Origin of the sequence: Streptomyces sp. NPDC008125, from assembly GCF_042957125.1 — a bacterium.
GTDB lineage: Bacteria > Actinomycetota > Actinomycetes > Streptomycetales > Streptomycetaceae > Streptomyces.
Genome location: NZ_JBIBHR010000003.1, coordinates 56,683 through 111,511, shown reverse-complemented (window position 1 = coordinate 111,511; position 54,829 = coordinate 56,683). Strand labels below are relative to the sequence as shown.

The 54,829-nt window shown below is 72.5% G+C and carries 55 protein-coding genes and 3 pseudogenes (2 of these 58 running past the window's edge); 23 read left to right on the top strand and 35 right to left on the bottom strand.

The window, feature by feature from the left end:
* The 5 genes in view from cysD to ACFZAX_RS05745 are tightly spaced (at most 56 nt apart) and all read left to right on the top strand, a layout consistent with a single transcriptional unit that may run on beyond the window.
* Positions 1-668: the 3' portion of a sulfate adenylyltransferase subunit CysD gene (cysD, locus tag ACFZAX_RS05765; protein WP_390959453.1), read on the top strand. 283 nt of this gene lie to the left of the window's left edge; the window shows 668 of its 951 coding nt (coding positions 284-951); the start codon falls outside the window, past its left edge; the stop codon is at positions 666-668.
* Complete coding sequence (locus tag ACFZAX_RS05760) at positions 669-1,913, top strand: GTP-binding protein (protein ID WP_390959451.1); 1,245 nt, start codon at positions 669-671, stop codon at positions 1,911-1,913.
* Positions 1,914-1,917: 4 nt separating this feature from the next.
* Positions 1,918-2,649 carry an ATP-binding cassette domain-containing protein gene (locus ACFZAX_RS05755; protein ID WP_390959449.1) on the top strand — a complete coding sequence of 244 codons (732 nt, stop codon included), beginning with the start codon at positions 1,918-1,920 and terminating at the stop codon, positions 2,647-2,649.
* Positions 2,633-3,571, top strand: a complete 939-nt coding sequence (locus ACFZAX_RS05750) for an ABC transporter permease subunit (protein ID WP_390959447.1) — start codon at positions 2,633-2,635, stop codon at positions 3,569-3,571. The genes ACFZAX_RS05755 and ACFZAX_RS05750 overlap by 17 nt, the downstream gene beginning before the upstream one ends.
* A gap of 56 nt (positions 3,572-3,627) precedes the next feature.
* The gene (locus ACFZAX_RS05745) at positions 3,628-5,172 is read left to right on the top strand and encodes a glycosyltransferase (protein ID WP_390959445.1); all 1,545 of its coding nucleotides are present in this window, start codon (positions 3,628-3,630) and stop codon (positions 5,170-5,172) included.
* A 143-nt stretch (positions 5,173-5,315) separates the two neighbouring features.
* Here the strand turns inward: ACFZAX_RS05745 and rlmB are convergent, their stop codons facing one another.
* The 6 genes from rlmB to ACFZAX_RS05715 all read right to left on the bottom strand — a co-directional run bounded on the left by rlmB (position 5,316) and on the right by ACFZAX_RS05715 (position 10,971).
* Positions 5,316-6,272 carry a 23S rRNA (guanosine(2251)-2'-O)-methyltransferase RlmB gene (gene rlmB, locus ACFZAX_RS05740; RefSeq protein WP_390959443.1) on the bottom strand — a complete coding sequence of 319 codons (957 nt, stop codon included), beginning with the start codon at positions 6,270-6,272 and terminating at the stop codon, positions 5,316-5,318.
* A 107-nt stretch (positions 6,273-6,379) separates the two neighbouring features.
* Complete coding sequence (gene cysS, locus ACFZAX_RS05735; RefSeq protein WP_390959441.1) at positions 6,380-7,780, bottom strand: cysteine--tRNA ligase; 1,401 nt, start codon at positions 7,778-7,780, stop codon at positions 6,380-6,382.
* A 250-nt stretch (positions 7,781-8,030) separates the two neighbouring features.
* The gene (locus ACFZAX_RS05730) at positions 8,031-8,435 is read right to left on the bottom strand and encodes a TIGR03618 family F420-dependent PPOX class oxidoreductase (protein WP_390959439.1); all 405 of its coding nucleotides are present in this window, start codon (positions 8,433-8,435) and stop codon (positions 8,031-8,033) included.
* Between the two features lie 196 nt (positions 8,436-8,631).
* Positions 8,632-9,147 (bottom strand): 2-C-methyl-D-erythritol 2,4-cyclodiphosphate synthase, encoded by a 516-nt coding sequence (gene ispF, locus ACFZAX_RS05725; protein ID WP_390959437.1) that lies wholly within the window; start codon positions 9,145-9,147, stop codon positions 8,632-8,634.
* The gene (gene ispD, locus ACFZAX_RS05720) at positions 9,137-9,964 is read right to left on the bottom strand and encodes a 2-C-methyl-D-erythritol 4-phosphate cytidylyltransferase (protein WP_390959435.1); all 828 of its coding nucleotides are present in this window, start codon (positions 9,962-9,964) and stop codon (positions 9,137-9,139) included. The genes ispF and ispD overlap by 11 nt, the downstream gene beginning before the upstream one ends.
* A 524-nt stretch (positions 9,965-10,488) precedes the next feature.
* Positions 10,489-10,971, bottom strand: a complete 483-nt coding sequence (locus ACFZAX_RS05715) for a CarD family transcriptional regulator (RefSeq protein ID WP_003953493.1) — start codon at positions 10,969-10,971, stop codon at positions 10,489-10,491.
* Between the two features lie 696 nt (positions 10,972-11,667).
* On the opposite strand from ACFZAX_RS05715, the gene ACFZAX_RS05710 reads away from it, so the two are divergent.
* On the top strand, positions 11,668-12,306 hold the full coding sequence (locus ACFZAX_RS05710; protein ID WP_390959434.1) for a DUF461 domain-containing protein: 639 nt from the start codon (positions 11,668-11,670) through the stop codon (positions 12,304-12,306).
* Between the two features lie 111 nt (positions 12,307-12,417).
* Here the strand turns inward: ACFZAX_RS05710 and ACFZAX_RS05705 are convergent, their stop codons facing one another.
* Together ACFZAX_RS05705 and ACFZAX_RS05700 are read right to left on the bottom strand one after the other, a co-directional pair.
* Positions 12,418-13,098: a response regulator transcription factor gene (locus tag ACFZAX_RS05705; protein WP_275493488.1), complete on the bottom strand. Its 681-nt coding sequence runs from the start codon at positions 13,096-13,098 to the stop codon at positions 12,418-12,420.
* The gene (locus tag ACFZAX_RS05700; protein ID WP_390959431.1) at positions 13,095-14,357 is read right to left on the bottom strand and encodes an ATP-binding protein; all 1,263 of its coding nucleotides are present in this window, start codon (positions 14,355-14,357) and stop codon (positions 13,095-13,097) included. The genes ACFZAX_RS05705 and ACFZAX_RS05700 overlap by 4 nt, the downstream gene beginning before the upstream one ends.
* Positions 14,358-14,553: 196 nt before the next feature.
* Between ACFZAX_RS05700 and phoU the strand changes: the two genes are divergently transcribed.
* Positions 14,554-15,231, top strand: coding sequence for a phosphate signaling complex protein PhoU (gene phoU / locus ACFZAX_RS05695; protein WP_327176532.1), 678 nt, complete (start codon positions 14,554-14,556; stop codon positions 15,229-15,231).
* Between the two features lie 287 nt (positions 15,232-15,518).
* Entirely contained in the window at positions 15,519-15,668 is a 150-nt protein-coding gene (locus tag ACFZAX_RS05690) for a hypothetical protein (RefSeq protein ID WP_266705998.1), read from the top strand.
* A 195-nt stretch (positions 15,669-15,863) separates the two neighbouring features.
* Here the strand turns inward: ACFZAX_RS05690 and ACFZAX_RS05685 are convergent, their stop codons facing one another.
* Entirely contained in the window at positions 15,864-17,294 is a 1,431-nt protein-coding gene (locus ACFZAX_RS05685; RefSeq protein ID WP_390959430.1) for an MFS transporter, read from the bottom strand.
* A 323-nt stretch (positions 17,295-17,617) separates the two neighbouring features.
* Between ACFZAX_RS05685 and ACFZAX_RS05680 the strand changes: the two genes are divergently transcribed.
* The 6 genes from ACFZAX_RS05680 (at position 17,618) to ACFZAX_RS05655 (ending at position 22,474) form a co-directional block, all read left to right on the top strand.
* Positions 17,618-18,379, top strand: a complete 762-nt coding sequence (locus ACFZAX_RS05680) for a phosphoglyceromutase (RefSeq protein WP_390959428.1) — start codon at positions 17,618-17,620, stop codon at positions 18,377-18,379.
* Positions 18,380-18,957: 578 nt separating this feature from the next.
* Positions 18,958-19,506 (top strand): hypothetical protein, encoded by a 549-nt coding sequence (locus ACFZAX_RS05675; RefSeq protein WP_390959426.1) that lies wholly within the window; start codon positions 18,958-18,960, stop codon positions 19,504-19,506.
* A 151-nt stretch (positions 19,507-19,657) separates the two neighbouring features.
* Positions 19,658-20,926, top strand: a complete 1,269-nt coding sequence (locus ACFZAX_RS05670; RefSeq protein WP_390959424.1) for a glycosyltransferase — start codon at positions 19,658-19,660, stop codon at positions 20,924-20,926.
* A complete protein-coding gene (locus tag ACFZAX_RS05665) occupies positions 20,923-21,822 on the top strand; it encodes a hypothetical protein (RefSeq protein ID WP_390959422.1) in 900 nt (299 codons plus the stop codon). The genes ACFZAX_RS05670 and ACFZAX_RS05665 overlap by 4 nt, the downstream gene beginning before the upstream one ends.
* Positions 21,823-21,986: 164 nt before the next feature.
* Positions 21,987-22,235 carry a hypothetical protein gene (locus ACFZAX_RS05660; RefSeq protein WP_266706012.1) on the top strand — a complete coding sequence of 83 codons (249 nt, stop codon included), beginning with the start codon at positions 21,987-21,989 and terminating at the stop codon, positions 22,233-22,235.
* Positions 22,232-22,474 (top strand): hypothetical protein, encoded by a 243-nt coding sequence (locus ACFZAX_RS05655; RefSeq protein WP_390959420.1) that lies wholly within the window; start codon positions 22,232-22,234, stop codon positions 22,472-22,474. Before ACFZAX_RS05660 ends, ACFZAX_RS05655 begins: the two co-directional genes overlap by 4 nt.
* Positions 22,475-22,929: 455 nt before the next feature.
* Here ACFZAX_RS05655 and ACFZAX_RS05650 read toward each other — a convergent pair whose 3' ends face one another.
* The 5 genes and pseudogenes from ACFZAX_RS05650 to mshA all read right to left on the bottom strand — a co-directional run bounded on the left by ACFZAX_RS05650 (position 22,930) and on the right by mshA (position 28,075).
* A complete protein-coding gene (locus ACFZAX_RS05650) occupies positions 22,930-23,706 on the bottom strand; it encodes a hypothetical protein (protein WP_390959418.1) in 777 nt (258 codons plus the stop codon).
* 424 nt (positions 23,707-24,130) lie between these two features.
* A pseudogene (locus ACFZAX_RS05645) lies at positions 24,131-24,364 on the bottom strand (hypothetical protein); the annotation flags it as partial.
* A 62-nt stretch (positions 24,365-24,426) separates the two neighbouring features.
* Positions 24,427-25,944 carry a hypothetical protein gene (locus ACFZAX_RS05640; protein WP_390959416.1) on the bottom strand — a complete coding sequence of 506 codons (1,518 nt, stop codon included), beginning with the start codon at positions 25,942-25,944 and terminating at the stop codon, positions 24,427-24,429.
* Between the two features lie 189 nt (positions 25,945-26,133).
* Positions 26,134-26,634 (bottom strand): annotated as a pseudogene (locus tag ACFZAX_RS05635) (YbjN domain-containing protein); the annotation flags it as partial.
* Between the two features lie 64 nt (positions 26,635-26,698).
* Positions 26,699-28,075, bottom strand: coding sequence for a D-inositol-3-phosphate glycosyltransferase (mshA, locus tag ACFZAX_RS05630; RefSeq protein ID WP_390959414.1), 1,377 nt, complete (start codon positions 28,073-28,075; stop codon positions 26,699-26,701).
* Positions 28,076-28,474: 399 nt separating this feature from the next.
* Between mshA and ACFZAX_RS05625 the strand changes: the two genes are divergently transcribed.
* The 3 genes from ACFZAX_RS05625 to ACFZAX_RS05615 all read left to right on the top strand — a co-directional run bounded on the left by ACFZAX_RS05625 (position 28,475) and on the right by ACFZAX_RS05615 (position 32,516).
* Positions 28,475-29,284, top strand: a complete 810-nt coding sequence (locus tag ACFZAX_RS05625) for a class I SAM-dependent methyltransferase (protein WP_390959413.1) — start codon at positions 28,475-28,477, stop codon at positions 29,282-29,284.
* Positions 29,285-29,611: 327 nt separating this feature from the next.
* A complete protein-coding gene (locus ACFZAX_RS05620) occupies positions 29,612-30,670 on the top strand; it encodes an NlpC/P60 family protein (protein ID WP_390959412.1) in 1,059 nt (352 codons plus the stop codon).
* 451 nt (positions 30,671-31,121) lie between these two features.
* Complete coding sequence (locus ACFZAX_RS05615) at positions 31,122-32,516, top strand: SpoIIE family protein phosphatase (RefSeq protein ID WP_390959410.1); 1,395 nt, start codon at positions 31,122-31,124, stop codon at positions 32,514-32,516.
* On the opposite strand, the gene ACFZAX_RS05610 is transcribed toward ACFZAX_RS05615, so the two are convergent.
* The 3 genes from ACFZAX_RS05610 to ACFZAX_RS05600 form a co-directional block, all read right to left on the bottom strand.
* Positions 32,498-32,833: a DUF2516 family protein gene (locus ACFZAX_RS05610; RefSeq protein ID WP_390959408.1), complete on the bottom strand. Its 336-nt coding sequence runs from the start codon at positions 32,831-32,833 to the stop codon at positions 32,498-32,500. The genes ACFZAX_RS05615 and ACFZAX_RS05610 overlap by 19 nt on opposite strands.
* Positions 32,834-33,088: 255 nt before the next feature.
* Entirely contained in the window at positions 33,089-33,745 is a 657-nt protein-coding gene (locus tag ACFZAX_RS05605; RefSeq protein ID WP_390959406.1) for a hypothetical protein, read from the bottom strand.
* 18 nt (positions 33,746-33,763) lie between these two features.
* Positions 33,764-34,267 (bottom strand): helix-turn-helix domain-containing protein, encoded by a 504-nt coding sequence (locus tag ACFZAX_RS05600; protein WP_390959404.1) that lies wholly within the window; start codon positions 34,265-34,267, stop codon positions 33,764-33,766.
* A 258-nt stretch (positions 34,268-34,525) separates the two neighbouring features.
* Between ACFZAX_RS05600 and ACFZAX_RS05595 the strand changes: the two are divergent.
* Together ACFZAX_RS05595 and ACFZAX_RS05590 are read left to right on the top strand one after the other, a co-directional pair.
* Positions 34,526-34,996, top strand: a pseudogene (locus ACFZAX_RS05595) (PP2C family protein-serine/threonine phosphatase); the annotation flags it as partial.
* Positions 34,997-35,156: 160 nt separating this feature from the next.
* Positions 35,157-36,197: a hypothetical protein gene (locus ACFZAX_RS05590; RefSeq protein ID WP_390959402.1), complete on the top strand. Its 1,041-nt coding sequence runs from the start codon at positions 35,157-35,159 to the stop codon at positions 36,195-36,197.
* 657 nt (positions 36,198-36,854) lie between these two features.
* Here ACFZAX_RS05590 and rox read toward each other — a convergent pair.
* The 3 genes from rox to ACFZAX_RS05575 all read right to left on the bottom strand — a co-directional run bounded on the left by rox (position 36,855) and on the right by ACFZAX_RS05575 (position 40,576).
* Positions 36,855-38,288, bottom strand: a complete 1,434-nt coding sequence (gene rox, locus ACFZAX_RS05585; protein ID WP_390959400.1) for a rifampin monooxygenase — start codon at positions 38,286-38,288, stop codon at positions 36,855-36,857.
* Positions 38,289-38,524: 236 nt separating this feature from the next.
* Positions 38,525-39,067, bottom strand: a complete 543-nt coding sequence (locus ACFZAX_RS05580) for a hypothetical protein (RefSeq protein WP_390959399.1) — start codon at positions 39,065-39,067, stop codon at positions 38,525-38,527.
* Positions 39,068-39,322: 255 nt separating this feature from the next.
* The gene (locus ACFZAX_RS05575; RefSeq protein ID WP_390959398.1) at positions 39,323-40,576 is read right to left on the bottom strand and encodes a GNAT family N-acetyltransferase; all 1,254 of its coding nucleotides are present in this window, start codon (positions 40,574-40,576) and stop codon (positions 39,323-39,325) included.
* Positions 40,577-40,717: 141 nt separating this feature from the next.
* On the opposite strand from ACFZAX_RS05575, the gene ACFZAX_RS05570 reads away from it, so the two are divergent.
* The gene (locus ACFZAX_RS05570; RefSeq protein ID WP_390959396.1) at positions 40,718-41,224 is read left to right on the top strand and encodes a TetR family transcriptional regulator; all 507 of its coding nucleotides are present in this window, start codon (positions 40,718-40,720) and stop codon (positions 41,222-41,224) included.
* A gap of 1 nt (position 41,225) precedes the next feature.
* Positions 41,226-41,591, top strand: a complete 366-nt coding sequence (locus tag ACFZAX_RS05565) for a hypothetical protein (RefSeq protein ID WP_390959394.1) — start codon at positions 41,226-41,228, stop codon at positions 41,589-41,591.
* Between the two features lie 97 nt (positions 41,592-41,688).
* Here the strand turns inward: ACFZAX_RS05565 and ACFZAX_RS05560 are convergent, their stop codons facing one another.
* Together ACFZAX_RS05560 and ACFZAX_RS05555 are read right to left on the bottom strand one after the other, a co-directional pair.
* The gene (locus ACFZAX_RS05560) at positions 41,689-42,678 is read right to left on the bottom strand and encodes an asparaginase (protein WP_390959392.1); all 990 of its coding nucleotides are present in this window, start codon (positions 42,676-42,678) and stop codon (positions 41,689-41,691) included.
* A 42-nt stretch (positions 42,679-42,720) separates the two neighbouring features.
* Entirely contained in the window at positions 42,721-43,416 is a 696-nt protein-coding gene (locus ACFZAX_RS05555) for an ABC transporter substrate-binding protein (protein ID WP_390959391.1), read from the bottom strand.
* A gap of 115 nt (positions 43,417-43,531) precedes the next feature.
* Here ACFZAX_RS05555 and dtd point away from each other — a divergent pair, with 115 nt between their 5' ends.
* Complete coding sequence (dtd, locus tag ACFZAX_RS05550) at positions 43,532-43,981, top strand: D-aminoacyl-tRNA deacylase (RefSeq protein WP_390959389.1); 450 nt, start codon at positions 43,532-43,534, stop codon at positions 43,979-43,981.
* A gap of 22 nt (positions 43,982-44,003) precedes the next feature.
* Here the strand turns inward: dtd and ACFZAX_RS05545 are convergent, their stop codons facing one another.
* From ACFZAX_RS05545 to ACFZAX_RS05520, 6 genes are all read right to left on the bottom strand, one after another.
* Positions 44,004-44,969, bottom strand: a complete 966-nt coding sequence (locus ACFZAX_RS05545; protein WP_390959387.1) for a YgfZ/GcvT domain-containing protein — start codon at positions 44,967-44,969, stop codon at positions 44,004-44,006.
* A 55-nt stretch (positions 44,970-45,024) separates the two neighbouring features.
* The gene (locus ACFZAX_RS05540; protein ID WP_390959385.1) at positions 45,025-45,471 is read right to left on the bottom strand and encodes a transcriptional repressor; all 447 of its coding nucleotides are present in this window, start codon (positions 45,469-45,471) and stop codon (positions 45,025-45,027) included.
* A gap of 91 nt (positions 45,472-45,562) precedes the next feature.
* Positions 45,563-46,135, bottom strand: coding sequence for an FABP family protein (locus ACFZAX_RS05535; RefSeq protein ID WP_266706086.1), 573 nt, complete (start codon positions 46,133-46,135; stop codon positions 45,563-45,565).
* A 374-nt stretch (positions 46,136-46,509) separates the two neighbouring features.
* On the bottom strand, positions 46,510-47,595 hold the full coding sequence (locus tag ACFZAX_RS05530; RefSeq protein ID WP_390959382.1) for a hypothetical protein: 1,086 nt from the start codon (positions 47,593-47,595) through the stop codon (positions 46,510-46,512).
* A complete protein-coding gene (locus ACFZAX_RS05525; protein ID WP_390959381.1) occupies positions 47,592-48,317 on the bottom strand; it encodes a hypothetical protein in 726 nt (241 codons plus the stop codon). Before ACFZAX_RS05525 ends, ACFZAX_RS05530 begins: the two co-directional genes overlap by 4 nt.
* A gap of 161 nt (positions 48,318-48,478) precedes the next feature.
* A complete protein-coding gene (locus ACFZAX_RS05520) occupies positions 48,479-49,432 on the bottom strand; it encodes a hypothetical protein (protein WP_390959379.1) in 954 nt (317 codons plus the stop codon).
* 126 nt (positions 49,433-49,558) lie between these two features.
* Between ACFZAX_RS05520 and ACFZAX_RS05515 the strand changes: the two genes are divergently transcribed.
* A complete protein-coding gene (locus ACFZAX_RS05515; protein ID WP_390959376.1) occupies positions 49,559-49,921 on the top strand; it encodes a DsrE family protein in 363 nt (120 codons plus the stop codon).
* Positions 49,922-49,945: 24 nt separating this feature from the next.
* Here the strand turns inward: ACFZAX_RS05515 and ACFZAX_RS05510 are convergent, their stop codons facing one another.
* From ACFZAX_RS05510 to ACFZAX_RS05480, 7 genes are all read right to left on the bottom strand, one after another.
* Positions 49,946-50,218, bottom strand: a complete 273-nt coding sequence (locus ACFZAX_RS05510; protein WP_390959374.1) for a DUF3099 domain-containing protein — start codon at positions 50,216-50,218, stop codon at positions 49,946-49,948.
* Positions 50,219-50,395: 177 nt separating this feature from the next.
* Positions 50,396-50,683, bottom strand: coding sequence for a DUF1416 domain-containing protein (locus ACFZAX_RS05505; RefSeq protein WP_030925040.1), 288 nt, complete (start codon positions 50,681-50,683; stop codon positions 50,396-50,398).
* A 35-nt stretch (positions 50,684-50,718) separates the two neighbouring features.
* A complete protein-coding gene (locus tag ACFZAX_RS05500) occupies positions 50,719-51,558 on the bottom strand; it encodes a sulfurtransferase (protein ID WP_327176568.1) in 840 nt (279 codons plus the stop codon).
* Between the two features lie 163 nt (positions 51,559-51,721).
* Complete coding sequence (locus ACFZAX_RS05495) at positions 51,722-51,802, bottom strand: putative leader peptide (RefSeq protein WP_350310325.1); 81 nt, start codon at positions 51,800-51,802, stop codon at positions 51,722-51,724.
* Positions 51,803-52,062: 260 nt separating this feature from the next.
* A complete protein-coding gene (locus ACFZAX_RS05490; RefSeq protein ID WP_390959372.1) occupies positions 52,063-52,752 on the bottom strand; it encodes an LmeA family phospholipid-binding protein in 690 nt (229 codons plus the stop codon).
* A 116-nt stretch (positions 52,753-52,868) separates the two neighbouring features.
* Positions 52,869-54,602, bottom strand: a complete 1,734-nt coding sequence (locus ACFZAX_RS05485; RefSeq protein WP_390959370.1) for a hypothetical protein — start codon at positions 54,600-54,602, stop codon at positions 52,869-52,871.
* A gap of 10 nt (positions 54,603-54,612) precedes the next feature.
* Positions 54,613-54,829, bottom strand: the 3' portion of a protein-coding gene (locus ACFZAX_RS05480) for a MoaD/ThiS family protein (protein WP_390959368.1). Its footprint extends 38 nt past the window's final position; the window shows 217 of its 255 coding nt (coding positions 39-255); the start codon falls outside the window, past its right edge — the gene reads right to left on this strand; its stop codon occupies positions 54,613-54,615.

Here is a 54,829-nt window from a genome sequence, read left to right as displayed (position 1 = left end):
CGGTGGCCGCCCACGGGCTGCGCCTGCACGTCGCCTCCGTCCAGGAGTACATCGACGCCGGGACCCTGCGCGAACGCCCCGACGGCACCCGCAACCCCCTGCAGACCCTCCCCCTCACCGAAGCGATCCAGCAGCACCGCTACGACGCCGTCTTCGGCGGCGGACGCCGCGACGAGGAGAAGGCCCGCGCCAAGGAACGCGTCTTCTCCCTGCGCGACGAGTTCTCCCAGTGGGACCCCCGCCGCCAGCGCCCCGAACTCTGGCAGCTCTACAACGGCCGCCACGCCCCCGGCGAACACGTCCGCGTCTTCCCGATCTCCAACTGGACCGAACTCGACGTCTGGCAGTACATCCAGCGCGAGGGCATCGAGCTCCCCGCCATCTACTTCGCCCACCACCGCGAGGTCTTCGACCGCAACGGCATGTGGCTCACCGCCGGCGACTGGGGCGGCCCCAAGGACACCGAGCCCACCGAGACCCGCCTCGTGCGCTACCGCACCGTCGGCGACATGTCCTGCACCGGAGCCGTCGACTCCGACGCCACCACCCTCGACGCCGTCATCACCGAGATCGCCGCCTCCCGCCTCACCGAACGCGGCGCCACCCGCGCCGACGACAGGATGAGCGAAGCCGCGATGGAAGACCGCAAGCGCGAGGGGTACTTCTGAATGACCACCACCACACACCCGACGAACGCCATACCGGCCGAGACCACGCTGCTGCGCTTCGCCACCGCCGGCTCCGTCGACGACGGCAAGTCCACCCTCGTCGGCCGCCTCCTGCACGACTCCAAGTCGGTCCTCACCGACCAGCTCGAAGCCGTCGAGCACGCCTCCCGCAACCGCGGCCAGGACACCCCCGACCTCGCCCTCCTCACCGACGGCCTGCGCGCCGAGCGCGAGCAGGGCATCACCATCGACGTCGCCTACCGCTACTTCGCCACCCCCCGGCGCCGGTTCATCCTCGCCGACACCCCCGGGCACGTGCAGTACACCCGCAACATGGTCACCGGCGCCTCCACCGCCGAACTCGCCGTCGTCCTCGTCGACGCCCGCAACGGCGTCGTCGAACAGACCCGCCGCCACGCCGCCGTCGCCGCCCTCCTGCGCGTCCCCCACGTCGTCCTCGCCGTCAACAAGATGGACCTCGTCGACTGGTCGGAGAAGGAATTCCTGCGGATCACCGAGGACTTCGCCCGGTGCACGGCCGAACTCCGGCACGCGACGGGCGGGTTCACCGCCATCCCGGTCTCCGCGCTGGCCGGGGACAACGTCGTGGACCGCTCCGCGCACATGGACTGGTACACGGGCCCCACGCTCCTCGGCCACCTGGAGACCGTCCGTACCGACGACGGGGAGGCGGACCGTCCGGCCCGGCTCCCCGTGCAGTACGTCATACGGCACGGCGACGTCCGGCACTACGCGGGTCAGCTGGCCACCGGCGAGCTGCGCACCGGCGACGCGGTGGTGGTGCTCCCCTCCGGCGTCACCTCCACCGTCACCGCCGTCGACCGGCTCGGCGAACCCGTCGACGCCGCGTACGCCCTGGACTCGGTCTCCGTACGCCTCGCCGACGACCTCGACATCGGACGGGGCGACCTCATCGCCCCGGTGGCCGAGGCGCCCGCGCTCGCCCGGAGCATCGACGCCGACGTCTGCCATCTGCACGACCGCGCCCTGCGCGTCGGCGACCGGGTGCTGCTCCGGCACACCACCCGTACGGTCAAGGCGATCGTCCAGGACCTGCCCGGCCGGCCCGACGGCAGCCTGACCGCCAACGAGCTGGGCCGGATACGGCTCCGCACGGCCGAACCGCTCGCCGCCGACGCCTACGCCGCCTCCCGTCGCACGGGCTCCTTCCTCCTCATCGACCCCGCTGACGGCTCCACGCTGACCGCGGGCATGGTCCGGTGATCGCGTGCCGACCCAGGGCCGCGCCCCGGCCCTCGCCCTGAGACAGGTCACACACACCTACCGGCCCGACGGACCGCCGGTGCTCGACCGTGTCGATCTCACCGTGGAACAGGGCGAGTTCCTCTGTGTGCTGGGCGCGTCCGGCTCCGGAAAGTCCACCCTGCTGAGCCTCTTCGGCGGGCTGGAGCACCCCTCTTCGGGCACGGTGGCGGTGCCCTCGCCGCGGCCCGCGCTGATGTTCCAGGAACACGCGCTCTTCCCCTGGCTCACCGCCGGCGGCAACGTCGAACTCGCGCTGCGCTTCGGCGGGTCGCCGAAACGCGACCGCGAGGCGGAGGCCCGGCGACTGCTCGCCCTGGTGCGGCTCCCGGACGCGTACGACCGGCCCGTGCACGAGCTCTCCGGCGGCATGCGGCAACGCGTCGCCCTCGCCCGCGCGCTCGCGCAGGGCAGCCGGGTCCTCCTGATGGACGAGCCCTTCGCCGCGCTCGACGCGATCACCCGTGAGGTGCTGCACGAGGTCCTGCTCGACGTCCGGGAAGCGCGCGGGCTCACCGTCGTGTTCGTCACCCACCAGGTGTCCGAGGCCGTCCGGCTCGCCACCCGCATCGTGCTGCTCTCCTCCCGCCCCGGCCGGATCGCCCACACGTGGCGGACCGGCGAACCCGGGGCCGACAGCGCGGCCATCACCGCCCGGCTTCGGCAGGAGGTCCGGCGCCATGCCCCCGCCCACTGACCGGAAGGAGCGGACGGACCAGAAGGAGCGCACGGGCCGGGCGGAGCGCACGGCCGGGGCCGGGGCGCTCACCGAGGGCCTGGACCACCTGGACACCGCCGCCCCGGCGGGCCCCCCGACGCCCGCCGGCCCCGCCCGGCGGTACGCCGCCCGCCTCCGCACCACGGTGACCACCCCGGCCCTCTCCGTCCTCGCCCTGCTGCTGCTCTGGCAGGGCGCGTACGCACTCGGCCTCTCCGCCACCCTCCCCTCCCCCGCCGCCGTCGCCTCGTCCCTGGGCGACGCGCGGCGGGACGGCACCCTGTGGCCGGCGCTCGGCCACAGCCTGCTCCGTACGGCGGTGGGATTCGCGGTCTCCGTGGTGCTCGGCACTCTTCTCGGGCTGCTGATCCACCGGGTGCGCGCCGCACGCGGGGCACTCGCCCCGGTCCTCTCCGCGCTCCAGTCGCTACCGGCCGCCGGTCTCGTCCCGCTCGGGGTCATCGTCTTCGGCGAGTCCGAGGCCGCGGTGTACGCGGTGGTGCTGCTCGGAGCCGTACCGTCGGTGGCCCTCGGCGTGGCCGGGGCGCTCGGGCAGATCCCGCCCCTGCTGATACGGGCCGGGCGGTCGCTGGGCGCGACCGGGCCCGCCCTCGTGCGGCACATCCTGCTGCCGGCCGCACTGCCGGGTCTGGTGGCCGCGCTGCGGCAGGGCTGGACCTTCGGCTGGCGGGCCCTGATGACGGCGGAGCTGATCACCGCGACCCCGCTGCCCGGCGTCGGCCAACTCCTCAGCACCGGCAAGGAGAACGACGACACCGCGCTCGTACTCGCCGCGGTGCTCCTCGTCCTCACCGTCGGCATCGTCATGGAGTCCGCCCTCTTCACCCCGGTGGAACGGCGGGTGCTGCGCGCCCGCGGCCTGCTCCCCGCCCGGCTCTGAACCCCCCAGCCACCAGCCCCCTTTGCGTACGTCCGCACGCCCGAAAGGCATCTCCCATGAGCTCGGCCTCCTCCTCCCCGCCGAAGGTCAGTGTCGTCGTCCCCGTGTACAACCCGGGCCCGCACATGGACGAGTTGATCGACTCGCTGCTGCACCAGACGATGGCTCCGGGCGAGTTCGAAGTGATCTTCGTGGACGACGGCTCGACCGACGGCACCGGAGCGCGGCTCGACCGGCTCGCCGCCGAGCACCCGCACTTCGAGGTGGTGCACATACCCAACTCCGGCTGGCCCTCGCGCCCCCGCAATCTGGGGATCGAGCGCGCCCGGGGCCGGTACGTCCAATTCGCCGACAACGACGACTGGTTCGGCGCCGAGGCGCTGCAACGGCTGTACGCCTACGCCGAGGAGAACGGCTCCGACGTCGTGGTCGGCCGGATGGCCGGCCGGGGGCGGGGCGTCCCGCGCGAGCTGTTCCGGAAGAACCTCCCCGACGCCCGGCCGGAGAAGAGCGCGCTCGTCGACAGCCTCACCCCGCACAAGATGTTCCGCCGGTCCTTCCTGCTGGACCACGGGCTGCGCTTCCCCGAGGGCAGACGCCGGCTGGAGGACCACGTCTTCGTGATGGCCGCCTACTTCGCGGCCCGGCGGATCTCGGTCCTCGCCGACTACGTCTGCTACTACCACGTGGCCCGCCCCGACCACTCCAACGCGGGGTTCCGCGCCTTCGACCCCGCCGGGTACTTCGGCAACCTCCGCGAGGCGCTCGACATCGTCGACGCGAACACCGAACCCGGCGCCGTACGCGACCGGCTGCACCGGAGGTGGCTCCGGGTCGAGACGGTGGAGCGGCTCAGCGGGAAGCGGTTCCTGGACGCCCCCGAGGAGTGGCGCGCGGACTTCTTCCGCGAGGCCCGCGCCCTGGTCGCCGAGCGGTTCGGCCCCGGGGTCGCCGCCGGGCTGCCCGCCCGCCAGCGCGCGGCGGCCGAACTCCTGGTCCAGGACCGGATCGACGCCGTACGCGAACTCGCCGCCTGGGAGAGGGCGGTCCGCGCCCGGGCCACCGTCTCCGCCCCGTCCGCCGAGGAGATCACCGCCACCGGCGAGCTGCTCTCCGGCGGCTCCCCGCTCACCTTCACCCACCGCGCGGACGGAGCCGACGCGCTGGCCGTGCCCGTCCCCGGCATCCCGGCCGAGGCGCTGGACGTCACCAAGGCGCTCAGGAACGCGAAGATGGACGTGCTGGCCCGGCGCAGGGGCGGCGCGGAGGAGTTCTTCGTCCCCTCGAGGACCAGCCTCACCCGGGTCCCCGACCCGGGTGACCCGGGCGGCTTCCGGACCGTCCACACCACCGTCGCCCGCCTCGCACCCGACACCCTCAACTCGGGCCGCAACGCCGGGACATGGGATCTCAAGGTGCGCATCAACAGCTGCGGCTGGCAGCGCGACGCCCCGCTGCCGCTCAGTCTCCTCATCGCCACGGACGGTGCCCCGCCCGTGCTCACCACCCCGCCCGCCCGCCCTGTCACCGTGCTCCGCCTGAAGCGGGCGGCCCGGCGCCGGACCGCCGCCCTGCTGGCCCGGCTGCGCGCGCTGGTCTGAGAGAAGCCCGGGAGAACGCGAGAACGGCCCCGGGAGATGTTCTCCTGGGGCCGTTCGTCGTACGTACCGACCCGGGCGCGTGGTACCGGGCCGGTGGTCAGGGGCGCTCAACCGCTCGGAGGCGCTCAAGCGGTCGGCGGTGCTTACGCGCGGCGGCGGGCCACCTCGTAGAGCACGATGCCTGCCGCGACACCGGCGTTCAGCGACTCGGCGCCACCCGGCATCGAGATGCGGACGCGGTAGTCGCAGGTCTCGCCCACGAGGCGGCCGAGGCCCTTGCCCTCGCTGCCGATCACGATGACGACCGGGCCGGACAGCTGCTCCAGGTCCTCCACCGTGTGCTCGCCGTCGGCGGCCAGACCGACGACCGTGAGGCCCGCCTTCTGGTATCCCTCCAGCGCGCGGGTCAGGTTGGTGACCCGGGAGACCGGGGTGCGCGCGGCCGTACCGGCCGAGGACTTCCAGGCACCCGCCGTCATACCGGCCGCGCGCCGCTCGGGGACGACCACGCCGTGCCCGCCGAACGCCGACACGGACCGGACGATCGCGCCCAGGTTGCGCGGATCGGTGACCCCGTCGAGCGCCACGATCAGCGGGTCCTCGCCGTTGTCGTACGCGGCGGCCGTGAGGTCCTCCGGGTGCGCGTACTCGTACGGCGGGACCTGGAGGACGAGGCCCTGGTGGTTCAGGCCGTTCGTCATCCGGTCCAGCTCGGGGCGCGGCGCCTCCATGAGGTTGATGTTGCCGCGGTCGGCGGCGAGCTTGAGCGCGTCGCGGACCCGCTCGTCGTTGTCGATGAACTGCTGGACGTAGAGCGTCACCGCGGGGACGCCGTCGCGCAGGGCCTCGAAGACCGGGTTGCGGCCGACGACCATCTCCGAGGTGCCCTTGACGCCGCCGCGCCGCGGGGCGGGGCGACGGGCCGCGGCCTGCTTGGCGGCTGCGTTCGCGATGCGGTTCTTCTTGTGTCCCTTGCGGGCGGAGGCGGGCGGCGTCGGGCCCTTGCCTTCGAGGCCACGGCGTCGCTGCCCACCGCTGCCGACCTGCGCGCCCTTCTTGTTGGACGTGCGGCGGTTCCTGCGCTGGCTGTTCCCGGCCATGACCTACCTGTTTCGTTGCTTCAGAAATGCTTCTACAAGTGAAAGTGTGCCGCCCGGACGGCCGGGCGGCACATTCGCGCCCCTGGACGCGGTGCGAGGAGCGGTGCTCAGCGCGGTCCCAGCGACCACCGGGGACCGCTCGCGCCGTCCTCGATGACCAGCCCGGACTGGTTCAACTGGTCGCGGATCGCGTCCGCGGCGGCCCAGTCCTTGCGCTCGCGGGCGCCCTGCCGCTGGTCCAGCACGAGCCGTACGAGCGTGTCGACGACGCCGTGCAGGTCCTCGCCCCGGTCGCCCTCGCCCGCCCAGTGCGGGTCGAGCGGGTCCAGGCCGAGGACGCCGAGCATGGCCCGGACCTCGGCGAGGCGGGCGATCGCCGCTTCCTTGTCGTCGGCGGCGAGCGCGGAGTTGCCCTGGCGCACGGTGGTGTGGACGATCGCGAGTGCCTGCGGGACGCCCAGGTCGTCGTCCATCGCCTCGGCGAAGGCCGGCGGCACCTCGGTCGCGGGCTCGACCGTCTCGCCCGTCTTCTCGGTGACCCGCTGCGCGAAGCCCTCGATCCGCGCGAACGCGGACTCGGCATCGCGCAGGGACGCCTCGCTGTACTCGATCATCGAGCGGTAGTGCGCGCTGCCGAGGTAGTAGCGGAGCACGATCGGCCGCCACGCCTTGACCATCTCGCTGACCAGCACGGAGTTGCCCAGCGACTTCGACATCTTCTCGCCGGCCATGGTGACCCAGCCGTTGTGCACCCAGTACTTCGCGAAGGTGTCGCCGAACGCCTTCGACTGGGCGATCTCGTTCTCGTGGTGCGGGAAGATGAGGTCGATGCCGCCGCCGTGGATGTCGAACTCCGTACCGAGGTACTTGTGCGCCATCGCGGAGCACTCCAGGTGCCAGCCCGGCCGGCCGCGGCCCCAGGGGGTCTCCCAGCTCGGCTCGCCCGGCTTCGCCGACTTCCACATGGCGAAGTCGCGCTGGTCACGCTTGCCGGTCTCGCCCTCGCCGGACGGCTGGCGCAGGTCGTCGAGGTTCTGGTTGGAGAGTTCCAGGTACCCGGGGAACGAGCGCACGTCGAAGTAGACGTTGCCGTCCGCCGCGTAGGCGTGGCCGCGCTCGATGAGGCCGCGCATCATCTCGATCATCTCGGTGATGTGGCCGGTGGCGCGGGGCTCGTAGGTGGGCGGCAGGCAGCCGAGCGCGTCGTAACCGTCGTTGAACGCGCGCTCGTTGTCGTACCCGATCGACCACCAGGGGCGGCCCTGCTCCTCGGACTTCCGGATGATCTTGTCGTCGATGTCCGTGACGTTCCGGATGAACGTCACGTCATAGCCGCGGTACGCGAACCAGCGGCGCATGATGTCGAAGTTCAGGCCGGAACGGATGTGCCCGATGTGCGGTGCGGCCTGGACGGTAGCGCCGCAGAGGTAGATCGAGACACAGCCCGCGGTGAGCGGGACGAAGTCACGGATCTGCCGGGCGCTGGTGTCGTACAGGCGAATAGTCACGCCTCAAGGGTAGTAGGCCGACACCAGTGCCCCGCGACCTCTGCGCGGTCACGGGGTAACTTTTCTGCTATACGGCCCCCTGGAGGGCTCTTCGAGGATGCCGCTACGGGGCACGGGGTGCAGGTGGGACGCGTGGGACGGGTGTGGCACAGTCGCCCGTCCGCGCGGAAAAGAGATTCCGGCGCGGGCGGAAGCACCACCGGCGGACCGCCCCCGCGGATCGTCCCTCCGGCCGCCCGCGGGCCGTCCGTCAGATGCGGCCGACCACCTTGCGCGGGGTGATCCGCACGACCACCCGCTCGGCGTCGTTCACCGAGTCCGGGTTGAAGTCCACGTATCCCTTTCCGGTGTACTTCCGCGACAGCTGGTCGATCAGCTCCTGGCCGCCCTCGGTGGAGAGGGTCGCCTCGCCGCGGATCTCGGCGTAGGAGTACGGCGCGTCGAACGGCTGGAGCAGGACGGTGACCCGGGGGTCGCGGCGGAGGTTCTTCTCCTTGCGGCGGCCGACCGTCGTGGAGATCAGCACGTCGTCCCCGTCCCGAGCCACCCACACGGGCGACACCTGCGGGCTGCCGTCCGGCTGGATGGTCGCGACGTTGACGAAGACGGGCTTGTCCAGCAGGTTCTTGATCTCATCGGAAAGTGCGGCGGTCATGACCTACATCCTCCTGCGCGTGGCGATGACGGACTGTGACGGTACGTGATCTGCGTCTCCTACCCCGTAACCACGCGGCTGCTCCGTTCGTTCCCGGACCGGTCCCACCGGACGAGTGAAAAACCGGCCGGGGAGTGTACGGCCCTCCGCGTGCCCGGGCTCGCGGCCGTACGGCGGCGGGCCCGGGCACACGACCTCAGGAGGTGCGGTAGACCAGCGCGGTGGCGATCCCCGCGATGCCCTCGCCCCGGCCGGTGAAGCCGAGGCCGTCCGAGGTGGCGGCGGAGAGCGACACGGGGGCGCCGACCACGTCCGAGAGGACCTGCTGGGCCTCCTCGCGCCGCTTGCCGATCTTCGGCCGGACCCCGACGACCTGGACGGCGACGTTGCCGATCCCGAACCCGGCCGCCCGCACGATCCGGGCCGCCTCGGCCAGCAGCGTCACGCCGGAGGCGCCGGACCACTCGGGGCGGCCGGTGCCGAAGTGCTGCCCCAGGTCACCGAGGCCGGCGGCGGAGAAGAGGGCGTTGCAGGCGGCGTGCGCGACGACGTCCGCGTCGGAGTGCCCGGCCAGGCCGGGTCCCTCACCCTCCCACTTCAGACCCGCGCACCAGAGCTCGCGGCCCTCCTCGAAGGCGTGGATGTCGGTCCCGATCCCGACGAGCGGGATCACCGGGCGGACATCGGGAACGGGACGGGGATCAGAAGCCATCGTTCGCCCTCCGGCGTGCGAGTACCGCCTCGGCCAGCAGCAGATCGAGTGGCCGGGTCACCTTGAACGCCTCTTCGTGGCCGGGCACCACGACGACGGGCTCGCCGAGACGCTCCACCATGCCCGCGTCGTCGGTGGCGCCCTCGCCGCCGAACACCACGGTCGCGTGCGCCCGCACCAGGGTGTCCCGGTCGAAGCCCTGCGGGGTCTGCACCGCGCGCAGCCTGGCCCGTGCGGGGGTCGAGAGCACCGGCTCCGGCCCGCCCGGGTCCGCCGACGGCTCGACCTCCTTGACGGTGTCGGCGAGCGGCACGGCGGGCACCACGGCCGGGGCGCCGCCGCGTACCGCCTCGATCACCGCGTCCACGGTGTCGACCGGCACCAGGGGGCGGGCCGCGTCGTGCACCAGCACCGTGGACACGTCCTCGGGCAGCACCTCCAGGCCGAGGCGGACGGACTCCTGACGGGTATCGCCACCGGGCACCACCACGTAGTCGGTGCGCTCCGGCAGGGCGTGCGCGTCGAGGAGGTTCTTCACCTCGGACGCACCGTCCGGCGGGGCGACCACCACGACGAGCGAGACGGCGCGCGAGGCGGCCATCGCCCGCACGGCGTGGACCAGCATGGGCGTACCGCTCAGGGTCCGCAGCGCCTTGGGCGCGCCGGGACCGAGCCGGACCCCCCGCCCGGCGGCCGGGATGACTGCGGCGGTACGGGGCGTCCGGGCGAAACCGCCGGTCGCGGGGGGTACGGCGGGCGCCGGCGCGCCCGACGGACCCGGCAGCCCGTCGGGTGGCGACGTGTCGGGCGGTGACATGGGTGACATCGGTTGGACTCCGAAGCTTCGGCAGGTTTGTTGCCACGGCCGACGTGGGTAGGGCCCCAAGCGAGCCGCCGTACAACGGCCCGCCTCGGTCCGGACCCCTTCCGTGACCCGGTCGAGCGAGTCGTGGCGGCGGCGCGGGGCGGCCGGTGCGTTGACCGGCCGAGGGGGACGCTAGCCGCACAAGGGCCGGCGCGACCACCACTTGGTATCCGGCCGAATTCAGCCGTATCCGGGTGGCCGAAAAAGAATCTTGAAAAAGCGCCGGGTGCCCAGGTGTCCGGCCCCCCGCATGCGGTGAATCCGGTGCGGCGGGTTCCGCCGCATCGGAAACCCGCCGCACCGGGACCGGAAGTCGGTGGGGCCGAGGCGCGAAGGGCCGACCGTGCTCACGAAGTGACGACCGCGCTCACGCACACGCCCAGAACGCGAACGTGCCGCGGTGCCCGGAGACGTGCCGTTGAAAACGGCAGGTCAGCGGGGACCACGGCATATTCGTACGACCGGTGTGATCCGGTTCAGGACGCGAGAACCTCGTCGAGCAGGGCTTCGGCCTTGTCCTCGTTCGTGTTTTCCGCGAGAGCGAGCTCACTCACCAGGATCTGGCGGGCCTTGGCGAGCATGCGCTTTTCTCCGGCGGAGAGTCCGCGCTCGCGCTCACGACGCCACAGGTCACGCACCACTTCGGCGACCTTGATGACATCGCCAGAGGCGAGCTTCTCCAGATTTGCCTTGTAGCGACGGGACCAGTTCGTCGGCTCTTCGGCATACGGTGCGCGCAGCACCTCGAAGACCCGGTCCAGCCCGTCCTGCCCGACCACGTCGCGCACGCCTACGAACTCCGCATTGTCCGCCGGCACACGAACCGTCAAGTCGCCCTGGGCGACCTTGAGCACCAAGTAGGTCTTGTCCACGCCTTTGATCTGGCGAGTTTCGATAGCCTCGATCAGCGCGGCCCCGTGATGGGGATAGACCACGGTGTCGCCAACCTTGAACGTCATGTGACAGGTACCCCTTCCGTGGCTATCCAGGGTAACACGAGAACGGCTACTCCTGAATGGCGTTTTCGCAGGTCAGGGCATATCTCGGGGCTTGACAACAGCATCCGGAACGTGCTGCGCGGGGCTCTGCGGAGAGGGTATTCGCAGGTCGGAGCCGTTGTACGACCGGCCGGAAACGTGCCGCTCCCGCGCCTGGGAACCCTGTCCGAACGGGTTAAAGATCCCGTTTTGCCGGATTCATGAAGCTGCGGTTTCTTCCGCGTGTTCGGAGATCGATCACACGATCGACAGAAGTTTCGCGCCCATTGAAATTGATCAAGCCACTCCCGACAACAGCTCCTCGCGCTTTTCCGCCGACGAATGCGGCCCCCGCCGGGAATTTTGATCATTCGCGTTTTGTGAACGGGGGATGCCGGGCGGTGACCGACGCGGCGGAACCGCCCGGCGGAAGGACGGTCCGGGCGCGGCTCCGGCCCGCGGGCCGGGCGGCCCGCCCGGCCCGCCCGGCGAAGAGCCGTGGGGCAAAGGGGCGGGTCGGGTGCGAGGCGCGAGCGGAGGCTCGGTAGCCTAAGGCCGCTGACACACCCTTAGGGCGGCTTTACGTCACTCGGTCCCGCCGCCCTGCGCGGTCGTGCAGTGCACCTGCGCACCACGTCCGTAGTCCGCAGTCCGAACGTTCAAGGAGTTGCCGCCGCCGTGAGCCGCAGCCTTCGACACGGCGCCCTCGCCGCCACTGCCCTCGTGATCTCCATCGCCTCGCTGTCCGCGTGCGCCGCGGGCAACGACGCAGCAACGCTCCAGGTCAGGCCGGACAACGCGGCCACCTCGGTCGGCGACATCAAGATCCAGAACGTGAACGTCGTCACGCAGCCCGACCACGGCGCCGAGGGCCCCGCCGTGGTCACCGGCGCCCTCTTCAACCAGGGCTCCGAGGACGAGACGCTGGAGGCCATCACGCTGCCCCGGTCCAGCACCGAGGTGAAGCTGCACGCAGCCAAGGGCGACGGGCCACTCGTGGTCCCGGCCGGCGGCAAGGTCGTCCTCGGTGGCGAGGGCAACGCCTCCGCCGTCATCGAGAACGGCCGCCAGGCCACCCGGAACGGCAACGTCGAGCAGGTCGTCTTCCGCCTCAGCGACAGCGGTGACATCGCGCTGGGCGCGACCGTCGTGCCCTCCGTCTCCTTCTTCAAGGGCTTCGGGCCGAGCGCGCTGCCGACCTCCGCCGCGAGCCCCGACGCCTCCGCGAGCACCGACGCCTCGGCCTCGCCGGACGCCTCCGCGAGCACCGACGCCTCCGCGACCCCGACGGACAGCGAGTCCCCGGCCGCCGAGTGAGCCCGGGCCGGCCTCGTCCCTGAGCGCCGACCGCGTACACGAGTGAAGGGCGCCTTCCCCACGGGGGAGGCGCCCTTCACTCATCCGTGTGCCCGGTGGCCGGCCACCGGTTTACGGCTCGAACTTGTAGCCCAGGCCGCGGACCGTCACCAGGTAGCGCGGCGCTCCCGGGTCGGGCTCGATCTTGGCGCGCAGCCGCTTCACGTGCACGTCGAGGGTCTTGGTGTCACCCACGTAGTCGGCGCCCCAGACCCGGTCGATGAGCTGCATGCGGGTCAGCACCCGGCCCGCGTTGCGCAGCAGCATCTCCAGCAGGTCGAACTCCTTCAGCGGGAGGTCCACCTTGCCGCCGGAGACGGTGACCACGTGGCGGTCGACGTCCATCCGGACCGGGCCGGCCTCCAGGGCCGCCGGCGTGATCTCCTCCGGCTCGCCGCGACGGCGCAGCACCGCGCGGATGCGTGCCACCAGCTCGCGCGAGGAGAACGGCTTGGTGACGTAGTCGTCGGCTCCTATCTCCAGACCGACCACCTTGTCGATCTCGCTGTCCTTGGCGGTGACCATGATCACCGGGACGTTGGAACGGTTGCGCAGCTGGCGGCAGACCTCGGTACCGGGCAGGCCCGGCAGCATGAGGTCGAGCAGGACGAGGTCGGCGCCGTTGCGGTCGAACTCGTCGAGACCGTCGGGACCCGTCGCCGCCACGGCGACCTCGAAACCCTCCTTGCGCAGCATGTAGGACAGGACGTCGCTGAAGGATTCCTCATCCTCGACGACAAGCACTCGGGTCACGGAAGGGCCTCCGGGGCAGGAAAGGGTTCAAAAGCAGCGGTGTCGAACGGTCCCTCGTCGTCACTGTCGACGACGAGCGGTCCGCCGGTGGTGCGTTCCCGTACGGTGCCCGTCTCGGGCAGCCGCAGGGTGAAGGTGGAGCCCTGTCCCTCGGAGCTCCAGACGGTGACCTCCCCGCCGTGCGAGGCGGCCACGTGCTTGACGATGGCGAGCCCGAGGCCGGTGCCACCGGTGGCTCGTGAGCGGGCCGGGTCGACGCGGTAGAACCGCTCGAAGACCCGGTCCCGGTCCTTCTCGGAGATGCCGATGCCCTGGTCGGTCACGGAGAGCTCGATCAGGGGCCGGCCCTGTCCGGCCACCCGCCGGACGGCGATGCCGACGCGGGTCCGGGCGGGGCTGTAGTTGACGGCGTTCTCGACCAGGTTGCCGAGGGCCGCCGCGAGCTGTCCGCGGTTGCCCCAGACGGAGAGGTCGTTGGTCCCGCCGGAGGCCATGGTGATCTCCTTCGACATGGCCGGCTGGCGGCAGCGGTCGATGGCCTCGGCGACGAGTTCGTCCACCCGGACGGCCTCGGCGTCCTCCAGGGGGTCGTCGTTCTGGACCCGGGAGAGGTCGATCAGCTCCTGGACGAGGTTGGTCAGCCGGGTGGCCTCGATCTGCATGCGGCCCGCGAAGCGCTCGACGGCCTCCCGGTCGTCGGACGCCTCCAGGACCGCCTCCGACAGCAGCGAGAGGGCGCCGGTCGGCGTCTTCAGCTCGTGGCTGACGTTGGCGACGAAGTCGCGCCGTACCGCCTCGATCCGCCGCGACTCGGTGAGGTCCTCGACCAGCAGCAGCACCAGCCGGGAGCCCAGCGGGGCGACCCGGGCGGAGACGGCGAGCGCGTCGCCCCGGCCCGTACCGCGGCGGGGCAGCTCCAGCTCGACCTGCCGTATCTCGCCGTCCCGGCGGGTGTCCCGGGTCATCTGGAGCATCTGGTCGACGGCCAGCCGGCCGCCGCGGACCAGGCCCAGCGCGTACGCGGCGGAGCTGGCCTTCACCACGCCGTCGCTCTCGTCGAGCACGACGGCGGACGAGCTGAGGACGGAGAGGACGGTGTCCACCCCGGGAGGCAGCGTGGCGGCGGTCTCCGGCCGCACGGAAGCGCGCGTCGGTTTCTTGAGATCGCGCTCGCTCCAGCGAAACGCCAGCATCGCGATCACACCGGTGCACAACCCGGCGGTCCCGGCTGCTGCGGCGACCGCCGCGTTCACGTCCATGTCGTCCAGGTTATGCGTCGATGCGCACGCCCTCACAGCCATACGAGTGCCATCTCGAACACTCGTCGCCCAGAGTTCACCGAGGGGATGGGCCCGGTTCACTTCTGCGGTCGGATTCCGACGCGTTCCGGGCGCACCGTGGGAGCGTGGGGTTCGACCCAGAGACCCCGGCCCACAGGACTGGAGAGGGACTTCCATGCGCGACGCCTACCACGAGGAACTCGACTCGATCGGCGAGGACCTGGTCGAGATGGCCCGGCTCGTCGGGTCGGCGATCGGGCGGGCCACCACGGCCATGCTCGACGCCGACCTCACGCTCGCGGAGACCGTCATCGCCGCGGACCAGAGGGTCGACGACCTCCAGCACGAACTGGAGGCACGTGCCATCGCCCTCCTCGCCCGGCAGCAGCCGGTCGCGACCGATCTGCGGATCGTGGTCACCTCGCTCCGCATGAGCGCCGACCTGGAGCGCTCGGGCGACCTCGCCCAGCACGTCGCCAAGCTGGCCCGGCTCCGCTTCCCGGACAAGGCCGTCCCGCACGACCTGCACGCCACGATCCTGGAGATGGGGCAGCTGGCCCAGCGGCTGATGGCGAAGGCGGCCGAGGTGATCATCACCAAGGACGTCGACCTCGCCCTCCAGCTGGAGCAGGACGACGACGAGATGGACCTGCTGCACCGTGCGCTCTTCCAGCACCTGATGGACGACCGCTGGAAGCACGGCATCGAGACGGCGGTCGACGTGACGCTGCTCGGCCGCTACTACGAGCGCTTCGCCGACCACGCGGTCTCGGTCGCCAAGCGGGTCGTCTACCTGGTGACGGGCGAGCACGCCGACGAGCTCCAGTCCCCGACCTCGGTCGAGGGCGCGTAACCGGCGCGGGCGGGGGCGGACGGCCGGAGCGGGCGGGCCGGAGCGGGGCCGGGCGCACGCTCGCGTACCGCACCGCAGCACGGTCCGGCGCGCAAGGGCGCCGGCGGACCGCCGGGAGGGGCACGGAATCTCTGCGCGTGTGCGCCGTTGATGCGCCCGCCCGGCTGGGCATGCAATGGACGGGGGCCGGGACCGATCCCGTACGCCCCTGTCGTGCGCACCGGGCGTACGACACCGGCGCGGCGGCTCTCCGGCCCCGGCCGGTGGTACGCGTTGAGGAGGACCTCATGGCACATGCGGCCGATTCCCCCCTGCCCGACCCCGAGCAGGAGACCCCGACCGAAGTGGTGCGCCTGACCGTGCTCGGCGCCTGCGGCTGCGGCTCCGGCTGCGGCTGCGGCTGCCAGTCCGGTTCGCCCTGTCAGTGCGGCGGCTGACCGGCCCCGTTCCGGGACCGGCCACCGACTGCAGTACGACGGCGCGACGGCGTCCGTGCGCGGAGCCGCCGGGCTCCCGCGCGCGGACGCCGTCGTACGGCCGCATCGCTCAGGTGGGGCCCGGTTCGCCTGCCGGGAGCATGTCCCGGTCCGTGGGAGTAACCGGCTCCGAAGGGCCCGTCTGCCCGCTGCCCGTCACGCCTGTGCCTGTGCCTGTGCCTGAAGAGGCTTGTCGCCGGCGTCGAAGCGCGCGGCCGGCTCGACGGCGATCACCGGTACGGCCGACTGGACAGCGATCACCGGTACGGCCGGTACGGCGGCAGGGGCCGGTACGGCCGGCTCGACGGTCTCCACGACGGCGCCTTCCGCCCCGCGGTCTTCCGCCTCGCGGCCTTCCGGCTCCTCGTCCATCGACAGGTTCCGCATCAGCAGCCAGTAGCCGAGGGCGGTCACCGTACCGAGAAGGGCGCAGGTCATCCAGAGCCAGGACGCGCCCCAGTTGTCTATCACCACGCCGGACATCAGCGGCGCGATCAGCGCCGCCACCGACCAGGACATCGTGTACATCCCCTGGTAGCGGCCCCGGCCCCGGGCGGGCGACAGCTTCACCACCAGGCTGGACTGGGTCGGGGCGTTGACGATCTCGCCCAGGGTCCAGACGCACACCGTCAACGCGTACGCGGCGACCGAGCCGGCGAAGGCCGTCAGCCCGAACCCGTATCCGGCGAAGAGCGTGGAGAAGACGAGGAGTTGACGCGGGTCCCGGTTGTCGATGAACCGCGAGAGCGGCATCTGGAGTACGACGATCAGCAGGCCGTTGACGGCGATCGCGGTTCCGAAGTCGGAACTGGTGAGCCCGTCCGCGCCCATGGCCACCGGCAGGCCCACGTAACCCTGCTGGGTGATCAGCGCGACCAGGAACGACAGGCCGACCACCCCCATGAACCGCCCGTCCCGCAGCACGTCCGTGAGCCGGACCGCGGCGGGCTCGGCGGTCCGCCCGCCGGACGCGGAGGTCACCGGGGCAAGGTCCGGCCGGGACTCGGGCACCTTCAGGAAGACGACCACGGCGCAGCACAGGGTCAGCAGCGCCTCGACGAAGAACCCGATCCGGTAGCTGTACTCGGCGATGAACCCGGCACCGGTGGAGGAGACGGCGAATCCCAGGTTGATGGCCCAGTAGTTCAAGGAGAAGGCTCTTACCCGGTCCTTCGGCGGCACGATGTCCGCCATCATCGCCTGGACGGCGGGGCGCGAGGCGTTGCTCGCCATGCCGACGACGAACGCGACGCCCGCGATGGCGACCGGGTTCTCCATGAACCCCAGCACCGCCACCGACAGGGCCGTCGAGAGCTGCGCGATCAGCATGGTCGGCCGCCGCCCGAGCCGGTCGGTCATCACCCCCGCGCCGAGCGAGGAGATGACCCCGCCGAGGCCGTGCAGGGAGGCCACCAGACCCGCGTACGACGCGGAGTAGCCGCGGTCCAGCGTCAGGTAGAGCGCCATGAAGGTGGCGACGAACGCTCCGAGCCGGTTGACCAGCGTGCTGGTCCACAGCCACCAGAACTCCCGGGGCATTCCGGACACCGTGCTGCGCGCGGCTCTCCGTAGACCGTCGACAGACATGCGGGTACCCCCAGGTGGCGCGAGCGCGGACAGGTGCGGGACGGGTGCCGCACGGACGCGCCCGGTAAGCGGTACGGCAGCTGATCGAACATTACGAAGGACGGCTTCCGGATCGCCAGTCGATTGACAGCAGCCGTCAATCGTCGCCCGGGCGGGCGTACGGCCCGGTGCCCGGGCGGGGCGCGTGGAGGGGGCCCGCGGGGACCTCCGGACCGCCCTCCCGGCCCCCTCATGTGCGCCCCGCACCGCTCGCCTGTGTACCTGTTTGTCCGTCCAGTGGCCGGGCGCGCGAAGGGGGTACAGGTTCGATTACGCTCGGGCTCATGGCCGACGCGACGTACAAGCTGATCCTCCTCCGCCACGGCGAGAGCGAATGGAACGCGAAGAACCTGTTCACCGGTTGGGTGGACGTGAACCTCACCGAGAAGGGCGAGAAGGAAGCGGTGCGCGGCGGTGAGCTGCTCAAGGACGCCGGGCTGCTCCCGGACGTCCTGCACACCTCCCTCCAAAAGCGCGCCATCCGCACGGCGCAGCTCGCGCTGGAGGCCGCCGACCGCCACTGGATCCCCGTCCACCGCTCCTGGCGGCTGAACGAGCGCCACTACGGCGCGCTCCAGGGCAAGGACAAGGCCCAGACCCTCGCCGAGTTCGGCGAGGAGCAGTTCATGCTGTGGCGCCGCTCCTACGACACCCCGCCGCCGGTCCTCGAGGACGGCACGGAGTTCTCGCAGAGCGACGACCCGCGCTACGCGACGATCCCGACCGAGCTGCGCCCGCGCACCGAGTGCCTCAAGGACGTCGTCGTCCGCATGCTGCCGTACTGGTACGACGGCATCGTCCCGGACCTGCTCGACGGCAAGACCGTCCTCGTCGCCGCCCACGGCAACAGCCTCCGCGGCCTGGTCAAGCACCTGGACGGCATCTCCGACGAGGAGATCTCGGGCCTCAACATCCCGACCGGCATCCCGCTCGTCTACGAGCTCGACGCAGACTTCAAGCCGGTCAAGCCGGGCGGCACGTACCTCGACCCGGACGCGGCCAAGGCCGCCATCGAGGCCGTGAAGAACCAGGGCAAGAAGAAGTAGGCTCCGTGATCATGCCCCCACCTGCGCGCGCGGCGCAGGGCGGGGGCATTTTCACGGCCTGGGCCCTCGTTGGGCCCTCAGGCCCCTGGGTCCTGCGGCCGGAGCGCTCGCCCAAGAACCTTCCTGGCCCGGTCCCGGCCGCTCGGCATGAGATGCGCGTACACCTTGAGTGTCAGCCCGCGGTCGCTTCCGGACGAGCTCACAAGCGCGGCGAGCAGGCACAGAACGTCAGCTGTAGGCCCTCCGGGTGGCACGCAACGGCCAACAGTGACCGACAACAACAGCACAACCGCAGGTCAGTCGAGGTATGCACTCTGTTGACCAGGGCCGAAAGACGGGCCCGCCAGACCCAGGGCAAGAAGAAGTAAATTCTGCGATCAAGCCCCCGGTCCGCGCGTACGCCGCGGGCGGGGGCGTTTTCCTGGCCCCAACCCGCCCCGCCGCAGGCCACGGACGCATGTCCTGGTCCCCGGGAGGCTGCGACCGCCCCGCCGGCTTCCGCCGCCCCACGGTGGGGCCGGTCCGGTGCCTCATGAGTGGCTGTGCCGTACACGCGAACTGCCCTACTCTCAGCCGTCATGAAGAGAGATCAAGCCGGGCAGGCCGAATCCGCGGCATCGGACACCGTCCTGTTCGACTACCTCCCGACCGTCGCGGACTACGACCAGGCTCGGAAGTGGTTCTCCCTCAGGACCCGGCACGGGCTCACCGGTGGTCTGTGGCTTCCCGCGTTGTTCGGGGCCGCGATACTCGCCACACGCGCACTGTCCTGGCACTTCGGCGCCGCCCGGACGATCAGCGTCAGCGTGATCGGCGTCAGCGCCCTCTTCTACGCACGGCAGCGGGTCCGCAGGACCCGGACACGGACCCAGTACGAGGAGCACGCCGCTCTCGGGAACTGCCGCACCACGCTCACCACCGACGGGCTGACCACCACCGGCTCGTCCGGGGAGAGCAGCGGCACCACCAGCTGGAACATCTACCCATGGTGGTTCGAGACGCCCGACCTGTTCGTCCTCACGGGCAGCGCGGAGTACTTCTTCGTCGTGCCCAAGCGCGGCGCGCGTTCCCCCGAGGACCTGGTCCGGGCCCGCGCGCTCTTCACGCGGCACCTTCGGCGCGTCTGAACGCCGGCCGACGCACGCCTGCCGGGCACGACTCGGCCGGGGAGGCCGCCGCCCCCGGCGTGCTCCGCACGAGGGGCCACTCGGCGGCATTCGCCCCTCACGATGGAGTAACGGGCGCAACTACCAGACCCCCGGCGCTGTCTTGTCGTTCATGAAGATTTCCTTCCTCATCCACAACGCGTACGGGATCGGGGGGACGATCTCCACCACGTTCAACCTGGCCCACGCGCTGGCCGAGCGGCACGAGGTGGAGATCGTTTCGGTCAACCGGCACCGGGACGTGCCCGCGTTCGCGCTCGACCCGCGCATCCGGCTGCGACCGCTGATCGACCTGCGGCGGGAGAAAAGCCACCCCCTGTTCGGGCAGCCGTCGAAGGCGTTCCCGCGCGCGGAGAGCCGGTACGGGGAGTACAGCGCGCTGACGGACCGTCGGATCGGCGAGTTCCTGTCGGGCACGGACGCCGACGTCGCCATCGGTACCCGCGCCGGGCTCAACGTCCACCTCGCGCTCCAGGCTCCCGACCGCACCGTGCGGGTCGGGCAGGAGCACCTCACGGTGGAGAGCCACCCGCCGGCGCTGCGCCGGGTCCTGCGCCGGGCGTACCGGCGGCTGGACGCGCTGACCACCGTCACGGACGCGGACGCCGCGGCCTACCGGCGGACGATGCGGCTGCCGGGCGTACGCGTCGAGGCGCTGCCCAACAGCGTGCCGGACCCGGTGCTCCCGCCCGCCGACGGCAACGCGCGGATCGTGGTCGCGGCCGGGCGGCTGGTGCGGGTGAAGCGGTACGACCTGCTCATCGAGGCGTTCGCGAAGGTGGCCGCCGAGCGCCCCGACTGGCAGCTGCGGATCTACGGACGCGGCGAGGAGCACGACCGGCTGCGGCGCCTGGTGGACGAACTCGCCCTGCACAACAACGTGTTCCTGATGGGAGCCGCCGCTCCCATGGAGGCCGAGTGGGTCAAGGGCTCGATCGCTGCCGCGACGTCGAGCTTCGAGCCGTTCGGCATGACGATCGTGGAAGCGATGCGCTGCGGACTCCCCGTGGTGAGTACCGACTGCCCGCACGGGCCCGCCGAGATCATCCGGCCCGGCGAGGACGGCCGACTGGTCCCGGTCGGGAACCGGGACGCGCTGGCCGCCGCGCTGCTCGACCTCGTCCGCGACGACGAGCTCCGGCGCCGGATGGGCCGCGCCGCACTGGACAACTCCCGCCGCTACGCGCCGGGTCCGGTCGTCGCGCGGGCGGAGGCCCTGTTCGAGGGGCTGACCGCCGCCCGGGTCGCCGGGCACCCTGCCGCACCGGTGGCCACCGGCACGGCTCTCGCGCTCGGACCACGCGGGTACGCGGCCCGGGACACCCTGGACACGGCGGCACGCACCTTGCTGAAGACCGTACGGAAGGCGAAGCGGCGATGACCGGGACCAAGGCGACGGACGGCTCCGACCAGGCACGGGGCGGCGGCACGCGCCACGCACCGGACCAACTCCCGCGCGCCGACTGCTCGGTGGACCGGGACGGTCGGTTGGTGGTGCGGTTCGGCTTCGAGCACCGTACGGCGGAACGCCCCCAGCTGCTGCTGCGGTTGCGTCCGCCGAAGGGGAAGCCGGAGTCGGTCACCCGGCTGGTCGGCCTGGAGCCGGACGGACCGGCCGGAGCACCGGCTGGTGGGGCGGAGCACTCCTGGCGGGCCGTGCTCGAACCGGAGCCGGCGCTGGCGGAGGGACGGTGGGACCTCTTCGTCCTGCCCGAGCCGGACGCCGAACGTACGCCACTGCTCGCGGGCGTCCGCGACCTGCGGGCGCTGCCGGCCGGGCGGGAACCCGGGCGGACGCCGCTGCCGCTCGCGGTGCGGGTGCCGTTCGCCACGGGGGACGGCACCCTCGCCGTACGGACGTGGCTGCGGGCCGCGCACGTCGAGGCGGACCGCATCGAGGTCGGCGCCGAAGCGACCACCGTACGCGCGCGGCTCTTCGGGCTCCGGCCGGGCGTCGGCGCGACAGCCCTGCTGCGGCTGCGGGGAGCGGCCGGCGAGGTACGCGAGGCGGAGCTCCACACGGAGGGCGGCGACGGCGTACGGTTCACCTTCTCCCAGCGGGAGTTGGTGGACACGCCCGACGGCGCGCCGGGCGTGTGGGACGTACTCGTACGTCCGGGGACGGGCGCGCGGCCGATCCGGGTGGGGCGGCTGCTGGACGATGTCGCGGACCGCAAGAAGGTGTACGTCTTTCCCGCGGTTACCCTCAACGGCCTTACGGCTCGCACCTATTACACGCTGGACAACGAGCTTTCAGTGGAGGTCACGGCCGGCTGACACACCTTCGGGTGTCGCGCGAGGAGCGGACGCGCCCGTGGACCCGGGAGCGCCACCCACTACCGTGGGGGTGCCTTCCGGCACCCCCACGCGGACGCGTACCCGGGCCTTGCCGACGGGGCGCACCTTGCCGGCCGAGGCACAAGGAGATCGGGGAGAGCACAGTGGGCGAGTCTCTGAAGACTTTCGTCGGTGGTACCGAGGTGGAGGTACCCAACAGCATCCCGGCCATCCGCGCGGCGCTCCCCGACGAGAGACGCGACGAGTTCGACCGCGCCGTCAACGAGGCGGGCGTGCACCAGATCCACGCCGTGATGCGGCACTGGATGCTGGAGGCGGTCCCCGATCCCGAGGCCGAACGCATCCTGGACCGGCTGGCGCGGGACGAGGCCGAGAGGCGGAGCGTGGCTTGAGTTTCCGTATCTCCTACGCCCCGCCGGCCGACGACACCCTGGCCAAGATGCGGGACGTCGATCCGTTCCGCGACGAGATGGCCCGCACTCTGGGGCGGACTCCGTACGGTCACGGTTCCACGGCCGTGAAGGGCGAACGCGACCGCCGTGAGGCGACGGTGGCGGGCGCGATCGTCCTGTACTACGTCTCGGGCTCGGTGCTCACCCTCACCGTGGTCCGGCTCGTGCCGCTGCCCTGAGATCCCTCGGGTACCCGCGACCGGACCCGGACCCGACGGACGAGCCGCCGCCGGCGGCACGTCGCGGACGGGTCACATCGGCGGCGGGCCCGGACACCTGGGACTTGCGGGTCGCTGTCCGACGACTGATACGACTCCGCGTGATCGGTACGGGGCAATCGCCAGGGACGACATGCCCGGCGAGCCGTCCGGTCGACCGGAGGCCCCGTGGCCGGGTCTCCCCGGTGCGCCGGCCGACGCCGTCCGGACCGTCGTCGGACCGCCACGGCTCATGAACACCCCTCGGCTGCGGCGGCCTTCACGGAGTAAGGCCCTGAAGAGCGGGCCGGTACGCCCCGGCCTCACCGGGATGCGGGACGGCCCGGCCGCGACGCCCGCGCGCGTCGCCACCGGGCCACCGGGCCACCGGGCCACCGGGCCACCGGGCCACCGGACGTCCGCCGTCCGCCGCGACGTCAGGAGAGCTTCTTCACCTGCGCGTCGACGACCGCCGTCGGCTGCTCCAGCTTGATCTCCTTGCCCATGAACGAGGCCAGGTTGCAGGTGGAGAAGGTGCCGACCGTGCCGCCCTGGCGGATCAGTGCGAGATCGAACGGGACCTTCGCGCCCTCCTGATCCACGACCAGGTTCCACGCGGCCGACTCCTCGCCGCCGGTCACCTGGTCCTCCTTGATCGCGGAGACCTTCTGCGTCTCGCCCTGCACCGTGGCGGTGAAGCCCGAGGCGCACGCGGTGGCGGCCGTGCGGACGGCGGCGACCACGTCGGCCGCGCCCTTGCCCTCGTACGACGCCAGGCCGACCATCGTCAGGTCACCGCCCAGATCGGCGGCGTTCTCGTCGGCGCTCAGCTCCTCCTTGGCGGAGCGGGCACTCGTGGCGACCGGCTTGCCCTGCGGCGCCACGAACAGCGCCTGCGCGAAGGGGAGGCACTCGGCCTTGTCCGCGGTGACGTCCGACGTCTTGACGATGTCCCCGGCGCCGGCCTTCTCGACCTTGAGGTCCGCGACATCACCCTCGACCAGGGAGACCTTCTCCAGCTCCGCCGCGGTCAGGGCCTTGACCGCGCTCTGCTCGGGCTCGGCCGAGGCGGGGGCGGAGGCGGACTTCGACGTGTCCACCGCCGTGCTCTTGGTGTCCGAGTCGTCCGACGAGCCGCCACACGCACTGGCCAGCAGGACCAGGGAGGCGACGGACGCGGCGAGGGCGGATCGGCGGACGAGGGAAGCGCGCATGGTTCATTTCTCCTGTTTCGGGAGCAACAACCCTTTCTCGGCCGCCAGTTCGCACCGGCCACAGCGGGATCGTCGCGGAGAAGCCCACTGTATGATCGAACCTTTGCTCGAACTTGGTTTCGCTTCACCCTCACACGTGATTGTGATTCCACTGTGATCATTCTGTGAATTCAGCGGCCGTTTCGGGAGTGTTCATGCCTCGGAACCCCTTGGACCAGCAGGTTTCGCCCTCTGAAGGATTTGAGCCCGCGGAGTCCGGGCCCGAGCTCGCCGATGCCGGGGACCGCCGCACCGCTGCCGCCCCGGCCGCCGCAGGTGTCACCGCGCAGGACGTCCTCGCGCGGGAGCCCTCACCGGCGGGACGTCCAACACCGTCACCGGGATCACCCTCACGGACGGCCGCGCGTGGGTCCTGAAGACGCCGAACCGCGTCGCGGTCCACGGTCACTCCGGGGATTCGCGCGGCGGCCTTGTAGAGGGCGGCCGCGGTCCCGGGTGGCATCAGCGTCTCCCGCAGCAGCTCACCGATGGTGTCGAAGGCGTCCTGAGCCTGATCCCGCTCCTCGGCCGGGGTGTGGCGCGCGTCCTGGTCGCGGGTGATCTCGGCGGCGAGCCGCCGGAGCAGGGCGCCGGGGTCGGTGGGCAGCGAGGCACGCCACGGCGAGGGGGTTCCCGTGACCCGCGCCACAAGGTCGGCGTCGGGGAACAGTCGGACAGCCTTCAGCCGTCGTCGTCCTCGTCGCGGGGCGTGACGTTCAGAAAGGGTTCGAACCAGGCGGCCGGCCGGAGGTCTCCTATGCCCAGCCGCTGGTTGACCTCGTCCTCCGGGTCCTCCATGCCGTCCAGACCTGCGTCGTAGAGCATCAGCACGTCGGTGTCCTGGAAGAACATCCCGGCGCACGCGTCGAAGTCGTGGTCGTCCCGGTGGGCCGGCAGGACTCCGCCGCCGATGGGCCCGGTCCCGGCGGCGGCCCCCGCCTCCACGGCGGCGCGCGCGTCCTCGATGGCGAGGTGCAGGGCCACCTCCTCGGCCGTGCAGGTGGGCTCCGGCCACCAGCCGTCGCGCAGGTCGCCCCCGATGCTCTCGACCGCCCGCGCGAAGCGCAGTCGCCAGGCCGCGCCGACGCCGAACGTCACCCTGGGCAGCCGGGTGAAGACCCCGGCCTTCTCACCGAGCCCGCCCGGCGCGAGAGGCCGGTCACCGAGGACCGCGGCGTCCTCGCGGGCACGGCGGGCCAGCAGCCGCAGCGCCTCGTGGAGGGCTGCGGCGGTACGGGGCGTGAGGTGCCACCGGCAGCGCTCCTCCCCGCACTCCGGGTCGGCGCAGTGCGGGGCGTCCACCTCGAACAATGCGGCGAAGTCCGGCCGTTCGGGGTCCCCGGGTTCGCCGGGCACTCCTGGCTCAGCGGCACGGTGGGCCTCGGCGCCCCGGAGCCAGCCGGCCCCGAAGTCCGCGACCACCTCTTCACGGCTCCAGCCCGCGAGCTCGTCGTCCTCGTCGACGGTGAGCCGGTAGGCCTGGCTGCGGTCGGCGAGGGTGTCGGCTCCCGCGATGTCTCCCCGGTGCTCGGCGAGCCACTGGGTGGCGCCGATGAGGTCCTGCCGGTCGTGCGCGCCCAGTTGGTCGGCCGGCAGCGGTTCCCAGCCCTCGTCGGCGGCGGCCTTGAGCAGCGCCCGCCGGTCGTGGACGTGGAACTCCCGCAGCAGCGCGATCCGGAAGACCGGGCCGGAGAGTTCGGCGAGCCGGGCGGCCGGGGCGGCCCGCCCGTGGTCGCGTTCTCCGCGGTCGTGGTCCCCGTGGTCGTGGTCCCCGTGGCCGTGGCCCTCGTGGCCGCGTTCCCCGTGGTCGTGGTCCCCGTGGCCGCGTTCCCCGTGGCGGTGGTCCTCGCGGCCTGGTGCGCCGTCCACCGGTATGCCGTCCACCGGTGTGCCGTTTACCGGCCAGGCGCCCGCGAGGGCTCGGCCGACGGCGGTGCGCAGGCTGTCGGCCGCACCGTGCGGAAGCCGCGCGCACAGCTCCTCCAGCGGGCCGGAGTTCCACGCGTCGGCCGGGACCCGGAGGGCTCGCTGGAGCACGCGGGCTGCCTCGTCGGCGAGTCCGGGGGTGCGGCAGGTCAGGACGGCGTGCAGGGTGGCGGGACCCGGGCGGTGGTCCACGAGTGCGAGGACCCGGCTCTCGCCGGGGGTGTGCTCGCAGTGGAAGCCGAGCGGCGCGGCAGGACGTGACTGACTGTGCACGCGGTGGCTCCGGGCAGATGGGGGCGGACCCACGGACATCTGCCCCGTGGAGGGGAGATGACACACCGTCCGGACACCGGGGGCGCCCGGGAGCGGCGGTCAGTCCGTGCCCGTATCCCCGTCCGGCGCCGTTTCCGTGCCCGTTTCCGTGCCCGGGCCCCCCTCCGGCGCCGTTTCCGTCCCCGCGTCCGTACGCCGGGTCAGGCGGGCGAAGGCGTCGAGGTTCCGGGTGGACTCGCCCCGCGAGACCCGCCAGGCGTACTCCTTGCGGATGGAGCTCGCGAAGCCCAGCTCCAGCAGGGTGTTGAACGCCCCGTCGGCCGCCTCCAGCACCGTGCCGAGCAGCCGGTCCAGCTCGTCCGGGGTGACCACGCTCAGCGGCAGTTTGCCGACGAGGTAGATGTCGCCGAGCCGGTCCACCGCGTAACTCACTCCGAAGAGGCGGAGGTTGCGCTCCAGCAGCCAGCGGTGGACCGCCGCGTCGTTCTCGTCCGGGTGCCGGACGACGAAGGCGTTGAGGGAGAGGGAGTGCTTGCCGACGAGGAGCGAGCAGGTGGTGGAGAGCTTGCGGGTGCCGGGCAGTTTGACGACGTAGTTGCCGGCCTCCGGGCTCTCCCACTCCAGGCCGGCGTCGTCGAGGGTCTCCTCGATGATCCGCGCCACTGCCGCCTCGTCCACTGCCTCAGCCATGGTGCGAGCGTACGACAGCGCGCGGCCGCGCACCTACCGGCCGGTACGGTCCGGCTCCCGGGCCTCAGCCCTGGCGGGAGCGGACCCGGCGGCGGTGGTCCTGCATCGCACCGGTGTAGACGTCGGCGGTCGCGGCGGCGGCGGTGCCCCAGCCGAAGGACTGCGCGTGCTCGGCTGCGGCGGCGCCCATCCGGTCGACGAGCTCCGGCGTACGGACGAACCGTTCGAGCGCCAGCGCGTACGACTCGGGGTCGTGCCCCGGGATCAGGAAGCCGCTGACGCCGTCCCGCACCGCGACCGGCAGTCCGCCCACGGCCGCGGCGACGACCGGCGTACCGACCGCCTGGGCCTCAATGGCGACCAGTCCGAAGGACTCGCTGTACGACGGCATGACCAGCACGGACGCGGCCCGGAACCAGTCGGCGAGCTCGTCCTGCCCGACCGGCGGCTGGAACCGCACGACGTCGGCGACGCCGAGCCTGGCCGCCAGCTTGTGGAGGACCTCCGGCTTGGCGAGGCCCGTACCGCTGGGGCCGCCCACCACCGGTACGACGAGCCGGGACCTGAGCGACGGATCGCGCTCCAGGAGCACCGCCACGGCGCGCAGCAGCACGTCCGGGGCCTTCAGGGGCTGGATGCGCCCCGCGAAGAGCGGAATGAGCGCGTCCTGCGGCAGTCCGAGCCGGGCGCGCGCGGCGGCCCGCCCGTCGCCGGGGCAGAAACGCTCCAGGTTCACGCCGGGGTGGACGACGGCGACGGAGGCAGGGTCGGCGTCGTAGAAGCGGACGAGTTCGTCGGCCTCCTCCGCCGTGTTGGCGATGAGCCGGTCGGCCGCGTCGACGATCTGCGTCTCCCCGATGACCCGGGCGGCGGGTTCGGGGGTGTCGCCCTCCGCCAGCGCGGCGTTCTTGACCTTCGCCATCGTGTGCATGGCGTGCACCAGCGGGACGCCCCAGCGCTGCGCGGCCAGCCAGCCGACCTGGCCGGAGAGCCAGTAGTGGGAGTGCACGAGGTCGTAGTAGCCGGGGCGGTGACCGGCCCAGGCCTGCATCACGCCGTGGGTGAAGGCGCAGAGCTGGGCGGGCAGGTCCTCCTTGCGGAGCCCTTCGTACGGCCCCGCGTCGACGTGCCGGACCAGCACCCCGGGCGCCATCTCGACCACTGGGGGCAGGGAGCCGGTGGTGGCCCGGGTGAAGATCTCCACCTCGATGTTGATCGCGGCGAGGCGCCTGGCCAGCTCCACGATGTACACGTTCATACCGCCGGCGTCGCCCGTGCCGGGCTGGTGGAGCGGCGAGGTGTGCACGGAGAGCATCGCGATCCTGCGCGGCCTCCGGTGCCCGCCGGCGAACCCGGCCGCCAGACCGCTGCCACGCCCGCCCGGGAACCGCAGGCGCGGCGCCACGCGGCTGCCGCCGAATCGGGAGACGTCACGACTCACGTCGTCCGGACCTCCTTGCTCAGGGCACGCCGTGTAAGGGACGGACGTCCCCTCGTCCGCGAAACAGCGAAACCCGCCCGATTCATTTCCACCTTTGCCAAATCATTACCAGTCCGTGTCAACCTTCGTCGTTCTCCGCCCGCCGGATGTGGGCCTCCGCCCCACACCGGCCGTTCTCCGTCCCGTCCAGGCGGCGGACGGACGGGCGCGCGCCGGCCGCGCCGGCTCCCCTTCCGCGTACCCGCGATCGCGCGCGGGCGCGCACGTTCCGTGCGCACGCCCGCGCATTTCTCGTATACGAGCGCCCCGCAGAGCCCAGGGCGTGGAGTCGAAGCGGCGTCGCCCCGCGGTCGGCACTTCCCCGACAGGCCCGGGACCCCGCCGCGTACGCTCGACCGCATGCACCAGCGCCCCATCGGCACCGTGACCCGCGGGACCACCAACCCCAACCGACTCCGCCGCATGGACCGCTGGATCGCCGCCGCCCACGGCCCCGCGCTGCGGCGCGCGGACTCCCCCGTCGCGGTGGACCTCGGCTACGGGGCAGCCCCCTGGACCGCCGTCGAGCTTCTGGCCCGGCTGCGTACCGCCGCCCCGCACACCCGTGTGGTCGGCGTCGAGATCGACCCGGAGCGGGTCGCCGCGGCCCAGCCGTACGCGCGCGAGGGCCTCACCTTCCGGCACGGCGGCTTCGAGGTGCCGCTGGCCGAGCCGCCCAGCCTGATCAGGGCGGCGAACGTGCTGCGCCAGTACGACGAGGACCAGGTCGCCGCCGTCTGGGAGCGGCTGTGCGCGCGGCTCGCCCCGGACGGGCTGCTGGTGGAGGGCACCTGCGACGAGATCGGGCGCCGGCACGTGTGGGTGGCGCTGGGGCCCGGGGGCCCGCGCACGGTGACCTTCGCCGCGCGGCTCGGTTCGCTGGACCGCCCCTCCGACCTGGCCGAGCGCCTCCCCAAGGCGCTGATCCACCGGAACGTGCCCGGTGAGCCGGTGCACGCCTTCCTCCGCGACTTCGACCGGGCCTGGGCGACCGCGGCCCCGTACGCCTCCCTCGGCGCGCGCCAGCGCTGGATCGCCGCCGCCCGCTCGCTCGCCGCCGACTGGCCGCTCCGCGACGACGCGCGCCGCTGGCGCCAGGGCGAACTCACCGTGGCCTGGGAGGCCCTGCGCCCGGGCGGCGGCACCGGGCGCGTCCCGGACCGGGGCTGAGAGCGGCGGGCGTACCGCCCGGCGCGCACTCCGGCAGACGCCCCGGCAGACGCAGAAACGGACGGTCCGGCGTGCTCCTCGTGACGCTCCGCGAGAGGGCCCGTCGTGTGCGCGGGGCGTACGGCAGGGGGCGGGCCGGGGACCGAGGGGGAAAGGGGGAGGAAAGGCACACCGTGTTCCGTCCGTGTGACGCGTCCTTCGCCCGTCCCCCCTGTTGCTTTTCGGGACGGCATGGCACGATCTCGACGTCGCCGAAAAGTTACTGACAGTAAGTCACATGAGCGCTATCGGGCCTTTGCTCCGAGGTGACGGAGGGGGAGTTCGTTCGTGAAGCGACGTCACTGTGCCGCGGCCGCCATCACCGTGGTCTGCGCACTCGCCGTGCTTTCCGCACCGGTCCAGGCATGGGCCGCACCCGAACCGCCCCCCTCGGTCCAACAGGCCCCCGCCACGAAGTCCCTCGCCGAGGTGCGCGAGGAGATCGACCGGCTCTACGAGAAGGCCGGGGCCGCGACCGACGCGTACAACCTGGCCGAGGAGCAGGTGAAGAAGCAGTCCGCCGAGCTGAGCGACCTCGACCGTGCCATCGACGCGGGCCGCTCGAAGATCGCCCGCCTGAAGGACCGGATCGGCGCCCAGGCCCGGGAGCAGTACCGCAACGCCGGCCTGCCGCCGGGCACTCAGCTGGCCCTCAGCAGCGATCCCCGGCTCTTCCTGTACGGCCTCAACCAGATACGCCAGAGCCAGCAGGCCTCGGACTCCGCGCTGTCCGAACTGATGCGGGCCCAGGCGGACCTGGAGCTGTACACCGACGACGCGCAGGACAACTGGGACGAGCTGGAGGCCGGCCGCCTGAAGCAGGCCCGGGCGAAGAAGGAGATCAACGCCCGGATCGACGAGGCGAAGAAGCTCGAAGCGCAGCTGGAGGAGAAGGAGCGCGCCCGCCTCCTCGAACTCGAGAAGCAGGCGCAGGCCGCCGCCCAGTCCTCCTGGCTCAGCTCCGGCGCCCTGAAGGACATCAACCGCGAGGCGAGTCCGAGCGGCAGGGCCGCCGTGACGTTCGCGCTCGCCCAGATCGGCAAGCCGTACGTCTGGGGGGCCGAGGGCCCCGGCTCGTACGACTGCTCCGGCCTGACCTCCCAGGCGTGGGCGGCGGCGAAGCGGCCGATCCCCCGCACCTCGCAGGAGCAGTGGAAGCAGCTCAAGCACATCGCGATCGGGGACATGCGCCCCGGTGACCTGATCATCTACCACAGCGACGCCACCCACGTCGGGATGTACGTCGGCGACGGCATGGTGGTGCACGCCCCGCGCCCCGGGCGGAACGTCACACTGACCGGGGCCGGCTCGATGGAGATCCGCGGCGTGGTGCGCCCCGACGCGTAGGCCCGCCCGGACGCGTGGGTACGCCCCGGACGCCTAGGTCCGCCCCGACGCGTGGGTGCGCCCGCCCCTGGGCGGGCGTGCCGCGCGACCGTCGCCCGGGGTTGTCCACACGCTGTGGAGCGTGCGCCGGTTCGGGGCTGTGGACGCCCGCCGGGGTAGGTACGACCACCGCGCGCCGGGCGTGCGATCCGGCCCGTGCGCGGGCGTGTGATCCACTCCCCATGCCCGTACGCGCCCGCGTGATGTTTGTCATGGCATCCGGGCCCGCCGCGGACGGACGCATCGCGCCGGATCCGTGCCAGGACGCGGCTTATGACTGCGCATATGACTCCGGCGCGTCTCCGGGCGCCATTCCGCTCCCGGCCCGCCGAACGCTATGGTCCCGGTCTGGCAGGTCGTCGACCGTCGTCCCGCCCGCGCCCTCGGGGGGAGGGAAGGAACCCGGAAACCGATGCCCGCACCCGTACCTCAGCAGCGCGCCGTACCCGCTGCGGAGACCACCGCTGGAGCCGACCTCACCCTGTTGGTGATCCAGGACGACCCCACGGGCACCTTCTCCCTCCCGGATCTCCCCGCGGCGGCGGGCACCCGGGTCCGGGTCCGCACCGCCCGCAACCTCACCGAGGCCGGACGGCTCCTCACCGACGACGTCGACTGCATCCTGCTCGACCTCTCACTGCCCAGCGGCTCCGGCGCACGGGCCACGGCGGACGACGGGCGCGGCTCGGGGCGTGCCGACGAGCTCGCCGCACTCCTGCACGTCCTGCGGATCGCGCCCCAGCACGCGGTGCTCGCGCTCACCGCCGAGGACGACGCGGAGCTGGCTGCGGAGGCGGTACGCGTCGGGGCCCAGGACTACCTCTTCCGCGACGAGCTCGACGCCCGGCTGCTGAGCCGCGCCATCCGGTACGCCGTCCAGCGCAAGCGCGCCGACATCACCCAGAACCAGCTGACCGAATCCCGGCTGCGCGCCCAGGAGAACGCCCGCCTGGAGCGCGGTCTGCTGCCCACCCCGCTGCTGGACGGCTCCGACCTCGGCTTCGCCGCGCGCTACCGTCCCGGCCGCAGCCGCGCGCTGCTGGGCGGCGACTTCTACGACACCGTCCGTACGCCGGACGGCACCGTCCACGCGATGATCGGCGACGTCTGCGGCCACGGCCCCGACGAGGCGGCCCTCGGCGTGGAGCTGCGCATAGCGTGGCGGGCCCTCACGCTGGCCGGGCTCTGCGGGGACGAGCTGCTCTCCACGCTCCAGCAGGTCCTGGAGCACGAGCGGCAGAGCGAGGAGATCTTCGCGACGCTCTGCACCGTCGACATCGCTCCGGACGGCCGTCGCGCCGGCCTCTGCCTCGCCGGACACCCGGCGCCGCTGATCTCCCGGGCGGGGCGCGCCGCGCGCCTGCTGCCCTTCGAGGACGGCGGTCCGGCGCTCGGCCTGCTGTCGCGCGCCCGGTGGCCCCGGCGCCAGGTCGAGCTGGGCGGCGCCTGGCACCTGATGATGTACACGGACGGGCTCATCGAGGGCCGTATCGGCGAGGGCAACCAGCGCCTCGGCCAGGACGGCATGGTCGCCATGGTCGACGAGCAGCTGGGCCGGGGCCTGCGCGGCGAGGAGCTGCTGGACGCCGCCGTCTCCCGGGTGCGGGAGCTGAACGGCGGCGAGCTCACCGACGACGTGGCCGTCCTGCTGCTCTCCCGCGACCGCGACAAGGACCGCGACCGGGAACGCGCACGGGACAGGGACCGGACACGCAAACGGGGCAGGCTCGCCGTGCGAACCCACCCCGTGCCGTCGGCCGTCGCGACCGCCGTACCGGTCGTACCGGCTCAGCGCCCGCCGTTGTAGGGGCCGTACGGGCCGTCGCTGCTCGACCCGCCGCGACGGTTCCCGCCCCCGGTCACCGCCTTGAGCGCGGGCCGTACGTCCACCAGGAACACGATGGACGCGACCGTCCCGGCCAGGATCAGGAACAGCATCGGGACGAAGAGGTTCACGGCCACCGCGACGGCCAGGACGATCACCCAGAACTTCTTCGTCTTCTTGTCGGCCGCCCGGTAGGCGTCCTCGCGCGCGATGGACGCGAAAACCAGCGCCACCACGGCCAGAACGAGCATGAGCAGGTACAGCAGCTGGATGAATGTGCCGAATCCGCTGAGCAACATGGGTGTGCACCGCCTCGTCGTGGGTGAGCGCCTCGCGGCCCCTGGGGCAACCGTACCGGGACGGCGTACGGGCCAGAGGCACGATGCCCGCTCCACGCCGGAACAAGCCCGCACCGCCGGTGCCGTCCGCCGTACCGCCCGTACCGTCGGCCCGCATCGCCCTTGCTGCCCGGTCCGCCGACCGGCTGCCGAGCGGCTGTCGACCGGCTCCGGGGCGGACCGCGCCTTCGCGGCGGACCGCCCCGGCCCGCTCCGCTACTTCGCGGGCGGAGTGGACTTCTTCGCAGTCGCCTTGCGGGGCGCGGGCGGCTGCTTCGCCGGAGCGGCCTTCGCCTCGGCGGGCTTGGCGGCGGGAGCGGGCTTGGCGACGGCCGGCTTCGTGGCGGCCGGGGCCGACGTGGCCGCCGCCGGCTTCGGCCCGGTGGCCTTGGGCGCGGCCTTGGGCTCGGCTGCCTTGGGTTCCGCCTCCACCACGGCGGCGATCTCGACGATCTCGTCGGCCGCGTCCCCGCGCCACGCCTTCACGCTCTGCTCACCGCGCTCGGCGACCTTCTCGTACGCCTCCCGGGCCCGCACCGCGTACTCGGCGGCCACGCCCAGGCCGCGCAGCGCGAAGTCCTGCGCCGTCTCGCCGAGCTTGCGCAGGTCGGTGTCGAACGAGCCGATCACCTCGGTGACCTTCGCCTGGACACTGGCCTGCGCCTCGCGGGCCTGCGTGGAGACCTTCTCCTGCACGGCCTTCGGGTCGGTGCTGCGTACCGCCTCGAACCGCTCGGGCGCCTCGGCCCGCAGCTGCTCGATCAGTCCCGGCACCTTGCGCGCCTGCTCCACGGCGAGCTCGGCCGTACCGGCGGCGAAGTAGAGGGGGGTGGGGTCGGTGAGGGTCTTGCGCAGGTCATCGGTGATGGCCATGACTGTGGTCCTCCCGGATCAGAGTTCGTTGTGAGGGTCTGCGGAGTCCGCGACATCGCTGCCGCCGGACGCACGGGGTGCGCGGGCGCTCTTGGCGGAGCCGTCGGACGTACTGGCATCGCCGAGTCCTTCGCCGTCTGCCGTATCGGTATCAGCAGAAGCGTCCGGATCGGGGACGTAGCCGTTCTCCCGGCGGAACGAGTCGTAGATCTGCAGCAGCACGTTCTTCTGCCGCTCGTTGATCGACGGGTCGGCCACGATGACCGCCCGCGTCTCCAGCTCGCCCCGCTCCCGCTCGTCCAGAATCCCGGCGCGTACGTACAGCGTCTCGGCCGAGATCCGCAGCGCCTTGGCGACCTGCTGGAGCACCTCCGCACTGGGCTTGCGCAGGCCGCGTTCGATCTGGCTGAGATACGGATTGGACACCCCGGCGGCATCCGCGAGCTGCCGCAGCGAGAGCTGCGCGCTGCGCCGCTGCTCGCGGAGGTACTCGCCCAGGTTGCCGACGTTGAGTGATGCCATGGTTCGATGATGCGACGACGCCGCTAACAATTGCAAGCGGTTGCTTGCAAAAGTGTGGTGCGCGTTGCGTGACGGCGGGCACTCGGCCCGGCAGGGCGCCTCTCCCGACGGATCGACGGCCTCACCCCCCGGCCGGCCTGCTGCTGACGGCGGTACGTACGAGCGGGCGGACGGCGTGGGAGCGAGCGCCGGGGCGGTACGTACGAGCGGGCGGACGGCGCGGGAGCGGGGGCGAGGGCGGTTGACCTTCCGGCCACCGGGTCCGGCACTTCGGCCGAGGAGGGGGGAACCACCCTCTCCGCGATGCTCTGGACCGGGTCGAGCCTGGCCCTCGTCCACATCGGCGACTGCCGCATCCACCTGCTGAGGAACGGCGAGCTCTTCCAGATCACGCAGGACCACACCGTGGCGCAGTCGATGGTCGACGCAGGACGGATCAGCCCGGATGAGACCCGCTCACATCCCCAACGATCGCTGTTGCTGCGTGCGTTGGGCCGACAGGACAACGCACCCGACACACGGCTGCACGACACCCGGCGAGGAGACAGGTACCTGCTCCGCTCCGACGGCCTCTCGGCCGTGGCCTCGGCCGAGGCGATCCACCGAGTGCTTTCCGAGGCCCGCGAGCCCGGGCAGGCGGTCCGCGAACTCGTCGCTCTCGCCAACGCCTCCGGCGGTCCCGACAACGTCAGTCGCGTGGTCGCCGACGTCCGGGAACTCGGCCGGTAGAAGGCGGCAGGCAGAAGACGGCCGGCAGAAGGCGACAGGCAGAAGGCAGCGAGCAGAACTCGGCCGACAGCCGGGCCGAGCCGGGGTCCGAGCGCGTACGGTTCGGGTTCGGCGGTCCCGGGGCACAGGGCCGGGACACCACCCGACAGGAAGTCGCACCATGAAGACCGGGCAGGCGCGTGCCGCCGCGATCGACTGGGTCCACCGGCACGCCCGGCCCCAACCAGGGTATCGAGGGGCCTACTTCAGCGGCTCCACCGTGGGAATGGCGGACGGGACCGAGCTGCCGCCCACCTCCGACGTCGACGTCCACATCGCCACCACCGCCGACAGCCGTCCCGTCCCTGCGGGCAAGATCCGCCACCAGGGTGCCCTGTTGGAGATCAGTTACGTCCCCTGGGCCGAACTGTCCACAGCCGAAGCGGTGCTCGGCTCCTACCACCTGGCCGGCTGCTTCCGCACCGACACCCTCATCGACGACCCCACCGGACGGCTGCGCACGCTCCTGGCCGAGGTCGCGCCGCTCCACGCCACCGCGCCCTGGGTACGCCGCCGGTGCGAGGACGCCCGGCGGCGGGTGGAGAACCGGCTCGCCGCGATCGACGCGTCGGCGCCGTTCCACGAGCAGGTGCTGGGGTGGCTGTTCCCGACCGGCGTCACCTGCCACGTGCTGCTCGCCGCCGCACTGCGCAACCCCACCATCCGGCTGCGCTACCCCGCCGCGCGCGCGGTTCTCGCCGACTACGGGCACCTCGGCGCCTATCCCGAACTCCTCGGGCTCCTCGGCTGCGCCGACCTGCCCGCCGAGCGCGTCCAGCACCATCTGGACGCGCTCGCCCGGACCTTCGACGCCACCGCGCGGGTGGCCAGGACCCCGTACTTCTTCAGCAGCGACCTCACGCCCGAGGCCCGGCCGATCGCCATCGACGGGAGCCAGGCCCTCATCGACGCGGGCGACCACCGCGAGGCGGTCTTCTGGATCATCGCGACCTTCGCCCGCTGCCACACCGTCCTGGCCGCCGACGCGCCCCACCTGGCCGACGCACGCTTCCCCGCGTTCCGGGCGGCCGTCGCCGAGTTGCTCGGCATCGAGTCCGGCACCGACCTCCTCCGGCGGGCCGCCGGGACCGTCCGGTACCTCCCCCGCCTCTGGCGCACCGCCGAGGCCGTCATGGCCGCCAACCCGGAGATCACCCGCTGAGCCGACGGCCGGACCCGCGTAGGGCCACGGGGCGCCGCCCCCGTCGGAGCCGTCCGTGAACGGCTTGGCCGAACGCCTCCGAGCTGCGAAGATGCTCGCCGCTCTCCGGCCGGAGGAGGCGATCCGGTCGTCGTCCCGGGTGGGCTGGTCCGGGACGTCTTCCAGCCCGCCCTGGACGCCCTGCTGCCGACCGGCCCGCCCGCCCGGCGTGCCGTCCTGGCCGGGCCGGGCCTCCCCGACCCCGACGACGAGGCCGCGATCGCCGTCGTACCGGTGCACCCGTGGACGGGGTGGGGTTGGAACCCGAACGGCTCGGGCCATCCGGCGCATCCGGTGCCGCTGCCCGTGGGGCGTGTGGCGCGAACTCGCCTTCCCGACGCCGCACCTGCCCGTCCCCGCCGCAGGGCTGCTGTGCGCCCGGTTGTTCCGCGAGGATTCACCGCCGCCTCGCCCCGGCCGTTCCGGTTCCTTCCGGGTCGACGGACAGGTGTTCCGCCACGCCCCGGCCCGACTGCCCGCGGCCGGGACAGGTGTTCCGCCACGCCCCGGCCCGACTGCCCGCGGTCCGCGCCCCGTGTCTGCGCGACGTCCTCGGCGATCCCGCCCGGCTCGCGGGCATCGTCCGACCCGCGACCGCACGACGCCGCCCCACCACCCTCACCCGGTGGCAGCGGCCGTCCCGAACCATCGGCCCAACTGCTCGTCCAGCTCCCGCCGGTCGTCGCCGACCCAGACCACGTGGCCGTCCGGGCGCACCAGTACGGCGGGCACGTCGAGTTCGTCGCTGCCGTCGACGACGTGGTCGACGCGGTCCGCCCAGCCGCCGACGGAGAGCCGGCCGGTCCGGTCGAGCAGCAGACCGCGCCCGGCGTGCATCAGGCCGTACAGGCGCCCTTGTTTCAGGCCCACGTCACGGAGCCGCCTGCCGAGAAGGGGGTGGCCGTCGCCGACGTCGTAACGGACTCCGATCGCGGTGATCTTCTCGATCAGACGGTGGTTCACCTCCTCGAAGTCCATCAGCTCCGAGAGCAGCCTGCGCACCGCCACGGGACCGGGGTCGGTGGACAGCAGGAGCATCTGCGCGCGGGTGTTGTCGAGGACCTCGGCGGCGACCGGGTGCCGCTCGGAGTGGTAGGTGTCCAACAGCCCCGCCGGGGCCCAGCCGTTGACCTCGGCGGCGAGTTTCCACCCGAGGTTGAACGCGTCCTGGACGCCGAGGTTGAGCCCCTGCCCGCCGGTCGGCGGGTGGATGTGCGCCGCGTCGCCGGCCAGCAGCACCCGGCCGGTCCGGTACCGCTCGGCCAGGCGGGTCGCGTCGCCGAAGCGGCTGAGCCAACGCGCCGAGTGCGCACCGAAATCGGTGCCCGCGTAGTGCCGGAGCCGCTCCTTGAACTCCTCCAGGGTGGGCCCGGACGCACGGTCCTCGGCCACGCCCTCGGCGGGCACGATGACGCGGAACGCGCCGTCGCCCAGCGGCATCAGACCGAACCGGAGCTGGGTCCTGCGGACTTCGGCGACGACTCGGCCCACCTCCTCCGCAGTCGCCGTCAACTCCAGCTCTCCCAGGAGTGTTTCGACCCGGGCGGGCTCGCCGGGGAAGCCGACCCCGAGCAGCTTGCGGACGGCGCTGCGGCCACCGTCGCAGCCGACGAGCCAACGCGAGCGCAGCCGGGTGCCGTCGGCGAGTTCAGCGGTCACCCCCTGGTCGTCCTGGCTCAGCCCGACCAGCTCGTGGCCGCGCCGGATCTCGGCGCCCAGCTCGGCGGCGCGCTCGGCCAGCAGGCGTTCCGTGGTGGCCTGCGGAATGGCGAGTACGTACGAGTGGGCGGTGTCCAGGTGCTCGGGCCAGACCTTGCCGAGCCCGGCGAAGAACCCGCCGGACGTGACCTGCCTGCCGAGCCGGAGGAAACGCTCCAGCAGCCCGCGCTGGTCCATCACCTCGACGCTGCGTGCGTGCAGGCCCTGCGCGCGGGACTGGGTGGTCGGTTCCGTCTCCTTCTCCAGCACCACCACCCCGACTCCGTGCAGCCGCAACTCGGCGGCCAGCATCAGGCCGGTCGGTCCGCCGCCGACCACGATCACGTCCGTCATGAACACCCCAGTGAGCGAGAAAGTGCGTTGCCGGTCTCCCGGCCGGGCCACCGTTGTCCGGGCGTGCGGGCGCACAGAGGCACGTCCGGGAGCGGTGGAAGTGGTGATTGTGCGGGACACCGGGGGCCTTGCCGCAAGCCCCCCGGTGCGCTATATCTTGAAAGTGGCAGGGAGAGTCCCATCTTCCTGCCTTCGCTGTTTCCGCAGCCAGGAAGCCACTTACCGGCCGCACGGGCTCAGTCGCGGGTGGTGTCACCGAGAGCCCGCACCCACTCCGCCAGAGCCGCGAAGTCCGCGTCCGCCAGGCCGAGCCGGGGATCGACCCGATGGAGGAGCCGGCGCCCCCGGCAGTGGTCCGCCACCCAGCGCCGGTCGATGCCGGTGATCTCGTCGTCGACCCAGATGAAGGGGCGCCCGGCCGCCAGCTCCACGAGCGTGCGGGTCTTCCAGTGGAGGCCGCCCCGCTCGTCCGCGCCGTCCACGTCCTCCGGCCAGTCCACGACGGGCAGCCGGGGCAGGCCGAGCCAGGGCGACAGGACGAGGTTCGCGTCGCCCATCCAGGTCGTCGCCCACACCAACTCGCACCCCAGCGCGAGCAGTCGGGGCCCGTACGCGGGGTTGATCCGGGCCAGCAGCGGGTTGTCGAGGTCCTCCGGCCGCCCGGAGCCGGAGCGGTACACCGGATACCCGCCGGGGCGCTCCCGCGCCGTCGCCCCGAAGGGGATGAGAGGGCCGTCGACGTCGAGGAAGAGCAGGGGGCGGGGCTCCGGACCGTTCACGCCCGCACGATAACCGCCCGGACGCGCAGAGGCGCAGAGGCGCAGACGCGCAGACGCACAGAGACCCGGCGCCGGCACCCGGGCACGCGAGCGTTGCACGATCCGGACGAAAGGCCTTGGTCAGGGCCTCCCGTTCGGATCATGCGCTGCTCGCCACCGCCTTCGCCGCCCCCCTGCTCCTGCTCCCCGGCCGGTTCACAACAGGCCGGTTCGCCGCAAGCCGGTTCACAACAGGCCGGTTCGCCGCAGGCCGGTTCAGAACATGTCCGGGCACCACGGCCGGCGGGCCGTACGGAAGGTGCCGTCGGCCAGCGCCGCCGCGCCCGGCCGGTTCTCCTCGATCCGGCCCAGGGCCAGCAGCCGCTCCACCGACTCGTCGCCGAGGAACACGGACGCCACGTCCCGTACGTCCAGGGTCAGATCGGCGCTCCGGGTGTCCGGTACGCACTCCGCGCCCCGCGGCGAGGCGTCCAGGCGGAACACCCCGCCGGCGAGCCCGGCGGGGTCGCGGACGTCGAGGACGAGCGAGGCCTCCTGCCCGTACGTACGGGACGCGAGCAGACGCGGGGTGTCGAGCACCCGTAGCCAGAGCCAGTCGGCTTGGGTGACCACCCTGGCGGCGCGCGGGTCGGGGAGCAGCTGGGGAAGCAGGTCGTCGGGGGCGCGGTAGCCGGTCCGGACCGTGGTGATCCAGTCGATCGAGCAGACGTACCGCCACAGGGCGCGCTCGACCGCCGGGCCGGCCGCGATCAGCTGGCTCACGGTCGCGGTGTCCCGGGGCTGTTTGCGGTCGTCCCAGTTGTCGTCGGTGCGGTACGTGACCAGGCCCTCGGGCTCGCCGGAGGCGGAGCGGTACAGGGCGTAGAAGGGCTCGGTCCACTTGTCCAGCGGTGGTACGCCGATGCCCGCGTGCCGGTCCCACCAGCCCTCCGGTCGGTCGACGACCCCGTGCTGCCGGGCGGCCAGCCGGGCGTGGATCTCCGGGCCCAGCTTCCGTACGTCCTCCCCCTCCACGAGGTCGATCCGGCCGCCGTCCAGCACGGCGTCCAGCGGCTCGTGGGGATCCAGCCCCGCGCGGGTGAGGTCGACCTCCCACTCGGTGAACGAGGTGGCGGGGCCGAAGCCGAAGCGCCCGTAGATCGGGTACTCGGCCGCGATCAGGGTGGCGGCGACCTCGCCGCGCTCCTTCGCCGCAGCGAGGTCCGTCGCCATCATCCGGCTCAGCAGCCCCCGCCTGCGGTGGGTCGGCGCGACCGTCACCGCGCTGATCGCGTCCGCCGCGACCCGGGCGCCGCCCGGCACGGTGAGCTCCTGGGCGAACGACCGGAAGGTCGCCACGCACCGCCCGTCGTCGAACGCGCCCTGCAGCCGGGTGATGTCGGTGCGCGCCAGCCTCATGGCCGCCTCCGGTTCGAGGCCCTCCGTCGAGGACTGCAGGAACCCCCGCCGGACGGCCATCAGCCATGCGGGGAACTCGGTCTCGGCGATCACACGTACGTCCAGGCCCATACGGCCACGCTAGGCGGCGGGCTCCGCGGTGTCGTCCTCATTTCCCCCGACGGTCCACGGCGCACGCCCCCCACACGTGCGCCCACCGTAAAAGAACAGTCGTTCTTGACCGATCATTCTCTTACTCCTACACTCCTGGCCATGGGACGACCTCGCGCTTTCGACACCGACCGGGCCGTCAGTACGGCCGCCGCCCTCTTCGCCGCCCACGGCTTCGAGGGCACCTCGGTGGACGACCTGGTCACGGCCACCGGCATGCACCGGGGCAGCCTCTACAAGGTCTTCGGATCCAAGCGGAGCCTGCATCTGACCGTGCTGCGCAACCATCTCGACCACGAGATCCACCCGGCCACCGCCGTCCTCGCCACCGTCACCGACCCGGCGCGGGCGCTCTCGACGGCGATCGCCTCGTTCGACAACGGCCCGGCCGCCGGTCTCCTGGTCTTCGCCGCCGCCGAACGCGCCCCGCACGACCCGGACGTCGCCGCCCTCGTCGCGGAGGGCATCACCGCACTGGAGGAAGCCCTGCGCCCCTCCCACGGCGAGAACGCCCCGCACACCGCCTCCACCGTCCTCGGTGCCCGGCTGCGTCTGCGCGCCCGGCCCGCCGTCCCCGGCGCACAGCCCGCCACCTCCAAGGAGTACTGACATGGCCCTGATCTCCATCGACCGTGAAGTCGGCCTGATGACCGTCGAAATCCAGGGCTTCGACAAACTCTGGAGCCTCAAGAGCCGCCTGGAGATCCCTCTGGACCACGTCCGGGGCGCCACCCACGACCCCGGCATGGCCCGCGAGGGGAAGGGCGTCCGGGTCGGCGGCACCTACCTCCCCGGGGTCATCACCGCGGGCCGGTTCCTCCGCCACGGCGAACGCCTCTTCTGGGACGTGAAGAACCCGGAGAAGGCGGTCGTCATCGAACTCGCCGGCGCCGAGACCTACGACCGCCTCGTCATCGAGGTGGAGGACCCCCGGGCCACCGTGGCCCTCATCGAGCAGTCCGTCGAGCGCGGCTGACACCCGCCGCTCCGCTCACGACGCCTGCCCGGCCGCCCGGAGGCCGGGCAGGCGGATCGTTTCCGCAGCCGGCCCCGGAGCCCGGCCCTCCGGGAGGTCAGAACGCCGCCCGCACCTCGCCGACCTCGGCGGCCCCGCCCATCAGCGGCGCCCGGCCGACCCGGGCGACGACCGGGGCGTCCACGCCGACGAGTTCCAGCGCGCGGGCCAGCACCGGACCGAGCGCCCGGGTGGAGCCGTCCTCGATCTTGAAGGCCAGCGCGCGGCCGTCCGGCAGCGCCAGCGCCTGCACGGCCTCGGCGCCCATCTTCGAAAGAGTGCCCGGCAGTTCGCGCATCAGCCAGGTGTCCGGCCGCCGGGTACCCGCCACGTACTCCGGGTGGGCGCGCATCGCGTCCGCGACCCGCCGCTCCGCCGTACCGGGCTCCGCCAGGACGAAGGAGCGGAACGCCCGCGCCAGCCCGGTCAGCCCGATCGCCATCAGCGGCGCACCGCAGCCGTCCGTACCCACCGAGGCGACCGCTTCGCCCGCCGCCTCCTCGATCACCTGGTGCACCAGCCGCTGGAGCGGGTGCGCCGGGTCGAGGTAGCTCGCGGTGTCCCAGCCGTTGAGCGCGCAGACGGCGAGCATCGCCGCGTGCTTGCCCGAGCAGTTCATGGTGATCGGCTCCCGGACCCGCCCGGAGGCGAGGTACGCCTCCGCCTCCACCGGGTCCAGCGGCAGGTCGGGCGGGGTCTGCAGGTCGGCGGGGCTCAGCCCGTGCTCGGCCAGCATCGTCGCGACGAGCGCGAGGTGGAAGTCCTCCCCGGAGTGGCTCGCGGCGGCGAGCGCCAGCCGCTCGCCCGACAGATCGAGACCCGCCCGCAGGATCGCGGCGGCCTGCATCGGCTTGTTCGACGAGCGGGGGAAGACCGGTGCCGACGGATCGCCGAGCGCGTACTCCACGCTGCCGTCCGCCGCCAGCAGCACCAGCGAGCCCCGGTGGCGGCCCTCCAGGAACCCGGACCGCACGACCTCCGCGAGCACCGGACGGACGTCCGGCGTACCGGGGCCGGAGAGGGGAACGAGGGCGTCGTTGCTGGTCATGAGGGCCTTCCGGGGGCTGGACCCGCTCCCGGAAGGATCACTTCAGGCGAGCAGATCGTCTACTTGTGCTTCTCCGTCACGGTACCTGCGGGCGATCTCCGCCCCGCATTCGTCCGCCGTGCGCTGGAGCTGGTGACGGCGGCGCGAGACCTGCTTCTCGTACCCGACGAGCCTGCCCATCGCGGTGTGCAGCTCCTCGTCCGTACGGGCTTCGAGGTCGGAGAGCTCCACCTCGGCGAGCGTCTCCGCCGCCAGCCTGGCGTACTCGTCGCCACGCGGGGTGCGGAGCGTGACGTGCCGGGCGGAGGTCCGGTGGCGCGACGGGGTGTCCGCGAGGATCTCCGGGAGCCGGTCCACCACCGGGGACTCCGGGTCCAGCCGGCGCGCCAGCTCCGCCCGCAGGATGTCGATGCGCCCCTGCACCAGCCGGCGCACGTAGCTGAGGTCGGCCTCGTCCCGCTGGGCGTCCCGGCGCAGCGTCCGCAGCGCGGGGAGCCGGAGCCCGCCGAACCCGGCCTGCGGGCGGACCGCCCCCAGCCCTTCGGGGCCCGGGTGCGCCGCGCCCTGCTCGGGCACGGAACCGGCCGAAGCGGCGGACGGCACCCGCACCGGAGCGACCGAGGCCCCTGCCCCGGGCCCGCCCTCCGGTCCCGGTACGCTCCGCTGCACGGGCGGCCTCATGGTGGTGGGCGTCGTCGGTACGGCACCGGGAGATTGTCCCGTTCCATAGGTACTCATGCTGTTCCGTCCCCTCGGCCGGTGCGTCGGCACACCGACATCGTGCATCGTGCCACCCCGCCCGGGGCCGACGCAGGGGTTCTGTACCCGTTCAGCCCAAGATAGGTTGGTCTGTATGCGTGCAGTGGTACAGAGAGTGGATGGCGCCAGCGTCTCCGTGTCCGAGGGCACCGAGGCCGCCCCGGAGACCGGAGTCGTCGGCGAGATCATGGGCGAGGGCCTGTGCGTGCTGGTGGGAGTCACCCACGGGGACACCCCCGAGAAGGCGGCGCAACTCGCCCGGAAGCTCTGGTCGGTGCGCGTCCTGGAGGGCGAGAAGTCCTGTTCGGACGTGAACGCACCGCTTCTGGTCATTTCGCAGTTCACCCTCTACGGGGACGCCCGCAAGGGCCGCCGCCCCACCTGGAACGCCGCCGCGCCCGGTGAGGTCGCCGAGCCGCTGGTCGACGAGGTCGTGGCACAGCTGCGCGCGCTCGGCGCGCGGGTGGAGACGGGCCGGTTCGGGGCGGACATGCGCGTCACGCTCACCAACCACGGCCCGTTCACCGTCCTCATCGAGGTCTGACGGGCGACCCGCCGGACTCCGCCTACGGCTCGACGATCGTCTCCTGCGCGGCGGCCGTGTCCCCGGCGAGCAGCTCCGCGTCGACCGCGACGTTCCGCTTGACCAGGGCGAGGGCGATCGGACCGAGCTCGTGGTGCCGGGCCGAGGTGGTGATGAAGCCGAGCTGGCGGCCCTCCGCACCGTCCGAGGCGAGCCGGACCGGTGTGCCGTGCCCGGGCAGGTGCACCTCGCTGCCGTCCAGGTGGAGGAAGACGAGCCTGCGCGGCGGCTTCCCCAGGTTGTGGACGCGCGCGACGGTCTCCTGACCCCGGTAGCAGCCCTTCTGCAGGTGGACCGCGCTGCCGATCCAGCCCAGCTCGTGCGGGATGGTCCGGTGGTCGGTCTCGAAGCCCAGACGCGGGCGGTGCGCCTCCACGCGCAGCGCCTCGTACGCCAGAATGCCCGCGGCCGGGCCCGCCCCGGCGGTGTACGCCGCCAGGTCGGCGCGCGGCAGGAACACGTCGCGGCCGTGCGGCTCCTCGCGTACGGCGACGCCCTCCGGCACCTGGGTGATGGAACCGGCCGGGAGGTGCACGACGGCGAACTCCTCGGTGCGGTCGGCGACTTCCACCCGGTAGAAGAACTTCATCGACTCCAGGTACGCCACCAGATCCGCGCGGGTCCCCGGCTCGACGTGCATCCACACCGTGGAGCCGTCGTCCACGAGGTAGAGGGCGTGCTCGATGTGGCCGTTGGCGGAGAGGATCAGCGCCTCGGTGGCCCGGTTCGGCACGAGGTCGGTGACGTGCTGGGTGAGCAGCAGGTGCAGCCAGCTCAGCCGGTCGTCGCCGGTGACGGTGACGACACCCCGGTGCGACAGGTCGACGAACCCGTCTCCGGCGGCGAGGGCGCGTTGCTCGCGGAACAGGTCGCCGTAGTGCGCGGCGACACCTTCGTCGCGGCCTTCGGCGGGGACGGCGCCGGGCAGGGACAGCAAGGGGCTCTTCATGCGACCAGCGTACGGCGCGCGCCCCCGGGCCGTGGGGCCGGGCGGGCGCGGCCGCTCAGGGCTGCTCGGCGTCCGTGGGCTCCGCCTTGGCCGCGCAGTCGCGGCAGCGGCCGAAGATCGCGAAGTGCTTGAGGTCCGTCTCGAAGCCGAAGGTCTCCCGCAGCTTCGCGGTGAACTCGGCCGCCACCTCGGTGTCCGCCTCGATGACGTCCGAGCAGTCCCGGCAGACCAGGTGGATGTGGTGGTGGCGGTCGGCCAGGTGGTAGGTGGGGGCGCCGTGGCCGAGATGGGCGTGGCTGACCAGTCCGAGCTCCTCCAGGAGCTCCAGGGTCCGGTAGACGGTGGAGATGTTGACCCCGGACGCGGTCCGGCGCACCTCGCAGAGGATGTCGTCGGGCGTCGCGTGCTCCAGCGCGTCGACCGCCTCCAGCACGAGCTGGCGCTGCGGCGTGAGCCGGTAACCGCGCTGCCGGAGGTCGGTCTTCCAGTCGGTGCTCACCACGGAGCCAGTGTACGGCCGCCCCCGCACGGCATCCCCGGTACGAAGGAGGATGCCGGCGGTCCCGTACGGACCGGTGGGGCGTGGGCGCTGCCTACTTGAAGAAGGCGATGCCGTCGTCCGGGAGGTCGCCGAGGCTCTTCGCCATCTCCTGGACCTCTTCCGGCGTGACGACCTTCTTGAGGTGCGCCGACATGTAGGGACGCAGCTCGACGTCGGGGGTCGCCTTCTCGCCGACCCACATGAGGTCGCTGTTCACGTAGCCGTAGAGGCGCTTGCCGCCGCTGTACGGGCCGGAGGCCGCGGTGCGGGCGACCGCGTCGGTGACGACGTCGATCTGCGGCTTCTGGTCGGCGAGCTCGCCGTACCAGACCTCGACCACGCCCTGGTCGCGGACCATGACGATCTCGACCTTGCGGTCCTTGTCGATGCGCCAGTAGCCGGACTCGGACTCCAGCGGCCGGACCTTGTTGCCCTCGGCGTCGAGCACCCAGGAGTGCGACACGTATTCGAGGAAGTCGCGGCCGTCGTGGCTGAAGGAGACTTCCTGGCCGAAGTTGCACTTCTCGTCGCCGGGGAAGTCGGCGACGCCCGCGCCGGCCCAGTTGCCCAGGAGGAATGCCAGCGGGACGAGGTCCCGGTGAAGGTCGGACGGAATCGAGATCATGAGCGGCTCAGGCGATCTGTGAGGGAGGGGCGGAGGTCGACGAGGGTCAGCGCTGGCCCTGGTACAGCTTCTTCACGGTCACACCGGCGAAAGCGAGGACGCCGACGCAGACCAGGACCAGCAGGGTGGAGAAGAATGCCTCAAGCACGGGAGCTCCTCGTCATGAGCGAATCGCGGCAATGGCGCCAATACAGGGCCGGGCCCCAGCCTAGTGGGTGGGGGCCCGGCTCTCTCGTTCAGGTCCTCGCGCTGCCCGGCGGTACGGCACCGGAACGGGTGGGGCCCGGCGCTCGGCCCGGCGCTCAGGCCGCTGCTCGTCCGGGCCCTCGGCCCGGCGCTCAAGCCGCGGCTCGTCCGGGCGCTCGGCCCGGCGCTCAGCCCAGCAGCTGGTCCTGGAGGACCACGGTCTGCTGGAAGGGCACCTCCGCCGCCTCCCCGCCGCCCTTGCGGGAGTGCACGATCACCGCGAGGGTGTCCCCGGCCTGGGCGTACGCGATCCGGACGTGCTCCTTCTCGTACGGCTTCTTCTCGGCGTAGGCGTCCACCCGGATCGTCCGGGGGAAGGAGTCCTCCGGCCAGGAGTCGTCCAGCTCCAGCCCGGTGACGCCGACGGGAAGCGCCTGCTGGTCGCCTTCCGAGGTCAGCTCGTCGCTCAGCCCGGTGGCGAAGGCCACCGAGTCGAACTGGAGCAGGTAGATCCGGGACGAGGTGCCGTCCGGCATGGTCCAGCCGCGGGCCGCGACATGGCGCAGCGCGGAGTCGGTGAGCACCTGCCCGAGGTGGGAGCGGCCGTCCTCGGCGAACTCCGTGAGGAACTGCGAGGCGGGCACCCAGCCACCGGACAGCTTCTTGTCCGCCACGGCTCCTGCGGGCGCGGGCAGCAGCAGGTCCCGTACGTCGACGTAGTGGATCTCCGCGTCGTTGGAGAAGTCGAAGGGGTGGGACGTGTGCGGGGGCAGGGCGGGCAGCGACAGCTCGGGGTAGTCCCAGCGGCCGTCGTCGACGGTGGAGAGGCCGGGCACGTCGGTCCGCTCCATCGAGGCGATCCCGTACGCGGTCCCCGTGGAGGCGGCCCCGAACACCAGCACGGCGGCGGTCCAGCGCGCGACGGCACGCAGGACCCGCCGGGGCCTGCGGGGCCGCGCGGGGGGCGCCTGACCGGGGGGCTCCTCACCAGGGGGCTCCTGGCCGTCGACAGCGGTTGCGGGAGCCGCGGGCGGCGCGGTCGGCGGCTCCGCGGGCATCGGCGGGATCTCCGCGACCGGCGGTACCGGCGCGGGCGCCCCGGCCTGCGGGGCTTCGGCCTGCAGGGCTTCCGGGGTCACGGCCTGCGTCGCCACGGCCTGCGTCGCCACGGCCTGGGAAGCTTCGGCCTGCGGTGCTGTGGCCGGCGGGGCTTCCGGGGCTGCGGCCGACGGGGCTCCGGACGGCGGGGCGGGGGGCGTGGTCTGCTCGGTCATATGTACTTCCCCGGGGACTTGATGTGGTCGAGCTGGTCCTTCACCAGATCCGCGATGTCGGACATGCTCAGCGGGCCCGGACCCTCGGCGGTGACCTCGACGTAGTGCTCCCCGTCGTAGGCCATGCAGGTGACACCGTCGAGCTCGACGTCGTCGTTCTCGGGGTAACGGAAGCACCGGGCGTTCTTGTGGCCCTTGATCTTCGGACCCTCGCGGAAGACCTGCATCGCCTCCGTGAGTCCGGTCATGGAGGACCAGGTGTCGTGGACCGCCTGCTTGTCCTTCATCTTCATGATCTCGACGGTGGCCACCACGTCGTCGGCCTGCCCGAAGTAGGAGCGCTGGGCCACCCCTTCGACCCGCATCCGGTCGACGTGCTTCTCGAACTCGCGGCGCAGCTTGCCCGAGAGGCCGTGCGCCGACTTCTTGATCGTCGCTGCCGCTTCCCTGGCGTCGATCACGTTGTCGTTGCCCCGCTTGTCGATGTCCATGCCGAGGCGCCAGGCGGAGTCCGCGGGCAGGAGCAGCCTGCTGAGCTCCGTGTCGGACCGGCCGGCCGCCGCCCCCGCGGCAGGGTCCTTGGTGTTCCCCGGGGACGAACCCCGAAGGTTCTCCTGGCTCCACAGCGTGGTGGGCGAGGTGCGGTCCGCGGAATCGACGGTGCTCTTGGTGTACACGGCGGCGCCGCCGATCACGCCGAGGACGACGACGGGCGGCACCACGTACCGCGCCACCTTCCACACCCGTCCCGCGGTCCGCGCCGGAGCCACCGGAGCCGGTTCCAGGTTCGGTTCCGAGGCCGCGTCCGGAGTCGGTTCCGGAGTCGGTTCCGGAGTCGGTTCCGGAGTCGGTTCCGGAGTCACGGCTTCGCTCTTCTCGTCGGTCACAGCCGCTCCAACTGGCGCTCCGCCAGGCTCCGGATGGTCTTCTTGCTGATCGGCTCGGGGCTGAACATGTAGATGTCCATCACGATGTCGCCGCGCACGGCGATGGCCCTGGCCTCGTACATCGGCTCGTATCCCGCCTCGCGGCGGACGGGGAGGATGAAGGCGCGGCCGTCGAGGCTGCCCTTGACGGGGTCGCCGTCGTCGTCGGCCAGCAGGTAGCTCATCTGGCCGTCGAAGTGGTCCCGGGCCCCGACGGAGCTTCCGGGCCGGTACTGCAGAAGATCGATCTTCGTCTCGCGGTCCCCGCTCTCCAGCCAGGACTGCCGCGCGATCCGCCGGATGTCCGAGCCCGCCAGCTCGCCGAACATGAAGTCCGGGCTGTCGTACTCGGCGGCGTATTCGGAGAGGCCGATCCAGCCACTGCCGGCGTACGTGTCCGTCTTGGCGCCCTTGGGGCGGTCCAGCAGCAGCTTGGTCAGGTCGCCGTCCGTCTTCACCTGATGGTCCTCTGAGGCCGGCAGCGGGTCGGGCGCCTTGGCGGCCGGCTTCGCCGGGTAGGCGAGGTGTTCCTGCGCGAGCACTCCCAGCGGGGTCGGGTCGCGGTCGGCCTGGACGCCGTACCCCACGGCCCCGCCGATGGCCACGCCGAGCACCGCGGCGGCGAGCACGATCAGCGAGGTACGGCCGCGCGGACGGCGGCGGACGGCGTCCGGGGCGGGCTCCGGCGCCCCGGCGGACTCGGCGGCGTCGGGCTCCGTGGCCGAGTCGGCCACGGCTTCCGGCGCCACGGCCGCCGCGACGGGCACGGCGGGCACGGCGGGCTCGACGGGCTCGACGGGCTCGACGGGCTCGACGGGCTCGACGGACTCGGGAGCATCGGCCGGGGCCGGGTGGCCACCGGCGTCCGCGACGGGCGGCGCGTCCGGCGACTCGACAGCGTCGCCGGACATGGTGTCTTTCGGTTCCAAAAGGGTCCCCCCATAAGAGACCTGAAGCGCCGGTTCCAATTACCTGCGCACACAACTGACCCACAGGTCACAAAGGAGGTTGCACGGCCGCCGGTTACAGTTCGGCATATGCCGAAGAAGCTCGTGATCAAGGTGACCGCAGGGGCCGACTCCGCCGAGCGGTGCTCGCAGGCGTTCACGGTGGCGGCGGTCGCCGTCGCCAGTGGGGTGGAGGTCTCCCTCTGGCTGACCGGGGAGTCCGCCTGGTTCGCCCTGCCCGGCCGCGCCGCCGACTTCGAGCTCCCGCACGCCGCACCGCTGCCCGACCTGATCGAATCGATCATGGCGGGCGGCCGGATCACCCTCTGCACCCAGTGCGCGGCGCGGCGGGACATCACGGAGCGGGACGTCATCGAGGGCGTACGGATCGCGGGGGCGCAGGTCTTCGTCCAGGAGGCGATGGCGGACGCCACGCAGGCGCTGGTCTACTGACGGGGCGTCACTCGCGGTGCGGCCTCAACGGTCGTACTTCCGGCGCTTCCTGCCGTCCAGCTCGTCCCACCACTCGTCGGACTCCGGGTCTCCGGAGGGGTGCTCGTCCCACCAACGGTCCTCGGGGCCACGACGGTTGGCGACCATCGCCGCGATCGGCGGGATGACCATGGCGACCACGCACATTCCCACGGCGACCGGCACGGACCACAGACGCACGACGGCCCAGGCGGACACGAAGAGAACGACGCATCCGCCCATCAGCAGGAAATAGCCGCGACGGCGCCGGGCGTACATACCTCCAGGGTAGGCCCGCAGTCGCCGATCGGCGCCGATCGGCGCCCGGGCAGCACGAAGGGCCGCACCCCATTTCCGTCACGGGCGTCCAACCCCCGGGGTGCGGCCCTCCGGCCCTGCCTCATCGGTGCCGCGCCGGCTCGCGCCGGCGCCGCACCGATCAGCGGCTCACGTCGTTCAGACGGCGATGGCCACCTCGGAGAGGCCACCGGTCTGCGCGACGACGGTGCGGTCGGCGCTGCCGCCCGGAACCAGCGCGCGGACCGTCCAGGTCCCCTCGGCCGCGTAGAAACGGAACTGCCCGGTCGCCGAGGTCGGGACCTCGGCGGTGAACTCACCGGTCGAGTCCAGCAGGCGGACGTAGCCGGTGACGGGTTCGCCGTCGCGGGTCACGCTGCCCTGGATCGTCGTCTCGCCGGGCTTGATGGTCGAAGCGTCGGGGCCGCCGGCCTTTGCTCCACACATGGTGTTCAGTCCTTCTGGGTCGGGGGTCCTGCGAATTACTTGTTGGCGCCGAGCTCGATCGGCACGCCCACGAGGGAGCCGTACTCGGTCCACGAGCCGTCGTAGTTCTTGACGTTCTCCTGGCCGAGCAGCTCGTGCAGGACGAACCAGGTCAGCGCGGAGCGCTCGCCGATGCGGCAGTACGCGATGGTGTCCTTGGACAGGTCGACCTGCTCGTCCTCGTAGAGGGCCTTGAGCTCGTCGTCCGACTTGAAGGTGCCGTCGTCGTTGGCGTTCTTCGACCACGGGATGTTGCGGGCGCCGGGGACGTGGCCGGGGCGCTGCGACTGCTCCTGCGGGAGGTGCGCCGGGGCGAGCAGCTTGCCGCTGAACTCGTCGGGGGAGCGCACGTCGACCAGGTTCAGCGTGCCGATGGCCGCCACGACGTCGTCGCGGTAGGCGCGGATCGACTCGTCCTGGGCCTTGGCCTTGTACGCGGTGGCCGGGCGCGCCGGGACGGCGTCGGTCAGGTCGCGGGAGTCGAGCTCCCACTTCTTGCGACCGCCGTCGAGGAGCTTGACGTTCTCGTGGCCGTAGAGCTTGAAGTACCAGTACGCGTAGGAGGCGAACCAGTTGTTGTTGCCGCCGTAGAGGACCACCAGTGTGTCGTTGGCGATGCCCTTCTCCGACAGGAGCTTCTCGAAGCCGGCCTGGTCGACGAAGTCACGGCGGACCGGGTCCTGGAGGTCCTTCGTCCAGTCGATCCGGATCGCGTTCTTGATGTGGTTCTTCTCGTACGCCGAGGTGTCCTCGTCGACCTCGACGATGGCGACCTGCGGGTCGTCGATGTGGGCCTCGACCCAGTCTGCATCGACCAGTACGTCGCTGCGGCTCATGCTGTTCTCCTCCGGGGCAGTCTGCGGCGGTGTCATGCGGAGTGAAGAGTGCTGCGGGTGCACGCGGACGCGGGGCGTGGGCGTGCGCCGGGGGCACGGGCCGGCCCCGACGGTTCAACGGTCGAGGGGCCGGACGGAAGCGGGACGGGACGGAACGTCCTGCTCAGAAGGTGCGACAGAGCATGGCGGCGACGCGGCACAGGTCTACTGCCCGCCGCTTCGTGAGGTCCGCCTGTCGTTTCATGTATCCGATCGTAGGGAGCCGGAGGCGGGGATGTCACCGGCATGTCGGATGGTGAGACAGGATCGTCCGCGATGCGAGACAGGAAAGCGGAATCCCGCCCTCCGCTCGCCCTCCCGGGGGTCGGGGACAACGTCGTATCTGCGGTACGGACAACGGCGTCTCACCATCCGGTCACATGCCCCGTCCACCTGTTCCCGGCCCCTGCCCCGTACACCCGCCCCCCGCCGGCGCCCCGCGCTCCACGGGGCGGGGGCGTGGAGTCAGCCGGCGAGGGCGATGTCCGTGGCCTCCACGGAGATCTCCAGGCCCTCGGGCAGCGCCTCGACCTTCTTCAGCACCACGCCGTTGGGCAGCCCGCCGACGCTCCGCTCGAAGTCGGTGCGGGAGCGCACCAGCCCCTCCAGCCCGGGGATGTCCTCACCCGGGACCGCGTCCGCGCGGACCCGGACCGTACGCCCGTCGACGAGGGTGACCGAGGAGACGACACTGCGGGTGAGGTCCTTGCCGAGCACCTGCACGGTGCCGGTGACCTTCACCTTGCCGTTGTCGGCGTACTGCACGGTGACGCCGTCCTCGGCGGCGTCGGTCAGGTCCGCGTAGCTGACCAGCGCGGTGCCCTTGACCAGGCCGGCCCGGGCGCTGGTGTACCCCTCGCCGATGGCGACCCGGTCGAGCTCGGCCCGCAGTTCGCTGATCCGGACGGTGCCGCCGTTGCCGTTGGCCTGGATGCCCTTGAGGGTGATGTCGACCCGGTCGAGGTCCCGGTCGGCGATCTGGGTGAGGAAGGGGAAGCCGTGGATCGAGACGTCGGTCGAGGTGGCCGTGGCACCGGTGAACTTGACCCGGTCCGCCGCCTCGCTCTCGGCGAAGTGGACGGCGAGCCGGTCGACGGCCACGAACAGGCCTCCCAGCACCACCACGACGATCAGCAGTATTCGCAGTGCGCGCATGCCTGTTCTTCTCCCACTCTCGCCCGACGGAATCCGGGCTTCCCGTGTGCCTGGTACGGCCACGGAAAGCCCGGAGTGAGCGACGAAGCGAGGGGCCCGGTCGGTTCCCCGAAGAATCAGCCGATCATGCGGCCGACGAGGTAGACGGCCGGTGCCGCGGCGGTCAACGGCAGTGCCACACCGGCCGTCATGTGGACGAACCGGGACGGGTAGTCGTAGCTGGCTGCCCGGAGGCCCACGAGCGCGCACACGCCCGCCGCGAGCCCGGACACCGCCGCGCCCGCGAGGCCGAGCCCGACCAGGCCGCCGCCCACCGCACCCACCACCGTGGCGGCGACCAGGGCCGCGACCACGGAGGCCGCACCGGGCAGCGGCACCGCGCGGGCGAGCGCGGCCGCCGCGACGGCGAGCGCGCCCGCCACCACCACGTCCGGGTCCGCCGCGAGGTGCCCGCCCGCCAGCACGGCCAGGGCCGCCGACACGACGGTGGCCATCAGGCCCTGCATCCGCTCGTCGGCCCCCGCGTGGCTCCGCAGCTGGAGGACGAGCGTGAGCAGCACCCACACGCCGAGCGTGCCGAGCAGGGCGGCCGGCCCGTGCTCACGGCCGGCGGCGAGCAGCGCGACGTCCGCGACGAACCCGCCGAGGAAGGCGAGCGCGATGCCCTGCCGGGCCGGCCACATGCCGTTGAGCCGGAACCACCCGGCCGCCGTCACGGCCTGGAGCAGCACCAGCGGTACCGCCAGGGCGTACGAGCCGATCCCGGCCCCGAGCGCCAGCAGCAGGCCGAGTACGGCGGTCAGCGCGGCGGGCTGGATGCCCGGCGCGATGATCGGCGACCGGCCCTCGGCGCGGGCGCGCTGGGCGTCGGTGATCCGCGCGTTGCCGACGGTGGTGGGGGCGCTGTAGCCGTCCGCACCGGGCTGCGCCGGAGCGGGAGCGGCCGGGGCCGCCGCCGTTACGGGCGCCGCGGCCACCGGGGCGGTCACCGGGGCAGCCACCGGGACCTCGGGCGGCAACGGGTAGGACCCCGCCGCCCCGACGACCGGCGGCAGGAAGGCGGTCTCCGCCGCGTCGGGCACGGCCTGCTGCGGCTGAACCTGCTGGGGCTGCTGCCCGTACGCCTGCTGTGGATGCTGCCCGTACGCCTGCTGTGGCTGCGCGGCGTGCCGGGGCTGCTGCCCGTACGCCTGATGCGCCTGCTGCGACTGCGCGGCCTGCTGGGGCTGCTGCCCGTACGGCGACGGCGCCTGGCCGTACGCCTGCTGCGGCGGCTGCTGCCCGTACGGCTGCTGGGGCTGCTGGGGCTGCTGGGGCTGCTGGGGCTGCTGGGGCTGCTGCTGTGCGGGCTGTCCCGGCTGCCCGTACGGCTGCTGGGCGGCCTGCTGCTGCTCGTACGGGCTCGGCGGGTACTGCGCGTGCGGCCGGGCCTGCTGCGGCTGCCCGTAGGTCTGCGGATGCCCGTGGCCCTGCTGCTGGAACTCCGGCTGCGGAGGCTGCTGGAACTGCTGCTGCGGCTCGGCGGCCTGTGGCTGCTGGAACTGCTGCTGCGGCTGGACCGTGGGCTGGTACTGGGTGTCCCAGGTCTGCCCCTGCCACGTCTGCGCCGCGCCGGTGTCCTCGGCGGCACCGTAGGCGGGCGCCTGCCCCGGCGCCGACTGCCCGTACCCGCCGTGGCCCTGGCCGCCGTGGCTTTGCTCCCCGTGCGCCGGTGCGGCGGCGGGGGTGCCGGAGTACGGCTGGTCCGGGTAGGCGTGCTCGGCGGGGTACGCCTCACCGCCGCCGTAGGCGTACGGCTCCTGGCCCTGCGGCCGGGGGCCGCTCTGATCCCTGTTCTGTGCGCTGCTCATCGTCTCCGGTTCACCCTCCTGCGAACGGCGGGAGCACCTCGACCGTGCCGCCCTCGGCAAGGCGTACCGTCTCATGCCGCCGCGTGCCGACCGGATCGCCGTCGACCAGGAACGAGCACCTCATCAGCACGCGCACCAGCTCTCCGGGGTGACGTCTCCGCGCGGCGTCCAGCGCCTCGGCCAGTGTCGTCGCCGCGTACGGCTCCTCGGCCGTGCCCGCGGCGGCC

What these genes read in the sequence shown, in the direction of transcription:
- ACFZAX_RS05575 (WP_390959398.1), bottom strand. Translation starts at nt 40,576, where the DNA reads ATGGGCCTGGACGTACGTGTGATCGCCGAGACCGAGTTCCCCGCATGG.
- ACFZAX_RS05700 (WP_390959431.1), bottom strand. Translation starts at nt 14,357, where the DNA reads ATGGACGTGAACGCGGCGGTCGCCGCAGCAGCCGGGACCGCCGGGTTG.
- ACFZAX_RS05665 (WP_390959422.1), top strand. Translation starts at nt 20,923, where the DNA reads ATGACCGGGACCAAGGCGACGGACGGCTCCGACCAGGCACGGGGCGGC.
- ACFZAX_RS05615 (WP_390959410.1), top strand. Translation starts at nt 31,122, where the DNA reads ATGCCCGCACCCGTACCTCAGCAGCGCGCCGTACCCGCTGCGGAGACC.
- ACFZAX_RS05590 (WP_390959402.1), top strand. Translation starts at nt 35,157, where the DNA reads ATGAAGACCGGGCAGGCGCGTGCCGCCGCGATCGACTGGGTCCACCGG.
- phoU (WP_327176532.1), top strand. Translation starts at nt 14,554, where the DNA reads ATGCGCGACGCCTACCACGAGGAACTCGACTCGATCGGCGAGGACCTG.
- ACFZAX_RS05760 (WP_390959451.1), top strand. Translation starts at nt 669, where the DNA reads ATGACCACCACCACACACCCGACGAACGCCATACCGGCCGAGACCACG.
- ACFZAX_RS05650 (WP_390959418.1), bottom strand. Translation starts at nt 23,706, where the DNA reads ATGCGCGCTTCCCTCGTCCGCCGATCCGCCCTCGCCGCGTCCGTCGCC.
- ACFZAX_RS05625 (WP_390959413.1), top strand. Translation starts at nt 28,475, where the DNA reads ATGCACCAGCGCCCCATCGGCACCGTGACCCGCGGGACCACCAACCCC.
- ACFZAX_RS05485 (WP_390959370.1), bottom strand. Translation starts at nt 54,602, where the DNA reads ATGAGCAGCGCACAGAACAGGGATCAGAGCGGCCCCCGGCCGCAGGGC.
- ACFZAX_RS05565 (WP_390959394.1), top strand. Translation starts at nt 41,226, where the DNA reads ATGGCCCTGATCTCCATCGACCGTGAAGTCGGCCTGATGACCGTCGAA.
- ACFZAX_RS05745 (WP_390959445.1), top strand. Translation starts at nt 3,628, where the DNA reads ATGAGCTCGGCCTCCTCCTCCCCGCCGAAGGTCAGTGTCGTCGTCCCC.
- ACFZAX_RS05675 (WP_390959426.1), top strand. Translation starts at nt 18,958, where the DNA reads ATGAAGAGAGATCAAGCCGGGCAGGCCGAATCCGCGGCATCGGACACC.
- ACFZAX_RS05545 (WP_390959387.1), bottom strand. Translation starts at nt 44,969, where the DNA reads ATGAAGAGCCCCTTGCTGTCCCTGCCCGGCGCCGTCCCCGCCGAAGGC.
- ispF (WP_390959437.1), bottom strand. Translation starts at nt 9,147, where the DNA reads ATGGCTTCTGATCCCCGTCCCGTTCCCGATGTCCGCCCGGTGATCCCG.
- ACFZAX_RS05750 (WP_390959447.1), top strand. Translation starts at nt 2,633, where the DNA reads ATGCCCCCGCCCACTGACCGGAAGGAGCGGACGGACCAGAAGGAGCGC.
- ACFZAX_RS05555 (WP_390959391.1), bottom strand. Translation starts at nt 43,416, where the DNA reads ATGAGTACCTATGGAACGGGACAATCTCCCGGTGCCGTACCGACGACG.
- ACFZAX_RS05520 (WP_390959379.1), bottom strand. Translation starts at nt 49,432, where the DNA reads ATGTCCGGCGACGCTGTCGAGTCGCCGGACGCGCCGCCCGTCGCGGAC.
- rox (WP_390959400.1), bottom strand. Translation starts at nt 38,288, where the DNA reads ATGACGGACGTGATCGTGGTCGGCGGCGGACCGACCGGCCTGATGCTG.
- ACFZAX_RS05560 (WP_390959392.1), bottom strand. Translation starts at nt 42,678, where the DNA reads ATGACCAGCAACGACGCCCTCGTTCCCCTCTCCGGCCCCGGTACGCCG.
- rlmB (WP_390959443.1), bottom strand. Translation starts at nt 6,272, where the DNA reads ATGGCCGGGAACAGCCAGCGCAGGAACCGCCGCACGTCCAACAAGAAG.
- ACFZAX_RS05685 (WP_390959430.1), bottom strand. Translation starts at nt 17,294, where the DNA reads ATGTCTGTCGACGGTCTACGGAGAGCCGCGCGCAGCACGGTGTCCGGA.
- ACFZAX_RS05490 (WP_390959372.1), bottom strand. Translation starts at nt 52,752, where the DNA reads ATGCGCGCACTGCGAATACTGCTGATCGTCGTGGTGGTGCTGGGAGGC.
- dtd (WP_390959389.1), top strand. Translation starts at nt 43,532, where the DNA reads ATGCGTGCAGTGGTACAGAGAGTGGATGGCGCCAGCGTCTCCGTGTCC.
- ACFZAX_RS05690 (WP_266705998.1), top strand. Translation starts at nt 15,519, where the DNA reads ATGGCACATGCGGCCGATTCCCCCCTGCCCGACCCCGAGCAGGAGACC.
- ACFZAX_RS05510 (WP_390959374.1), bottom strand. Translation starts at nt 50,218, where the DNA reads ATGTACGCCCGGCGCCGTCGCGGCTATTTCCTGCTGATGGGCGGATGC.
- ACFZAX_RS05600 (WP_390959404.1), bottom strand. Translation starts at nt 34,267, where the DNA reads ATGGCATCACTCAACGTCGGCAACCTGGGCGAGTACCTCCGCGAGCAG.
- ACFZAX_RS05715 (WP_003953493.1), bottom strand. Translation starts at nt 10,971, where the DNA reads ATGACGTTCAAGGTTGGCGACACCGTGGTCTATCCCCATCACGGGGCC.
- ACFZAX_RS05610 (WP_390959408.1), bottom strand. Translation starts at nt 32,833, where the DNA reads ATGTTGCTCAGCGGATTCGGCACATTCATCCAGCTGCTGTACCTGCTC.
- ACFZAX_RS05570 (WP_390959396.1), top strand. Translation starts at nt 40,718, where the DNA reads ATGGGACGACCTCGCGCTTTCGACACCGACCGGGCCGTCAGTACGGCC.
- ACFZAX_RS05670 (WP_390959424.1), top strand. Translation starts at nt 19,658, where the DNA reads ATGAAGATTTCCTTCCTCATCCACAACGCGTACGGGATCGGGGGGACG.
- ACFZAX_RS05495 (WP_350310325.1), bottom strand. Translation starts at nt 51,802, where the DNA reads ATGAAACGACAGGCGGACCTCACGAAGCGGCGGGCAGTAGACCTGTGC.
- ACFZAX_RS05730 (WP_390959439.1), bottom strand. Translation starts at nt 8,435, where the DNA reads ATGACCGCCGCACTTTCCGATGAGATCAAGAACCTGCTGGACAAGCCC.
- ACFZAX_RS05530 (WP_390959382.1), bottom strand. Translation starts at nt 47,595, where the DNA reads ATGACCGAGCAGACCACGCCCCCCGCCCCGCCGTCCGGAGCCCCGTCG.
- ispD (WP_390959435.1), bottom strand. Translation starts at nt 9,964, where the DNA reads ATGTCACCGCCCGACACGTCGCCACCCGACGGGCTGCCGGGTCCGTCG.
- ACFZAX_RS05500 (WP_327176568.1), bottom strand. Translation starts at nt 51,558, where the DNA reads ATGAGCCGCAGCGACGTACTGGTCGATGCAGACTGGGTCGAGGCCCAC.
- ACFZAX_RS05535 (WP_266706086.1), bottom strand. Translation starts at nt 46,135, where the DNA reads ATGATCTCGATTCCGTCCGACCTTCACCGGGACCTCGTCCCGCTGGCA.
- ACFZAX_RS05605 (WP_390959406.1), bottom strand. Translation starts at nt 33,745, where the DNA reads ATGGCCATCACCGATGACCTGCGCAAGACCCTCACCGACCCCACCCCC.
- ACFZAX_RS05515 (WP_390959376.1), top strand. Translation starts at nt 49,559, where the DNA reads ATGCCGAAGAAGCTCGTGATCAAGGTGACCGCAGGGGCCGACTCCGCC.
- ACFZAX_RS05505 (WP_030925040.1), bottom strand. Translation starts at nt 50,683, where the DNA reads ATGTGTGGAGCAAAGGCCGGCGGCCCCGACGCTTCGACCATCAAGCCC.
- ACFZAX_RS05680 (WP_390959428.1), top strand. Translation starts at nt 17,618, where the DNA reads ATGGCCGACGCGACGTACAAGCTGATCCTCCTCCGCCACGGCGAGAGC.